The sequence below is a fragment of the Segatella copri genome (genome assembly GCF_003465495.1).
GTDB lineage: Bacteria > Bacteroidota > Bacteroidia > Bacteroidales > Bacteroidaceae > Prevotella > Prevotella copri_G.
In genome coordinates, this window is the sequence record NZ_QSAV01000012.1 from 1 (window position 1) to 56,053 (window position 56,053).

At 45.9% G+C, this 56,053-nt stretch carries 61 protein-coding genes (1 of these 61 cut by a window edge); 31 read left to right on the forward strand and 30 right to left on the reverse strand.

Annotation, left to right across the window (positions count from 1 at the left end; genetic code table 11):
* Window positions 1-72 precede the first annotated feature (72 nt).
* A complete protein-coding gene (locus DWV53_RS04945; protein ID WP_118152049.1) occupies window positions 73-660 on the reverse strand; it encodes a porin family protein in 588 nt (195 codons plus the stop codon).
* A 267-nt stretch (window positions 661-927) separates the two neighbouring features.
* Here DWV53_RS04945 and DWV53_RS04950 point away from each other — a divergent pair, with 267 nt between their 5' ends.
* Both DWV53_RS04950 and DWV53_RS16065 read left to right on the forward strand, forming a co-directional pair.
* Window positions 928-1,137 carry a DUF6722 family protein gene (locus DWV53_RS04950; RefSeq protein WP_118152129.1) on the forward strand — a complete coding sequence of 70 codons (210 nt, stop codon included), beginning with the start codon at window positions 928-930 and terminating at the stop codon, window positions 1,135-1,137.
* Window positions 1,138-1,139: 2 nt separating this feature from the next.
* Entirely contained in the window at window positions 1,140-1,262 is a 123-nt protein-coding gene (locus DWV53_RS16065) for a hypothetical protein (RefSeq protein WP_259318910.1), read from the forward strand.
* A 45-nt stretch (window positions 1,263-1,307) separates the two neighbouring features.
* Here DWV53_RS16065 and DWV53_RS04955 read toward each other — a convergent pair whose 3' ends face one another.
* Genes DWV53_RS04955 through DWV53_RS04965 form a run of 3 tightly spaced genes read right to left on the reverse strand, consistent with a single transcriptional unit; the run spans window position 1,308 to window position 3,008 of the window.
* Window positions 1,308-1,730, reverse strand: coding sequence for an RNA-binding S4 domain-containing protein (locus tag DWV53_RS04955; protein ID WP_022121567.1), 423 nt, complete (start codon window positions 1,728-1,730; stop codon window positions 1,308-1,310).
* 48 nt (window positions 1,731-1,778) lie between these two features.
* Window positions 1,779-2,351 (reverse strand): aminoacyl-tRNA hydrolase, encoded by a 573-nt coding sequence (pth, locus tag DWV53_RS04960; protein ID WP_006847297.1) that lies wholly within the window; start codon window positions 2,349-2,351, stop codon window positions 1,779-1,781.
* Window positions 2,352-2,402: 51 nt separating this feature from the next.
* Window positions 2,403-3,008, reverse strand: coding sequence for a 50S ribosomal protein L25/general stress protein Ctc (locus DWV53_RS04965; RefSeq protein ID WP_118152051.1), 606 nt, complete (start codon window positions 3,006-3,008; stop codon window positions 2,403-2,405).
* A gap of 284 nt (window positions 3,009-3,292) precedes the next feature.
* Here DWV53_RS04965 and nusB point away from each other — a divergent pair, with 284 nt between their 5' ends.
* From nusB to DWV53_RS15650, 5 genes are all read left to right on the forward strand, one after another.
* Window positions 3,293-4,354: a transcription antitermination factor NusB gene (nusB, locus tag DWV53_RS04970; protein ID WP_118152053.1), complete on the forward strand. Its 1,062-nt coding sequence runs from the start codon at window positions 3,293-3,295 to the stop codon at window positions 4,352-4,354.
* A gap of 77 nt (window positions 4,355-4,431) precedes the next feature.
* Window positions 4,432-4,746: a preprotein translocase subunit YajC gene (gene yajC / locus DWV53_RS04975; protein ID WP_117587171.1), complete on the forward strand. Its 315-nt coding sequence runs from the start codon at window positions 4,432-4,434 to the stop codon at window positions 4,744-4,746.
* Window positions 4,739-5,719: a CdaR family protein gene (locus tag DWV53_RS04980; protein ID WP_118152055.1), complete on the forward strand. Its 981-nt coding sequence runs from the start codon at window positions 4,739-4,741 to the stop codon at window positions 5,717-5,719. Before yajC ends, DWV53_RS04980 begins: the two co-directional genes overlap by 8 nt.
* Window positions 5,720-5,767: 48 nt before the next feature.
* Window positions 5,768-6,340 carry a dephospho-CoA kinase gene (coaE, locus tag DWV53_RS15645; RefSeq protein WP_181992414.1) on the forward strand — a complete coding sequence of 191 codons (573 nt, stop codon included), beginning with the start codon at window positions 5,768-5,770 and terminating at the stop codon, window positions 6,338-6,340.
* A gap of 11 nt (window positions 6,341-6,351) precedes the next feature.
* Window positions 6,352-6,801 carry a DUF5606 family protein gene (locus DWV53_RS15650; protein ID WP_022121573.1) on the forward strand — a complete coding sequence of 150 codons (450 nt, stop codon included), beginning with the start codon at window positions 6,352-6,354 and terminating at the stop codon, window positions 6,799-6,801.
* A 72-nt stretch (window positions 6,802-6,873) separates the two neighbouring features.
* Here the strand turns inward: DWV53_RS15650 and DWV53_RS04990 are convergent, their stop codons facing one another.
* The 11 genes from DWV53_RS04990 to DWV53_RS05035 all read right to left on the reverse strand — a co-directional run bounded on the left by DWV53_RS04990 (window position 6,874) and on the right by DWV53_RS05035 (window position 15,750).
* Entirely contained in the window at window positions 6,874-8,235 is a 1,362-nt protein-coding gene (locus DWV53_RS04990) for an MATE family efflux transporter (RefSeq protein WP_118152057.1), read from the reverse strand.
* 186 nt (window positions 8,236-8,421) lie between these two features.
* On the reverse strand, window positions 8,422-9,384 hold the full coding sequence (locus tag DWV53_RS04995) for a phage antirepressor (RefSeq protein WP_259318911.1): 963 nt from the start codon (window positions 9,382-9,384) through the stop codon (window positions 8,422-8,424).
* A gap of 74 nt (window positions 9,385-9,458) precedes the next feature.
* On the reverse strand, window positions 9,459-10,019 hold the full coding sequence (locus DWV53_RS05000) for a DUF5675 family protein (protein ID WP_118152061.1): 561 nt from the start codon (window positions 10,017-10,019) through the stop codon (window positions 9,459-9,461).
* Between the two features lie 14 nt (window positions 10,020-10,033).
* Entirely contained in the window at window positions 10,034-12,619 is a 2,586-nt protein-coding gene (locus DWV53_RS05005; protein WP_118152063.1) for a hypothetical protein, read from the reverse strand.
* Window positions 12,620-12,900: 281 nt separating this feature from the next.
* Window positions 12,901-13,296, reverse strand: coding sequence for a hypothetical protein (locus tag DWV53_RS05010; RefSeq protein WP_022120247.1), 396 nt, complete (start codon window positions 13,294-13,296; stop codon window positions 12,901-12,903).
* Complete coding sequence (locus DWV53_RS15655) at window positions 13,278-13,433, reverse strand: hypothetical protein (protein WP_022120246.1); 156 nt, start codon at window positions 13,431-13,433, stop codon at window positions 13,278-13,280. The genes DWV53_RS05010 and DWV53_RS15655 overlap by 19 nt, the downstream gene beginning before the upstream one ends.
* A gap of 229 nt (window positions 13,434-13,662) precedes the next feature.
* The gene (locus DWV53_RS05015; protein WP_194257014.1) at window positions 13,663-14,088 is read right to left on the reverse strand and encodes a hypothetical protein; all 426 of its coding nucleotides are present in this window, start codon (window positions 14,086-14,088) and stop codon (window positions 13,663-13,665) included.
* Window positions 14,089-14,255: 167 nt separating this feature from the next.
* Window positions 14,256-14,441, reverse strand: coding sequence for a DUF5053 domain-containing protein (locus DWV53_RS05020; RefSeq protein ID WP_417166016.1), 186 nt, complete (start codon window positions 14,439-14,441; stop codon window positions 14,256-14,258).
* Between the two features lie 43 nt (window positions 14,442-14,484).
* Window positions 14,485-14,883 (reverse strand): pilus assembly protein HicB, encoded by a 399-nt coding sequence (locus tag DWV53_RS05025; protein ID WP_118152131.1) that lies wholly within the window; start codon window positions 14,881-14,883, stop codon window positions 14,485-14,487.
* A gap of 79 nt (window positions 14,884-14,962) precedes the next feature.
* Window positions 14,963-15,091, reverse strand: coding sequence for a hypothetical protein (locus DWV53_RS05030; protein ID WP_259318912.1), 129 nt, complete (start codon window positions 15,089-15,091; stop codon window positions 14,963-14,965).
* A gap of 338 nt (window positions 15,092-15,429) precedes the next feature.
* Window positions 15,430-15,750 carry a nucleotidyltransferase domain-containing protein gene (locus DWV53_RS05035; protein ID WP_118152067.1) on the reverse strand — a complete coding sequence of 107 codons (321 nt, stop codon included), beginning with the start codon at window positions 15,748-15,750 and terminating at the stop codon, window positions 15,430-15,432.
* 228 nt (window positions 15,751-15,978) lie between these two features.
* On the opposite strand from DWV53_RS05035, the gene DWV53_RS05040 reads away from it, so the two are divergent.
* The 6 genes from DWV53_RS05040 to DWV53_RS05065 are packed head-to-tail and all read left to right on the forward strand — an operon-like array spanning window position 15,979 to window position 23,931.
* Window positions 15,979-17,106 (forward strand): DNA cytosine methyltransferase, encoded by a 1,128-nt coding sequence (locus DWV53_RS05040; protein ID WP_118152069.1) that lies wholly within the window; start codon window positions 15,979-15,981, stop codon window positions 17,104-17,106.
* A complete protein-coding gene (locus DWV53_RS05045; RefSeq protein WP_118152071.1) occupies window positions 17,103-18,182 on the forward strand; it encodes a DNA cytosine methyltransferase in 1,080 nt (359 codons plus the stop codon). Before DWV53_RS05040 ends, DWV53_RS05045 begins: the two co-directional genes overlap by 4 nt.
* The gene (locus DWV53_RS05050; protein WP_118152073.1) at window positions 18,175-19,242 is read left to right on the forward strand and encodes a protein NO VEIN domain-containing protein; all 1,068 of its coding nucleotides are present in this window, start codon (window positions 18,175-18,177) and stop codon (window positions 19,240-19,242) included. Before DWV53_RS05045 ends, DWV53_RS05050 begins: the two co-directional genes overlap by 8 nt.
* 3 nt (window positions 19,243-19,245) lie before the next feature.
* Window positions 19,246-21,282 (forward strand): AAA family ATPase, encoded by a 2,037-nt coding sequence (locus DWV53_RS05055; RefSeq protein ID WP_259318913.1) that lies wholly within the window; start codon window positions 19,246-19,248, stop codon window positions 21,280-21,282.
* A 39-nt stretch (window positions 21,283-21,321) separates the two neighbouring features.
* Window positions 21,322-23,415 (forward strand): LlaJI family restriction endonuclease, encoded by a 2,094-nt coding sequence (locus DWV53_RS05060; RefSeq protein WP_118152075.1) that lies wholly within the window; start codon window positions 21,322-21,324, stop codon window positions 23,413-23,415.
* Window positions 23,416-23,421: 6 nt separating this feature from the next.
* Entirely contained in the window at window positions 23,422-23,931 is a 510-nt protein-coding gene (locus tag DWV53_RS05065; RefSeq protein WP_118152077.1) for a very short patch repair endonuclease, read from the forward strand.
* Between the two features lie 340 nt (window positions 23,932-24,271).
* Here DWV53_RS05065 and DWV53_RS05070 read toward each other — a convergent pair whose 3' ends face one another.
* The 6 genes from DWV53_RS05070 to DWV53_RS05095 form a co-directional block, all read right to left on the reverse strand.
* Window positions 24,272-24,598: a nucleotidyltransferase domain-containing protein gene (locus tag DWV53_RS05070; RefSeq protein WP_118152079.1), complete on the reverse strand. Its 327-nt coding sequence runs from the start codon at window positions 24,596-24,598 to the stop codon at window positions 24,272-24,274.
* 380 nt (window positions 24,599-24,978) lie between these two features.
* Window positions 24,979-25,281: a nucleotidyltransferase family protein gene (locus DWV53_RS05080; RefSeq protein ID WP_118152081.1), complete on the reverse strand. Its 303-nt coding sequence runs from the start codon at window positions 25,279-25,281 to the stop codon at window positions 24,979-24,981.
* A gap of 499 nt (window positions 25,282-25,780) precedes the next feature.
* The gene (locus DWV53_RS05085; RefSeq protein WP_117728093.1) at window positions 25,781-26,350 is read right to left on the reverse strand and encodes a GNAT family N-acetyltransferase; all 570 of its coding nucleotides are present in this window, start codon (window positions 26,348-26,350) and stop codon (window positions 25,781-25,783) included.
* Window positions 26,347-26,502, reverse strand: a complete 156-nt coding sequence (locus tag DWV53_RS15660; RefSeq protein ID WP_153113850.1) for a hypothetical protein — start codon at window positions 26,500-26,502, stop codon at window positions 26,347-26,349. The genes DWV53_RS05085 and DWV53_RS15660 overlap by 4 nt, the downstream gene beginning before the upstream one ends.
* A 512-nt stretch (window positions 26,503-27,014) precedes the next feature.
* A complete protein-coding gene (locus DWV53_RS05090; RefSeq protein ID WP_117588197.1) occupies window positions 27,015-27,266 on the reverse strand; it encodes a hypothetical protein in 252 nt (83 codons plus the stop codon).
* Window positions 27,266-27,538, reverse strand: a complete 273-nt coding sequence (locus DWV53_RS05095; RefSeq protein ID WP_118152135.1) for a DUF3791 domain-containing protein — start codon at window positions 27,536-27,538, stop codon at window positions 27,266-27,268. The genes DWV53_RS05090 and DWV53_RS05095 overlap by 1 nt, the downstream gene beginning before the upstream one ends.
* A 798-nt stretch (window positions 27,539-28,336) precedes the next feature.
* On the opposite strand from DWV53_RS05095, the gene DWV53_RS05100 reads away from it, so the two are divergent.
* Window positions 28,337-28,840, forward strand: coding sequence for an HU family DNA-binding protein (locus tag DWV53_RS05100; protein WP_118152083.1), 504 nt, complete (start codon window positions 28,337-28,339; stop codon window positions 28,838-28,840).
* A gap of 67 nt (window positions 28,841-28,907) precedes the next feature.
* Window positions 28,908-29,006 (forward strand): smalltalk protein, encoded by a 99-nt coding sequence (locus DWV53_RS15665; protein ID WP_153113243.1) that lies wholly within the window; start codon window positions 28,908-28,910, stop codon window positions 29,004-29,006.
* 77 nt (window positions 29,007-29,083) lie between these two features.
* Here the strand turns inward: DWV53_RS15665 and DWV53_RS05105 are convergent, their stop codons facing one another.
* From DWV53_RS05105 to DWV53_RS05125, 5 genes are all read right to left on the reverse strand, one after another.
* On the reverse strand, window positions 29,084-29,836 hold the full coding sequence (locus tag DWV53_RS05105) for a NigD1/NigD2 family lipoprotein (RefSeq protein WP_118152085.1): 753 nt from the start codon (window positions 29,834-29,836) through the stop codon (window positions 29,084-29,086).
* Between the two features lie 105 nt (window positions 29,837-29,941).
* Window positions 29,942-31,711: a TonB-dependent receptor domain-containing protein gene (locus DWV53_RS05110; protein ID WP_118152087.1), complete on the reverse strand. Its 1,770-nt coding sequence runs from the start codon at window positions 31,709-31,711 to the stop codon at window positions 29,942-29,944.
* Between the two features lie 176 nt (window positions 31,712-31,887).
* Window positions 31,888-32,796, reverse strand: coding sequence for an AEC family transporter (locus DWV53_RS05115; RefSeq protein ID WP_118079313.1), 909 nt, complete (start codon window positions 32,794-32,796; stop codon window positions 31,888-31,890).
* Between the two features lie 79 nt (window positions 32,797-32,875).
* Window positions 32,876-33,751: a carbon-nitrogen hydrolase gene (locus DWV53_RS05120; protein ID WP_118152088.1), complete on the reverse strand. Its 876-nt coding sequence runs from the start codon at window positions 33,749-33,751 to the stop codon at window positions 32,876-32,878.
* A gap of 29 nt (window positions 33,752-33,780) precedes the next feature.
* A complete protein-coding gene (locus tag DWV53_RS05125; protein ID WP_118152090.1) occupies window positions 33,781-34,905 on the reverse strand; it encodes an agmatine deiminase family protein in 1,125 nt (374 codons plus the stop codon).
* Window positions 34,906-35,179: 274 nt separating this feature from the next.
* Here DWV53_RS05125 and DWV53_RS05130 point away from each other — a divergent pair, with 274 nt between their 5' ends.
* Together DWV53_RS05130 and DWV53_RS05135 are read left to right on the forward strand one after the other, a co-directional pair.
* Window positions 35,180-35,971 (forward strand): Nif3-like dinuclear metal center hexameric protein, encoded by a 792-nt coding sequence (locus tag DWV53_RS05130; protein WP_118152092.1) that lies wholly within the window; start codon window positions 35,180-35,182, stop codon window positions 35,969-35,971.
* Between the two features lie 81 nt (window positions 35,972-36,052).
* The gene (locus DWV53_RS05135; RefSeq protein WP_118152094.1) at window positions 36,053-36,880 is read left to right on the forward strand and encodes a zinc ribbon domain-containing protein; all 828 of its coding nucleotides are present in this window, start codon (window positions 36,053-36,055) and stop codon (window positions 36,878-36,880) included.
* Between the two features lie 180 nt (window positions 36,881-37,060).
* Here the strand turns inward: DWV53_RS05135 and DWV53_RS05140 are convergent, their stop codons facing one another.
* From DWV53_RS05140 to DWV53_RS05155, 4 genes are all read right to left on the reverse strand, one after another.
* Window positions 37,061-37,912 carry a TerB family tellurite resistance protein gene (locus tag DWV53_RS05140; RefSeq protein ID WP_118152096.1) on the reverse strand — a complete coding sequence of 284 codons (852 nt, stop codon included), beginning with the start codon at window positions 37,910-37,912 and terminating at the stop codon, window positions 37,061-37,063.
* A gap of 3 nt (window positions 37,913-37,915) precedes the next feature.
* Window positions 37,916-38,383 (reverse strand): MaoC family dehydratase, encoded by a 468-nt coding sequence (locus DWV53_RS05145; protein WP_006847353.1) that lies wholly within the window; start codon window positions 38,381-38,383, stop codon window positions 37,916-37,918.
* Window positions 38,384-38,479: 96 nt separating this feature from the next.
* Window positions 38,480-39,733, reverse strand: coding sequence for a nucleotide sugar dehydrogenase (locus DWV53_RS05150; protein ID WP_118152098.1), 1,254 nt, complete (start codon window positions 39,731-39,733; stop codon window positions 38,480-38,482).
* Between the two features lie 285 nt (window positions 39,734-40,018).
* Window positions 40,019-40,477, reverse strand: coding sequence for a type I restriction enzyme HsdR N-terminal domain-containing protein (locus DWV53_RS05155; RefSeq protein ID WP_022120899.1), 459 nt, complete (start codon window positions 40,475-40,477; stop codon window positions 40,019-40,021).
* A gap of 255 nt (window positions 40,478-40,732) precedes the next feature.
* On the opposite strand from DWV53_RS05155, the gene holA reads away from it, so the two are divergent.
* From holA to DWV53_RS05225, 14 genes are all read left to right on the forward strand, one after another.
* Complete coding sequence (gene holA / locus DWV53_RS05160) at window positions 40,733-41,761, forward strand: DNA polymerase III subunit delta (RefSeq protein WP_118152100.1); 1,029 nt, start codon at window positions 40,733-40,735, stop codon at window positions 41,759-41,761.
* Between the two features lie 1,021 nt (window positions 41,762-42,782).
* Window positions 42,783-43,328, forward strand: coding sequence for a helix-turn-helix transcriptional regulator (locus tag DWV53_RS05165; RefSeq protein ID WP_118152102.1), 546 nt, complete (start codon window positions 42,783-42,785; stop codon window positions 43,326-43,328).
* Between the two features lie 196 nt (window positions 43,329-43,524).
* Window positions 43,525-44,301 carry a dihydroorotate dehydrogenase electron transfer subunit gene (locus DWV53_RS05170; protein ID WP_118152104.1) on the forward strand — a complete coding sequence of 259 codons (777 nt, stop codon included), beginning with the start codon at window positions 43,525-43,527 and terminating at the stop codon, window positions 44,299-44,301.
* Window positions 44,302-44,371: 70 nt separating this feature from the next.
* Window positions 44,372-45,280, forward strand: a complete 909-nt coding sequence (locus tag DWV53_RS05175; protein WP_118152106.1) for a dihydroorotate dehydrogenase — start codon at window positions 44,372-44,374, stop codon at window positions 45,278-45,280.
* A 114-nt stretch (window positions 45,281-45,394) separates the two neighbouring features.
* Window positions 45,395-45,676 carry a hypothetical protein gene (locus tag DWV53_RS05180; protein WP_118152108.1) on the forward strand — a complete coding sequence of 94 codons (282 nt, stop codon included), beginning with the start codon at window positions 45,395-45,397 and terminating at the stop codon, window positions 45,674-45,676.
* Window positions 45,677-46,227: 551 nt separating this feature from the next.
* Window positions 46,228-47,061, forward strand: coding sequence for a prephenate dehydratase (locus DWV53_RS05185; protein WP_118152110.1), 834 nt, complete (start codon window positions 46,228-46,230; stop codon window positions 47,059-47,061).
* Between the two features lie 36 nt (window positions 47,062-47,097).
* On the forward strand, window positions 47,098-48,267 hold the full coding sequence (locus DWV53_RS05190; protein WP_118079304.1) for a pyridoxal phosphate-dependent aminotransferase: 1,170 nt from the start codon (window positions 47,098-47,100) through the stop codon (window positions 48,265-48,267).
* A 122-nt stretch (window positions 48,268-48,389) separates the two neighbouring features.
* Window positions 48,390-49,457: a bifunctional 3-deoxy-7-phosphoheptulonate synthase/chorismate mutase type II gene (locus tag DWV53_RS05195; protein ID WP_118085840.1), complete on the forward strand. Its 1,068-nt coding sequence runs from the start codon at window positions 48,390-48,392 to the stop codon at window positions 49,455-49,457.
* Window positions 49,458-49,470: 13 nt separating this feature from the next.
* The gene (locus tag DWV53_RS05200; RefSeq protein ID WP_022120890.1) at window positions 49,471-50,268 is read left to right on the forward strand and encodes a prephenate dehydrogenase/arogenate dehydrogenase family protein; all 798 of its coding nucleotides are present in this window, start codon (window positions 49,471-49,473) and stop codon (window positions 50,266-50,268) included.
* A 287-nt stretch (window positions 50,269-50,555) separates the two neighbouring features.
* Window positions 50,556-52,019: an NAD(P)-dependent oxidoreductase gene (locus DWV53_RS05205; protein ID WP_259318914.1), complete on the forward strand. Its 1,464-nt coding sequence runs from the start codon at window positions 50,556-50,558 to the stop codon at window positions 52,017-52,019.
* A 428-nt stretch (window positions 52,020-52,447) separates the two neighbouring features.
* Window positions 52,448-53,107 (forward strand): hypothetical protein, encoded by a 660-nt coding sequence (locus DWV53_RS05210; protein ID WP_118152112.1) that lies wholly within the window; start codon window positions 52,448-52,450, stop codon window positions 53,105-53,107.
* Window positions 53,108-53,249: 142 nt separating this feature from the next.
* Window positions 53,250-54,602 (forward strand): signal recognition particle protein, encoded by a 1,353-nt coding sequence (ffh, locus tag DWV53_RS05215; protein WP_006847372.1) that lies wholly within the window; start codon window positions 53,250-53,252, stop codon window positions 54,600-54,602.
* A gap of 106 nt (window positions 54,603-54,708) precedes the next feature.
* The gene (gene folD, locus DWV53_RS05220) at window positions 54,709-55,587 is read left to right on the forward strand and encodes a bifunctional methylenetetrahydrofolate dehydrogenase/methenyltetrahydrofolate cyclohydrolase FolD (protein ID WP_118152114.1); all 879 of its coding nucleotides are present in this window, start codon (window positions 54,709-54,711) and stop codon (window positions 55,585-55,587) included.
* A 169-nt stretch (window positions 55,588-55,756) separates the two neighbouring features.
* Window positions 55,757-56,053, forward strand: partial view of an alpha-L-arabinofuranosidase C-terminal domain-containing protein gene (locus tag DWV53_RS05225; RefSeq protein ID WP_118152116.1) — the beginning only. It continues 2,304 nt past the right edge of the window; 297 of the gene's 2,601 nt are visible here — the first part of the coding sequence; its start codon is at window positions 55,757-55,759; its stop codon lies beyond the right edge, outside the window.

Here is a 56,053-nt window from a genome sequence, read left to right on the forward strand (position 1 = left end):
CATAAAAGAGGGTGCGCCATAGACTTATGACACACCCTCTTGTTTTATTTGGGATTACTAAAAGTTCATTGATTAGAGAGAGAACTTGTAACCCAGTGTAATCTGGAATACAGAGTTGCAACCAGCATCGTCAAAGTCAGAAACCTTTGTTACGCCAATATTGTAACGAGCATCTAAGCAAACGTTCATATACTCGTAAGAGATGCCTACAGGAACAGAGAAATCAAAAGACTTAACTTCTGCTCCGTTTGGCGCATATTTATCGTAATCTACAGTAACGCCATCAACACTAACCTTGTTGCTAAGATTAAATGCTGGCTGGATACCTGCCTTTAAAGCAAGACCTGGAGCCACATAAACGTTGGCAAGAATTGGAATATTAAGATAATCCATCTTCATCTTCACGTCGTAATCTTTAACCTTTGCCTTTGCACCCTGCATAGAGTAGAGAAGACCACCGCTAATGCCAAACATTGGTGATACATGATACTCCAGTTCAGCACCTCCAACGAAGCCTGCTTTGTATTCTGCATCATCCTCTGTAAGAGATGAAACGTTCAAACCGACCTTAGGCTGAATTGTAACATCGCCTGCTTTGTACTGTGCGAAAGCACCTACTGAAGACAGCGCCATAGCTGCCATAACGAATAATTTTTTCATAATCTCTAATATTTTAAATTAATAGTTTATAATGCTCATATAGAGTATGATTAGTTATCAGTGTGTATGCTGATTCCATCATTTTTACTAGGTGCAAAGGTATGTTTTTTCTTTATTCGCTCCAAATATTTTAAGCATTATTTTAAAATAAGCAGCCAAATATCACATATAAGTTTCTATTTCGTATATTTTTAGCAATAATTATCCCAATTTTCTTGCATCGTTTCATAAAAAGTTGTATATTTGCAGAGCTAAATAGAAATGCTTATGGGACTGGAATTTGGAAAATGGTTAATGGACGTTGCCAAATATATGTTGACGGCGCTCTTGCTAGCAAGTTTTTTTGGAGACATGAATACCCCAGGAATGGTTGCTATAGCAATTATCATTATGTTAGTGATGTTAGGTTTAGGACTTTGGTTTGTTCATCATAATGGTCCTGATGATAAAAATAATAAGAAAAAGAAAGGAAGATAATTATGACTACACAAGAAATTAATTTTGCCATTATTTGTGGAGCACTGATTTTGATATGTCTTTTTGCTGTAGGATTGATGTTTTATGAAAAGAATCAGCAAAAGAAAAGTGCTCAGTGGGAGTAACGAAAACTCCCCCTATACTCTTTGAAGTGTAGGGGGAGTTTTCTTTTATTCTTCATCCTCGTCCCAGTCTTCTTCGTCAAATCCAAACATGGCGGGATCTACGAAGGCATCCAGGGCTCGGCGTTCTTTCTTTGTTGGGCGACCAGTGCCTCTTGCTCTATCTACGAATCCGCTGATGCGGCTCATCTCCAGGAGCTCGTATTGCTTAGGGTCGGTTACGTTTTTATAGACACCATACAGCATCTTGGCGCCTACGCGCTGCTCTATGCAGTCGAGAACCTCGAAAGAGTAGGTGATAGGGGCTTTCTTTACGCTCACCACATCGCCACGCTTGATGATGAAGGAAGGCTTTCTCGTTACGCCTCCCACCATGACGCGGCCATTCTTACAGGCATCGGCAGCAATGCTGCGGGTCTTGTAAATGCGGGCAGCCCAGAGCCACTTGTCTATTCTTGCTGATTCTTTCATGATTTCTAATGCTTATGGAGATTAATCATTAATAATTAATCACTATAATTACTTCTTTCCTAGCTTATTGTATTGGTTCATGGTGATGTCGATACCAGCCAATACGAAGCTCTTGATGATCTCTACACCCAGGTCGATGGCCGGCTGCAGCTGCTTCATGTCTTCCTCAGTATATTTGCCCAGCACCCAGTCTATCTGACCGCCACGCGGATAATCGTTGCCGATGCCCATGCGCAGGCGGGCATAGTTCTGACCGATAAGCTGCTGGATATGTCCCAATCCGTTATGGCCACCGTTGCTGCCGTTTGCCTTCAGTCGGAAAGCACCCAGAGGCAGGGCTAGCTCATCGCTGATAACGAGGAGTCGGCTCTGGTCAATCTTTTCCTGATTCAGCCAATATCTTACCGCATTACCGCTGAGGTTCATGAATGTGGTAGGTTTGAGCAGGAAAATCTTTCTTCCCTTGAGCGTAGTCTCGGCTACGAAGCCATATCGCTTATCCTCAAAATGAATATTGGACGCTTTAGCAAAAGCGTCCAATACCATAAATCCTGTGTTGTGCCTGGTGCCGGCGTATTCATCGCCAGGGTTACCAAGCCCACAAATCAAATATTTATCCAATGTTTGATAATGCTTTACTCAGGTTCGTAAAATCTCTAGATGACTCAGTGATTAAGCCTCTTCTTCCTCAGCAGTCTGAGCTGCGAGCTGAGCGTTACGTGTCATCTTGATAGAGCAAACTACAACAGCCTTGCTTGTAGCCAACTCGAGACCCTCGAATGAGAGGTCACCTACCTTGATGCTCTTACCGATCTTCAACTCAGTAACGTCGATATCGAGGTGCTCAGGAATAACCTGGTAAGGAGCTGTAACGTTGATCTTACGGATAGAGAGGTTCATACGACCACCATCACGTACACCCTGTGCAAGACCTGTCAACTTAACTGGAATACCGATAGTGATAGGCTTCTGGTCGTTAACCTCGTAGAAGTCAACGTGCAGAGGAGCGTCTGTTGTTGGGTGGAACTGAATCTCCTTCATGATAGCTGTGTGGCTCTCACCGTCGATGATGAGGTTGATAACGTATACATGAGGAGTGTAGATTACTTTACGCAACTCTGCGAATGGAACTGCGAATGACATAGCCTCAGGAGCACCGTTCTCGCCCTTCTTCTCACCGTAAAGGTTACATGGGATAAAACCTTCCTTACGCAATGTCTTAGAAGCTTTCTTGCCAAGGTCTGTACGCTTCTGACCTGTTACATTAATCTCTTTCATTTTGTGTTACTCTAAATTAAGTTATTAATAAAAAATGTGCCTTAACTCGCCATCACACGGATTAGCTTTGCTTAAAGCGGGTGCAAAATTACGAAAATTATTTGGAATGAGCAAACTTTTTGCTGAAAAACATGTTCTACATGCAGAAAAAATATTGAAAATACAATTTTTTGCTTAAATAAACTGAAATTTTTGCCCGTTTTCTTGTCTATTACCTATTTAATGTGTATTTTTGCAAGCGTATTAGGTAATTTAATAAATGAATCTTTTAAAAACATTAGAGAATGATTAATAGGGATTTGATAAGACGTAAGATTGTGCAGTTAACCTACGCATACTATCAAAACAGCGATCATAACATGGAGAACGCTGAGAAGGAGCTGATGTTTAGTCTCTCCAAGTCATACGATTTGTACAACTACATGTTGCAGCTCATCGTTGCCATCACCCAGGAGGCACGCAAGCGCTACGATGTAGATGTAGCCCGTGCCAAGAGAGAGGGTGAGCAGGAACCTTCACCACGTTTCGCATTCAATAAGTTCGCTCTGCAGCTCGAAGAGAACAAGATGCTGCTCGAATGGATAGATGTAAAGCATTCCAACTGGGATGAGGATATCGAAATGGTGCGCAAACTGTATACTGCGATTACGTCTAGCGATCTCTATGCTGATTATATCAGCGGTGCTATTGATGAGGAACTCGCCGATCTCGACGAGTACAGCCGCGACCGCGAGGTATGGCGCCGCATCTACAAGCTGTTCATTCAGAATAATGAAGATCTTGATGCATTCCTTGAGGAGAAGAGCCTCTACTGGAACGATGACAAGGATATCATAGATACTTTCGTATTGAAGACTATCAAGCGTTTCGACCCGAATGCTAAGGCCAAGCAGGAATTGCTGCCAGAATACAAGGATGCTGAAGACAGAGAGTTTGCACGCAAGCTCTTCCGTGCTACCATCCTCAACTGCGATACCTACCAGCGCTATATGAGCGAGGCTTTGCGCAACTGGGATTTCTCACGTCTTGCCTATATGGATGTAATTATCATGCAGATTGCCATCGCTGAGGTTATGAACTTCCCTGGCATCCCGGCTACCGTCACTATCAACGAGTATGTAGAACTTGCCAAGGCATACAGCACTCCTCGAAGCGGCGGTTATGTTAACGGTATGATCGACAACATCTGCCGCGAGCTCATCAGCCGCAACCTTATCCAGAAGGAGATGCCTGAGCGCAAGCAGCACGCACAGCACGGTGAACATGCCGGCAAACAGCGCCCAGACAACCAGCACCCAGCCGGCCGTCGTCCGCGCATTCATCGCGCTCCGGGCGAGGGTGAGTAAATAACGGAGGCCTTTCTTGCTGGTCACACCTTTTTATATGTAGAACATAAATAATAATAGATAATACTTTTAACGACATGACAAATTTAGTATTGCAAGCAGCTGCCGGTGGTAGCAGCATGAGTTTTCTCATCATGATGGTAGCTATTTTCGCTATCATGTGGTTCTTTATGATCCGTCCTCAGCAGAAGAAGCAGAAGGAAATCCGCAAGTTCCAGAATGCTTTGGCAGAGGGTACCAAGGTGGTTACAGGCGGCGGTGTTTACGGCACAGTTAAGCGTGTTAACCTCGAGGCTAATACCGTTGATGTTGAGATAGCTCGTGGTGTGGTAATCACTGTAGCTAAGGGCTACGTGTTTGCTGATGCAGCTAGTCAGACACCTAATGCGTAGTATCAAGAGCATATTAAAAGCTGTCAGAAACTTCCTGTTCAGTGGTCTGAATAAGGAGTTTCTGATTTTTTTGTTCTTTCTCGCTCTCAGCGGCATCTTCTGGCTGATGATGACGCTCAATGAGACTACAGAGAGAGAATTCAATATTCCTGTGCAGTTAACGGGCGTGCCCCGCAATGCGGTGATAACCGGCGAACTCACTGATACCGTGCATATTACGGTGCGCGATAAGGGATTCACACTCGTTACCTATGCTTACGGAGGCAAGATTCATCCGCTCACATTCCGGTTTGCCAATTATGCCGACGAAGAAACGGGAACGGGACAGATTCCGATGGCTGATGTGCAGAAACAGGTGGCATCCCAGCTCTATGGCTCTACCAAACTGCTCTCCATCAAGCCGGCAAAATTCGATTTCTTCTTCACCTATGGCTCTTCCAAGCGGGTGCCTGTGGTGTTCAGAGGTAAGATTACAACCAGCAAGAGCTATTATCTGGCACATACCGAATTCCTGCCGTCTACGGTTACGGTTTATGCCAACAAGAAGCAGCTCGATGAGTTGCAATCGGTAGAAATCGAGCCGTTCAACATGCGCAACCTGCAGGATACCATTCATCGCAGCGTACCTATCAAGAAGATACGTGGCATGAAGATTGTGCCTCGGATGGTGCGTCTGGCGGTATATCCTGATGTGCTTACCGAAGAGTCGGTCGATGTGCCTGTTACGGCCATCAACATGCCTGATAACATGGTGCTCCGTACCTTTCCATCTAAAGTGGCGGTAAGATTCACCATCGGAGCCAGCCTCTTCAGAACCATCAAACCGAGCCAGTTTAAGGTGGTAGTAGATTATAACGATCTGGTTAACAACCCTTCTGACAAGTGCAAACTCCAGTTGCGCAGCGTGCCGCGCTCGGTGAGCAAGGCGCATCTCGAACTGGAAATGGTAGATTATCTGCTGGAACAGCAATGATGAAATGATGATTAGTAATTTATAATTTACAGTTAATAATTCATCGTGATGAAGATAGCGATAACGGGCGGTATAGGTAGCGGAAAGAGCTATGTGTGCCGGATATTAGAGAAACAGGGCATCAGGGTTTACGACTGTGATGATGAGGCTAAGCGGCTCATGCGCACCGATGCCCGCTTGCAGGCTGGTTTGAAGAAGCTGGTGGGCGATCAGGTTTACAGTGCAGAGGGCGTTTTACAGAAGCCCGTGCTGGCTCAGTTTCTGCTGGCTGGCGAGGCTAACAAGCAGGCTGTTAACGATGTGGTTCATCCGGCTGTGGCGCGCGATTTCGAGCAGAGCAGCTATGAGTGGATGGAGAGTGCCATCCTCTTCGATAGCGGTTTCTACCGCCGTATCCACCTCGATTTCGTGGTCTGCGTAACGGCTCCCGTCCCGGTTCGCATCCAGCGCATCATGCAGCGCGATCATATCCCGGCAGAGAAGGCGCAGCAGTGGATAGATGCCGTCATGCCGCAGGAAGAACTTGCAGCCCGCTCCGATTTCGAAATCGTGAACGATGGCGAGCAGGATATCGATGCACAGGTAAGGAAATTATTAGATATCATTAATAATAAAGAATAATAGAAAAGACAATGGAAACAATCCTTTCAATTGCAGGCAAACCAGGCCTTTATAAATTGGTATCAAGAGGTAACAGAAACCTCATCGTAGAAACACTCGATGAGACTCACAAGCGTATCCCGGCTTTCGCTACCGACCGCGTAACAAGTCTTGGTGACATCGCTATGTATACAGACGCTGATGAGGTGCCACTCTGGGAAGTGCTCGACAGCGTAAGCAAGAAGGAAGAGGGTAAGCCTAGCACTTTCAACTACAAGAAGGCGCCTGTTGCTGAACTCCACGCTTATTTTGCTGAGGTTCTTCCTAACTACGATCGCGACCGTGTTCACGACAGCGATATCAAGAAGCTCCTCCAGTGGTACAACATTCTCGCTAAGTACGGCATCACCGATTTCAAGGCTACTCTCGCTCCTACAGAGGGTGAGAACGTAGATGATCGTGCTGAGCAGGTTGCTGAGTAAAAAATAAATTGCAGTTGTATTATACTTAAGGGTGTTCATACTTCTAGAAATAGAATATGATACACCCTTTTTTTATTCCTTTTCAATCTTTTTCAATTCCTTTTCAAATCTTCTGCGATACATTTCTCCCGCTATGGTCAGACCGAACGGGAAGGCTAACCAGATGCCCAGAATGCCCAAGCCGCAAGGGAAACCTAGGGTGTAGCCCAGCGGCAAGGAGATGACGAAATAGGCGATGAAGGCATAGAGCACCATCGGCTTTACACAGGCGATGCCACGCAGCGCATTGGCAAAGGTATACTGCAGTCCGTCGCCAAACTGATATACCATCAACAGGATAATCAGCGTAGCCACATACGCCTGCACCTCCACATTATCATTAAACCAGCCACCTATCTGATGGCGAAGCAGGAATACCGGCAAACCCATACACAGCGAGAACAGCAGGTTCAGCCGGAACCCGTCGTAGGCATTGCGGCGAACTGCCCCGTAGTCCTTCTGTCCCATAAAATGGCTCACGCGGATAGCCAGCGCTGCCGCCATGCCCGAAAGCACGAGATAGAAGAGCTGTGAGAGGGTAATCATCACCTGATGAGCCGCCAGCGGAATGGTTCCCAGCCAGCCCACCATCACACAGCTCAGCGTGAAGGCAGCCGACTCCATGCCCAGCTGCAGCGCCACAGGCCAGCCCAACCGGTTCATCTCCCTGAAGTCAGCCCTGGTCAGAGAACTGTGCAGAATATCGCGTCTGTATTCCCCAAGATTCTTGCCCGTCATCAGCATGACCACCATCGCCAGCGCCATCAGAATACGGCTCACCAGCGTCGAAATACCGGCTCCCAGCAAACCCAGTTCCGGGAAGCCCGCCACACCGTAAATCAGTACCCAGTTGCCCAGGATATTGATTACGTTGCCGCCAATCATCGCCCACATCGCCACCTTGGTCTGTCCGAGTCCGTCAAGAAATTGCTTCATCGTGAAGAAAATGCCCATGAAGAGCACGGAGGCGAGGTTTACCAGAAAGTAAGGACGGATGAGCGAGAGCAGCTCTTCAGGCTGTCCGATGCGCCCCAGATTCAGGTAGAGTACAATGAGGGCGAGGGTGAAGATGATGCCCGTCAGCATGTTGGCACAGAAGGCATTGCGCACTTTCTGTCCGATGCAGTCGGTCCGTTCCTCGCCGTAGAGCCGTCCGATGATAGGAGTGAGTCCGTAGGTGAATCCCATATAGGATACGAAAACGAGACCGAAGATATTGTTCACCAGTCCGGCAGCCGCCAGTTCGGGTGTACTGTGATGGCCTATCATCAGCGTATCAGCAAATCCCAGGATGATGGTACCCAGCTGTCCTATGATGATAGGAATGCCGATAGCTAGCAGTTCCCGGTAGTGATGTTTCTTGTTTGTCGTTATTGATGTCGTATGATTATTCATATTTGCTTTTAATTACTAATCTATTTCCTTTATTCTGCTTAAGAGCATGCAAAGTTACGGCTTTATTCACTAACTACCAAATTTTTCTCCCCTTTTTTTAGGGAACGAGGGTGCAAAAGGGCAGGAAGAGGCTTTCCTCCTTCCTGCCCCCGTCCCCAGCGATTCCATCGCTGGTCCCCAGCCTTTTTATCGAATAAGGCCCTTCTTTACCTTTAGATGTATGAACTTCCTTCCTCTTTCTGTCCATACGAGGTAGGTGTGGGTATAGGCGGTGCCCAGTTTCTCCTGTGCCCCATCGCAGTGAGGGTCGGGGAGGGTAGAGTAGCGGGTGCGGCTCTTCGCCAGGCCCATGTGGGCATAATCAGCATAGAGCAGATACTGGCCGCTCTGGTAGTACTGGATATGAAGGGCACAGAGCTGGCGGTTCAACTCCTGTGCCGTGATACCCAGCTCCTTCGCTATCTGCGTGGTGGTATAGCAGGAAACAGAGTTGAGCACATTGTCGGTGTAGAGCGCCTTCGGCAGAAGATGATCCACCTGATTCTCCAACTGGATGATGTTCTCACCGTTCTTGGCGATGCAAACCACCTGTTCGTCCACCACACCGTTCAGCCGACGAATCTCCGTATCCTGCTCTCTGATGAGTTTCTTCTGCTGATCAATCTGCACCTGCTGGTTTTTCAGCAGCTTCTCCTTCTCCTTGAGTGTAGCTCTGAGAATCTCTTCAGCATGCCGAATCGTCTCCTCATCACTCTCGCCCTGCTTTACCGGAATATAACCGCCCGTCTTGCGAATCTGTGGCAGCACCTCGGAAGTAACCCAGTTTTTGAATTTTACCGCCGTAGGAAGCTTGGAGCCGAGAACCAAAGCATAGAATCCGCTCTCGTTGACGAAAAGCATCTGAGTCCATCGTTTTGCCCCGCTTCCATCCTTCTTAATACCTGTCGCTACCCATGTACCCTGTTTTAGGGTTTCATGTGGGTTAACTAGCTGTTTTACAGCATTATAAGACTTTTTGTAACCCAGCACATTACATACATCTTTTGCGCAGAACCAAGGTTCTCCATCATCATCGGTCTGAGTAAGAATCTTACCGAATTCAGGGTTTTCAAACACGACAGCATTACCTGCTGTCTTTTCATTCTTCATCTCTTCTTTTTTTGTTTTATAATTTTTTTCCATGATATAAAAATGTATTAAAATTAAACACTAATCACTACTCACTACCCAATGGTAATCCAAATGCTCTCATCCCTGTCTCTCGCAGCGGTGATGGCATTGATGAGGCGGTGGAGCCAGATGCGGGAGTTCACAACCATGCCTTTTACACGGTTCTCACCCACCAGGATGCAGCCCTGCGTATCATCGGGATAATTGCCGGCATGGATGCGGATGCCCTCAAAATTGGGGACACCCAACAGCAGCGGCAACCACATCTGAAACCTCGGCGACTTACTGATCACCAGCGGATAAGTGCCCTCAGGTATCGCCGTCGTGCCCTTCATCTTCTGCGCCTTCTTGCCCGATACACGCCCCAACCGCACATTCTCCTCGGCAGGACTTAGCTCCACACCCAGAAGGTTGCGCCAGCACGGCTCCAGCGTATCACAGAAATACGAGTCCGCATTCAGCTTCTCCGCAGGCACCTCGCACACCGTCTTCAGCCCCCTGCACTTGTTCACACTCTCAATCGTGCGCTTCTTCACATCCTCATCCTTCAGGATGTAAAGGCGACCTATCGTGTAGGTCTTCTTCTTCGCTATCCGTTTTAAAACTATCTGCATAAGTAAAAATAAATTTAAGATTCAATAACCATACCGTCGTGGCGGTACTTAAGCTTCTCAAAACTGTCACAACTGTCACAACTGTCACGCTTGCCCGTATACTGATACGCCCGCCTGATGTAATTCCGGTGCAGCCACTGCCTGATCATCATATCGGTACCCTTCGCATCCAGTCCATGCTCCAGCCGGATGGCAAGCAACTGCGCAGCCGTAAAGTTATCGGGCAGAATCTGTAAAAGATTCTGAGGCCCACGCTTCGAACTCCTCTGCGCCGTATAGTTCTCCTTCGCAATCATGTCGCCGAAGAACCGCATCTTGCAGTACAGGTCATACTGCTCGCTCCAGCGGATAAACTCATCAATCTCCGGCTCCCACTTGCAACCATTGGCTACATATAGCACGCACGCCTTCAGGTAAGCGATGACGTTGGCACGGAACGAGAGATTCTCAAACGTCCTGTCCTGCGACAGCCGGGCAAACTCAGCATTCTCATCCTTCAGTTTGAGGGCAAGCTGAAACGCCTCCTTACACTCAATCAGACCCGTTACTTTGTTCAGATTTTCGATGTAAGGCCGCAGCGCCTCACGGTACGATTCATCATAGGTTCCGTAAACAGGCATATCTTCGCCGATTTCCCTTTCGGGGATGGTACAGAAGTTGATACGGCTGATAGGACCATCGGTAAGAACCTTAGAGAAGTAACGCTGACCCTTCTGGATGGTGGTAGATGCATTCCAGTTGAACCGGATGGTAACACGCTCCGTGACACTCATCGTTCCTACGCGAGTTTGTCCATATTTATTACCCGGGTCGGCTGCAAGACACATGATACGGAACTGCTGGCTTCCGCTACCCTTGAGCGCATCAAACTGGTCTAGCTCATTGAGCGAAGTATAGAGGAAATGTTCCTGCGCTTCGGCCGTTCTCATCACGAAAGCCGGGTTCGTCATATCCGCATCAATCTCCTGGATAATCAGGTTTTCAGGTCTCTTGCGCTTATCCTTGTTGGCACCCTTGCGCAGCATCTCATCCTTCCACGCCTTTTCGCGCTTCAGGTTTTCAGCATCCCTCAGCCTGATATCCTCCATAATGAAATCGATGGGCCTGTTCACGCTGCTCTTACCCGCTCCGGTACCCGCAAGCAGCAGCGTCATCAGTCTCGCCTCGTGCTCCACGTTGTCAATATACCGGAATCTCGTCTTCCAGAGATGCGTAGCCAGCGGCGGGAAGATAGCGTGCGCCACAGCCGGCTTATAAATTTCCGGCGTCCTCGATATCAGCAGCTCCACCAGTTTCGGCAGTTTCTTCGGCATCTCCGGCGGGTCAGGATAATCCTCCCCGGTACTTTGAACTTTGAGATTTGAACTTTGAACTGTATGATTACCATCTGCCCTATTAACTTTCAACTGTAAACTATTAACTTGCTGGCTGGCCTTCTGCTCCGCAAGCGCATTCACCCTCATCACTTCCCTCGACATCGGCTTCGTATTGTCAGCATATTTCGCATAGAAGTCATGAATCAGCTGATGGCAGTCGTTCTCCTGATAGTAGCTCGGCATTTTCACCCTCACCACCTTCATCAGTTCCTCTTCCTCCATCACCCTCGAAGCACCGGCGCTCATGATAGCCAGCAGCGAAGAGTGTCTCGACCCCACGGTATCAATCTCCATACCCCCGAGTCCGGCAGCCTGCGTAAAGAGGTCAAACGCAATCAGATTCTTCTCCCTGGCTCCCAGTCCGCCAGCATCCTGATTGCCTCCAGAATCCCCGATATGAGGAGCATCAGCACCATGGCTATTACCAGATTGGGCAGGCTGAACAGCAGAGCCAGCAGAAACAGCAGGATTGCCGTCGTTGCCCGATAGTCTATTATTTTCATTATTCTTACCATTGCTATTAATTTTTAACTGTAAACTATTAACTTTTCCACCTCTTCCGTCCACGGTCAGTCCGCGGTCCAGATACGCCTGCCTTCGCATCAGAATCTCCTTCTCGCTCAGCACGGCGCACCACATCTTCGACCTGTAGATTTCCGAGTCCTTATCCGTAAGATAAATCATTCTCTCGGGTGTGATGCAGCTCTCGTCATACGGCACCCCCAGCGCCTCGCAATACGCCTTCTGCGTCTCCTCGATGGTCATTCCCACCGGCAGTCTGATACCGATGTGCAGCTTCTTCCGGGCACTGTAGCAGAGGTGCAGCAGCGAGCCGTTCCAGATGCTATCAGAGCAGTTCAGCTCCCTTGCCTTCTCGATAGCCTTGTCTACATACTCCCTGTCATCCACGTCGATGATAGTCTGGAACATGAAGCTCTCGGGCTGGGCATTCTCCTGTCTGCGCACATTGTTCTTGAAGATGCCGTAGTGGGGACAGAAGAAAGGCAGTTCGCTCTTCAGCCTGTCCTGCGCCTTCTTCACCGCCTCTGCATCGTTGGCATTCACCTTCGGTATAGGCAGTTCGCCCCTAATCTGCTGAATCATCTTCCTGATTTCCGGCGATGCAATCACCTTGTCATACACCGCCATACTGTTGGAAAACACCTTCCCCTTATTGCCCTTGCGATAAGGGTTCAGTGCAATTACATGTTGTGTTTCTGTCATGTTATTTCGTTAATAAAAGATTGGTTTGTGGGGTAATCCCCTCTTCCGTTTTCACCACTCTCAGCCGTCTGTAAGGAGGAGGACTGAACACATACGCTTTCACTTCCATCATTTTAAATAATTTAGAAGATTGGGGGCTCCCACCATGGTTGATGTGCAGATACACAAAAGCCCCCGAAACTCAGACCGCATTGGTTCTGAATTCCGGGGGCAAAGGTAAGGCAAATTTCTCGCTTCTACCTAGTACGTACTATGTACGCGTACTAGTACTACCTGCCAGATTAGCCTCTGATAGCAGGCATCACTTTTTCGAGGAAGGGAATCGTTTTCTTCTGATCCATTCCTCGGTTGTAGGCGGCTCTCATCGAGTTCGGATTAGGACCCCAATAATTGCCGAATACGCTCCATATATTATCGATTTTCAACTCTGTACCTATCTGATTGGCAAGGATGGCAGCTTCGGATGAAGACAGTCCTGAAGGCATGAAATTTTCGGTTACCAAGCCTATCTCTATCAGGTTGTTCTTTATCCTCTGAGCCTTTTCCGTTTTCAGCTCAGCCGGCATCACAGCATTTCTGCATGAGTTTTGCTCACAGGCATTGCTGCCATAATAGTTCTCCACATGCTCGAAGTACGAGCTACCAGCGTTCATGATGATCATTCTTTGTCCAGACATTTCTCATCCTCCTTTCCCTGATAGTTGTTCATGTGTTCGATATATTGTCCACCATTCATCTGTATGGTATTGTTGATAACGATGGTAAAGTGCTTTATTACGAAGCGAATAAATTTCCTATAAAAAAAAAGTTTCATCTTCTTTTATTGTTTTTAGGTTGATTGACTGTTTCTGCCTCATTTTAGTAGAGGACGTGTGTTTGCGCTAACGTTTTTAGCGTAAGCCGCTGGAGAACTGCCGAGCGCCTACTATCGTAAGGTGTGGGGGCGGGTAAGGTTGTGTTTACATTCATTTTGTTGTTGATTTTTTATGTTAATACTAGGCTTCTGATGTTAGCATCTTGACCGGTTATTTCTTATTTAATGATTAAAATTCATCGTTTTGTCCGATTAGTTCCAAGAAGCTGATTGCTATAATACCGAAAGTCTTCTTGTATTTTTCCATGGCTTCCGTGCATTTCACTCTCTTTTTATTCAACACATCAATCTTTTTCCTTTTCAGACTTAACTTCATTTTATCATCTTCCTGGAGATTTTTCAGTTCCTTGTCACATGTTTCCTTAAGTCCATTGAGGAAACTTGCTATGATTCCCATCGTCCTAGCCATCGTTTTAACAGTTATGGTTTGATCCTTTTCACATATCCGTTTAAATGTAGTGTGATCGAAACTGAAAATCTTTTCAACGCTAGTGGGACCCATCAATTTGTCACGACACAACTCGCTTAAGAAGTCTCCTAAGCTTTCTAGGCACCTTTTCTTAACACGGTCTAGGTCCTTTTGGGTTATGTTCATCTTTTTTGGCATAGCGTTAAAATTTGCTGCAAAGGTTATAAAAAAAAGTCATATAACCAAATAGGAAGTGAGTGCTATAAGACTCACGGATTTTAACGAAATTTGTGCGTTCGTGGTATGTTTGACCGATGGAAAAAGGCTAAATGATGCAAGAAAAGAGATTTTGTTCAAATTCTGTCTGCAGCAGCACGTATGCGGTTTGAAACCTCGCATAGTGCTCCACGGAGCATATTCTTCTCTTCTTCGGTGAAACTTCCCACTCCACCATTTCCATCGATGCCGTCGAGTTTGTGATAAAGCCATGATGCTGACAACATTTGGGCACAAAAAGCCCCCGATGCGTCACGCACCAGGGGCTTAAAGAGTTCATTTAATTACTTTATGAAAACACAACCATCAAAAGACGGCTGCTTGTAAATCCGCTTTAATATTGTCCATACAGGCGTTGAGTCGTTGGTATGTTTTCTCTCCAGCGGTCTTGACTCCACTTACATACTGGCGCATGAGCGATGGGTTGATGCCTGCACGTCTGGCAATCTCGGTAGCGTTGAGAAAGGAGAACTCCTTGAAGAAAGCTTGCACGTCGTACTTATATGTAAACGTCAAGTCTTGCAAGGCCTTGTTGTTAGGGTCATCATCCCTACATTCCTGAAGAGCCTTCATGAAGTCGGCCTTGGCTTCCTCAGCGGTCGCACCATCGCCATCTATGACACCATAATTACCCAATGGCTCATCATTGTAACAAGAGTATCCGCCATTACCATATTCTAAAATCAGCACTACATTCTTTGCCATATATCTTATTTGTTTAAAATTCCCATAAAAAGAGTTCTCCACATGTCCATCACGCAACACGCTCATCTTAACCTCATGGCTACCATGTCTTGGAATTCTGATTTTCATCCCATTCTTGGGGATTGAACCATTCATCGTGCTCGGCACCATGTCGAGTGATAAAGCATCCCGCTTTAGTCAACTCATTGTACAATTGATTGTGTTTCATTGTTGTAATTAAACATGTAAAAGAACTCTTTGTCTGAATGACACTGCAAAGGTAGCTAAAAAGCTACAAAACACCAAATATTTAGGTAGCTTTTCCGCTACGTTAACTAAACTTTAACATTTGGGGGCAAAAAACATCTATCGCGTCAGAGAAGAAAGCGATAATCGAGTACTTTTGGTTATGGCTTGACAACGTAAAACCCGATGTCAGCGTCACGGTTCATGTCATTTTATGACCACGTGACTATCACTCCTTAAACAAGTATCGCCAACCACGTGAAAAGCGATACCTGTAACCACGTTAATGAAGCGGTATTATTTGTAATTACTCCTTTATATTCATATTTTTACCCCTTCCTTTTCCACGTTCCTGACGAAGGGTGTATTCCTATACTTTTCCCATTCCTGGGCGGTATACATCACGGGGTTGATTTCCTCGCCCAGTTCCCATCCGAGTTCGGTCAGTGGGTAGGTGATGTTGTCATAATCGTCAGCCATGAGTTTCTTCTTATCCAATATGATAAGGATATCCCAGTCACTATTCTCCCTGGCGGTACCTCTGGCTTGCGAGCCGAAAAGTATCGCCTTCCCGCTAGCCGGCAAGTTTTTCGCCAGGCATTTGCGGATAGCTGCCAATATATGTTCCTTTTTCTTTTTCATGTTGCGATATGCTTGTTGATGATGCAAAGATATGAATATTTGTAGGGATTTCCAAAAAAAATGGCGTGATTTTAAAGCTTATTTTTTATAAAATCTATAATCAAGTAGCAAGAAAGTCCTGAAAAGTCCTGAAAAGGAATATGCTTTTGATTATATACGAAAAAAAATGCTTATTTTTGTATATTCATAATCTTCTTAGAAGAGGTAGATAATAAAGATGAAATAGAAATGAAGCAATATAAATTTGTAGACTTATTTGCTGGTTGTGGCGGTCTTAGTCTTGGATTGCAGCAAGCTGGCTTTACTCCATGGTTTGTAAATGAAATCGTAGAGCAGTTTTGTAATACCTACAAGTATAATCATGAATTGAGTGATGATCATTATTTTGTTGGTGATATAGCTGACCTCAATCAGCATCTTGATGAGTATAAGAATTTGTTATCAGATATTACCTTAGTCTGCGGAGGACCTCCGTGCCAAGGATTTTCTATGGCAAACCGACAACGCATATTAGATGATCCACGTAATTCTCTTTATAAACAATATCTGATTTTCTTGCAGAATGTTCGACCAAAGTTCTTTATAATGGAGAATGTAAAGGGAATGATGAACAAAATTGAAGAAATAAAAGAAAATTTTAAAGAGTATCTGGGAGAAGAATATCAATTTGATTATGCTCTTGTAAAAGCGCAAGATTATGGTGTTCCTCAAAATAGGGAACGTTTTATAATGATAGGTAATAGAGTTAATATTTCTCCCAAATTAATTTTTGAAGAGATATATAAACATAAACGAAAACCATTTGTGTTGAAAGACGCCTTAGATGGATTACCACATCTTGTCGCCAAAAAAGAAAAAGGTTCGAAGGGAATAGAGTGCGCAGAGTCTGGTTTTACAGAATGTGATTTTACATATATTCATAATGACTTTTATAAGTTTATTAATGGAGAAAAAGATATTAAGAAACTCTATAACCACAAGAATAGATATAATAATGAGCGTGATATAGAGATATATAGGCGGTTGCCGCAAGGAGCAAATTCTTTGCATGAGTCAATAGCAGATATTATGCCTTATAAAAGAAGAAATGGTATTTTTAAGGATAAATATTTCAAATTGGATGAAACGCAAATTTGCAAGACGATAACTTCTCACATGAGGTTTGATTGTAATATGTATATACATCCATGGGATGCAAGAGGTTTGAGTCCTCGGGAGGCTGCACGTATCCAGACTTTCCCAGATGATTATGTGATAACTGGTTCTCAGAATATGTGGTATGCACAGGTTGGGAACGCAGTTCCAGTAAAACTTGCCAAAGCTATTGGTGATGGCATTATGAAATTTATAAAATGAGACATCTTGAATTATTTGCAGGTATAGGCGGTTTTAGAAGAGCGATGGATCTTCTGACGCAAGACCATATTATGAATTTTCACTGCGTAGGCTATTCTGAAATAGATCCTAAGGCAGTGAAAACATATTGTGCTAATTACAGGCCAGAGCAGGATGAGGAAGTTGCAATGGGGGATATTGTTGAATTTACTAAAAATCCAGAGAATATAGAAAATTTGCCAGACTTCGATTTGATAACAGGTGGATTCCCATGTCAAACATTTAGTATGATGGGAAAGCAGGCTGGGTTCAATGAGGATAGAGGACAGATGTTTTTCCGTATTATAGACATTCTTGCAGCAAGAAGACCTCGATATGTCTTGCTTGAAAATGTAAAGAATCTAAGAAATCACGACCAAGGGAGAACCTATAATAGAATTAATGAAGAATTAGAATTGTTAGGATATAGGGTGTTTAGTACAGTCTTCAATACGGCAAATTTTCATCTTCCACAAACTCGAAATAGGCTTTTGATTTTTGCAACAACTGAACCTCTTCCAGACAACTTTGAGGATATGTTTTCTAGTGCAAATATTGCTGATACTTTTGAGAATGTATATGCTAATTTAAGTGTTAGTCATTATGAAACAGTTAATGATTTACTTCAGAGAAATGTTAATCAAAAATACTTTTTATCTGAAAAAATCAAACCAACCATATTGGCTGATGGGTCAGCTAATTTCAAATCTCGTTCAGATATTAATATGAGAATAGCTAGACCTCTGACTGCAACAATGCACAAAATGCATAGAGCTTGTCAAGATAACTATTATAGTCAAGATTTCATAGATTCTCAAGGAGAAATAAATCCTGTAGAAACGATGACAAAAGAAGAACTGGCAAAATTGCCAATTCGTAAAATAACGCCAGAAGAAGCATTTATGTTGCAGGGCTTTCCTGCAAGTTTTGCACTAAATGGTCGTAATGCAGGTGTTGCTGATGGCTCTCTGTATAAGCAAGCAGGAAATGCTGTTAGCGTAAATACTATTTATGCAGTTTTGTATTATCTTATCATAAACAATATAATTCATGAATGATATGTTTTTCTTTTTTGATATAGAAAAGCGCATCGGCTTAAAGAAATTAAGCGGCGTAGAATTGGGTACAAGTGAAACAAGTAATCAAACTCACATTGGGCTATTTGAAGATGTCCTCCAATTCTTAGGAGATAATGTCGTTACTACGGCAATGTTAGTTTATGGGGATTACTGTCAAATACTGGATTGTTATTTTGACAGAATCAAAAATCCTGATGGAACTTATAGAAGTCCTAAAATACGAAAAGGGGGAGTTGGTGAAGAATCCGTTGTCTCAAAAATTAGAGAGTTTGCCTTGGAAGATAAGAGTGCAGATTGGTATCTCCTTTGGTCTGGATTAGAAAATAAAGATTTGGTATTTTGGCTTATCAATAGTCATTCTGAAGATTTTGCTATTATCAAGACCTTGGTTAAGGATAATGTTCGCATCATTAAAGATGAGGATAAGGCTTATGCTGGTTTAAAGAATATCATGGTGAGTAAGATAAACAACTCTAGTATTGATATTCAAAAGGAGATAGAAATCATCTCTCAAACGGGTGCTGTAAGTAAAAAATATAAACCGTTTGATTTAGATAAGGCAAAAAAGCATATTGCTTTAGTAGGTAAGCAAGGTGAAGAATTGGTAAATGAGTATCTAGAAAGATTAAAATCTGCCAAGGAATTAGATTCTTTTAAATGGATGAATAAGAGCAGAGAATCTGGTTTGCCATACGATTTTATTTTGATTGGAACTTCTGATATACATCAGTATGTTGATGTTAAGTCAACAAGATTTGGTTTCAGCCAGAATATTGTTTTCAGCAATCAAGAGGTTGAATTTGCTAATCTATTGAATGCTGATACTAATTATTCCGTTTATAGAGTATTTGATATGTCTGAATCTTCTGCTAATCTGAAGATATGCACACAGTGCTTGCCTTATATGAAGGAGATGAATAATAATATTCAAAAGCTTAATGCTGCTATTGTTGAAAGTAAGACGAAACTTCTAGATTTAAACATTGCAGTTTCTCCAGTAGATTGCTTTAGTATGATACAGGAATCAATAAAACTATAAGAAATGGATGAGATAGTAAAACATATAAATGATACAAATGCCAGCTATAGGCAACCAAATGCTGGTGATGCCAAGAATACAGATTTGTTCTTGGATAATGAGCATTATGCTTTTTTTGAAGGTGCTGGCGAACATGTTACGGTAAGATTTTTTAAAGAAAATCTTTCACAGGCTATATTGTTTATAGCTTCAATTTTACCAAGAAAATTCGATCAGTCAGCCACGCATTGCATTATTGAGTATTCTAGTAAGTTTGTTATAGACCAATTGGCTATACTTGATGCTTTGTTTAAAGTAGATGGGAAGTCTGTAGATACAATAACACAGGTCTGGAATGCTCGTAAAAATGTTGTTCAAAAAAATGGAAAAATTGATAATCGTTTCTATTTTAATGGCTTGATGCAGGATGTCGTTTATCTAGATAGTACAGGTGAAGAACGCAAAGCGAAGTTTACTGTTCGTAATTATATGGCAGGGGAATATTCTGAACTGCATATAAAAAAAGCAGAAGATGGAATATTTAATATTGAGATTAAAAATGTAACAACGCCATATAATGATGGGAAAGAAGATGATGTTGAGGAGATATTGAGTAATAATAATTGTTTGATTCCTCTCCAGCAAATCTTCTACGGTGCCCCTGGCACCGGCAAGAGCCACGCTATAAACGAGCTTACAGCGGGCAAGGATGTTATCCGAACAACGTTCCATCCTGATACCGACTATTCCACTTTTGTAGGCGCATATAAGCCTACCACTAAGTCTGTGCCAGTAATAACTGTTATTGGCACAGAAGCCGTTCCTGTAAGGGATAAAAACGGCAAGGAAATGATGGAGGATAAAATCGTCTACGAGTATGTGAGTCAGGCCTTCCTACAGGCATACGTTGCGGCATGGAGGAAGTATTGTGACGTACAGGAGGGCGAAGAGCCTGTGGACGAATTTTTGGTTATAGAAGAGATTAACCGAGGCAACTGCGCCCAGATTTTCGGAGATCTCTTCCAGTTGCTCGATCGTGGCGATGAAGGATTCTCTGAGTATCCTATCAAGGCTGATTCGGACATGAAAAAACTGCTCGAAAAAGAATTTGAAGGACTGGAAATCAAGAATAAGGAGGGTATTAACGCTCTGTTTAAAGGTGGCAAGGACATTGTAGCCGAAGTGTTGGCTGGTGACGTCCTGCTGCTTCCTAACAACCTCTATATTTGGGCAACTATGAATACCAGCGACCAGAGTCTCTTCCCGATAGATTCTGCCTTCAAGCGCCGTTGGGACTGGCATTATGTGCCAATAAGTGATGCTGGTAAGAAATGGATGATTGAAGTGAACGGAGTCCAGTATGATTGGTGGAAATTCCTTGAGGCTATTAACGACAAAGTTTACCATGCAACCTATTCTGAAGACAAGAAGCTAGGCTATTTCTTCTGCAAGGCTAAAGATGGTGTAATAAGTGCCGATAAATTTGTCAGCAAGGTTATCTTCTATCTTTGGAATGATGTATTCAAAGACTCTGAATTTGAGGGAGATACCTTTAAAGATGAGGATGGAGAAAAACTCTCATTTGACAAGTTCTACTCTGTAGAAAATAATCAGGTGAAAGTGAATGGAACGAAAATCGTTAAATTCCTGAGTAACTTAAATTTGAAACCAGATTCTGAAGCTGATGAAGACAACAGTGAAGAGGGATTTGAAACCGAAGGCGATAAGAAACTCCCTAGAACACCTAAGGTATTTACTGTTGAATTCCCTGACGGAACCGTCATAGACGAGGATAACAGGTTTGAAACTTATCGTAAGGTACTTTCTAAAATCGGAATAGAACAGGTTGAGAAAATTGCGGCAGAAATGAAATATCATCGCCGCCATACGCCTTTGGTAACAAAGAGTAAATATGAGGCGATATTGAATGATCCAACCTTTAGTTATGTTCAGGAGGGCGATTGTTTTATTATTAAGGGTCTTAATGACATTACAATGTATAATATGGTAATGTTGTTGGATAACCGCTTAGACTTGCAGCTGAAAGTATGTTATGAATAAGACTTTTGTCTGCAAATAATCGATTTAAAAAGTAGGAAAATGAGAATCCTGATAGAAGAATATCAATACAATGTATCTGATGTGCACGATGTATTATACGGCATCGATGCAATGGAGAACGTAGAGGGCAAGGTGTCCATCCATTATGTAGGGTATTATTATAATCCCCTATTAGGAGACTGCGTGTTTATTCTTCCTAAAGTATTGCTGCGTGATGTGGATGGCAAGGAACTTGCTTTTGGTAAGTACCAGCCATACGATATTATCAACCCTGAAGGTCAGGAAAAACTGGCAAAAGAGGAGCGTGATTTCCTCTATGGCTTTGCTGTATGGATATATAGAGCCATCGTTGTATATAAGAACGACAAGAGCAACGACTCGACTATTGTTTATCAGAAGATGATTAATCAGGTGGGTGGTAGCAGCAAGCGAAAGAGCAATACATTCCTTGATATTCTTCTGTCGCTAATCCAGTTTAATAAGGACAATAAAAGTTTCTTCTTCTTTGTGTTAAAGAATCTCCATTCAGGCTTGAATAAGATTAACTGGACCCGTACCATCAGTACTACTTCTGCTATTATACAAGATGGGAATGCTATCTATTTAAATCCAGTTAACAAGAAACGTAAGATTAACTTTGATGAAGAACTGCTTGTTATCTTCTTCTCGATTCTCAACTATATAGCTGATACATACGGGTTCCCTAAAGAGATAAACTGTAATTTTGACCTGATAAAGGGAAAACAGTTTGAGAAATACAGAAACGGATATGGCAAAGTACGCTTGAATCAGATTAAGTATAAGTATTTCTCAGACAAGGCGTTGCAGCTTTGGAAGCTGTGCTATGCTTTCTTCGACAAGTCGCATCAGATATATGTAAATACCAGCCAGAAAGAGTATCTGCTTGTCAAGAGTTTTCATATCGTGTTTGAGGCGATTATTGATGCCTTGGTGGGCGATAATCCGCTGCCTGACGGAATGGACAAGAAACAGGAAGACGGTAAGATAGTGGACCACCTCTTTACGGCGAAGAGCTTGATTAATGACGAATCAAGCAATACTTATTATATCGGTGACAGTAAGTATTATAAGATGGGCAACGAACTCGGGAAGGAGTCCATTTATAAGCAATACACCTATGCGAGAAACGTGATACAGTGGAACCTGGATATCTTCAACAGCGGCAGAAAGCCTGAATCCGGCATAAAGCTTCGTGATGATGAAACAGAAGGATATAACATCATTCCGAACTTCTTCATTTCTGCTACTATGGACGAAAAGTATCGCTATGCCATAGACGGTATCAAGGAAACTGACAGAAAGAACAACAGATACATTTCCAAGCAGTTTCAGAACAGATTGTTTGACCGTGATACGCTGCTTCTTTTCCATTACGATGTTAACTTTCTGTTTGTTCTCTCGCTCTATGCAAGAAATAATAGGGGAGAACAGCAGCAATGGAAGGAGAATATCAGAGCCAAATTCTGTTCAGAAATACGAAACTGGCTTCAGCAGGACTTTGATTTCTATGCCATGCGTCCGCTTCCGTCTGTGAATGCAAAAGAATATGTAGAAACACATTTCAGGCAGGTTCTGGGTAAGGTGTATACCCCATTTGAGGAAGAAACTATCTTCTCTCTTGCTCTCGATAAAAAAGACGAAAAAAATAATGAAGCATTGCTTGCAGAGCTGAGGAAGAATTTTACTGTAAAGGAGTGCTGTCTGGGTACCGACCCGCATGAAGTCTTGCCTAAAGAAGGTGTTTATGAGCATGTTAAGGATGTTATCCCTCAAAAGGGACTGGTATATAAGGTCGAAAACGTATTTGTATTAGCGGTCGATAGGGATGCTTATGATGATTATGAGCATAATAGGCTTTCTATGGAAATCCCTCTGGACATCAATAAAGGTATGTTCAAGATAGATTCTATCGACTATTTTATGTTTATAGTTGAGAATGCATCTGAAGGATATTATCGGGTGACAAATTCAAGACTGAGAATAAAGGATGATAAACTGATTTTATTCCTCTCGCTAACTGATTACCATAGCTTTGAATTCGGTTTCAAGGAAGTTGCTGAGTGCGAGACGAAAACTATCGTCTCATTGCGTGATTTGATGAATATAGGATAAGGTAATATGTCAGACCGTTTGAACATAGAACAGCGCCATAACAATATGGCGGCAATAAGGGGCAGGGATACCAAACCGGAGATTCTTGTCAGGAAATTTCTGTGGAGTAGGGGATTCAGGTATCGGCTCAATCATCCGCGGTTGCCGGGCAAGCCGGACATCGTGCTGAGGAAATATCGCACCTGTATTCTGGTAAACGGGTGCTTCTGGCACGGACATGAGGGGTGCAAATATTATGTGGTGCCGAAATCGAACACCGGGTTCTGGATGGAGAAGATCAGGAGGAACCGGGAGAGGGACCATGAGGTGCTGCACCGGCTGGCTGAAATGGGATGGCATACCATCGTGATATGGGAATGTGAACTGAAGCCGGCGGTAAGGGAGAAGACGCTGGAGTCGCTCGCCTTTACGCTGAACCATATCTATCTGGAAGATCATCATATCAGAAGATATGAATTGCCGGAAGAAGTGCCGGAAATGGTGGCGGAGCCGGAGGCGGAAAGACGAGAGGAATAGGCAGGGATTTCACGGAATTTTAAAGTGGACTCTTAACTCAAGTTTCGCATGTGGTTTAAGTACGGGCTGAAGGTCCACAAGAGGGTGTGTCATAAATCAACAGTTCGCCAACGACTCAAAAGAGTTCGCTAACTCAGAAAAACAGTTCGCCAACGACACAAAAGAGTTCGCCAACGAAAAGAAAGAAACAGCCCAAGAAGTCAAGCAAAGAAAAGAGTTCGTGAAGGCTAAAAGAGCCATCTACAAACTTATCACTTTTGGGTGAAAGTTATATTGCAATTATTGTTTTTCCTTGATAAGTTTGATGATGCTATTTAAAAAGAACTTCTTTCATCGTTTGTTAGCCCCATAAACTTACTCCTTCCTTTTCTACATTTTTATAAAATGGTGTAATCTTATATTTCTGCCACTCCTTAGCGGAATACATTACAGGATTTATTTCTTTTCCTAAATCCCAGCCTAGCTCGGTAAGAGGATAGGTTACATTATCATAATCAGAAGGAAGAAGCTGTTCCTTGTCTAAGATAACAAGAATGTCCCAGTCGCTATCATCTCTAGCGGTACCTCTAGCTTGTGAGCCAAAAAGTATCGCTTTCCCGTATGGTGGCATATTCTTTGCCAGGCATTCACGGATGGCTGTCAATGTAAGTTCTTGTTCCTTCTTCATATTGCAAAGATAAAATAAAAACCTGAAACTACCAAGTAAAAACCTTCTTTTTTATGAATTATTACACGATTTATGAGAAATTACTGATAAGCTTATATTTCCTTTGCCATCTTTTTTTCTGCAAAATAAGAAATATTTCTCCTTTATGCAAGTTTTTGGGCTTTTTCTTTGGGTTTTGAGAATAAAATAATATTTTTGTGGATGAAAAGGTATAATGGGATAGAAGAAATCCCTTTTTAAAAAAGATAGAGTAAAATGTCGGACCGTTTAACCATAGAACAGCGCCACAACAATATGGCGGCAATAAGGGGCAGGGATACCAACCCGGAGATTCTTGTTGAGTTCCATAGTCAACATATTTATCTACTGGTGTCCCTAATCTATCGCTCCGCTATCACTTCAATCCCATCTCTCTCAACTTCCTTGAGCAGGAAGGGGTTGAGGTGCTGGTGCTTCCGGATAATATCTACAGGGCTGTCTAAAAGTTCTTCCAAGTATGCCTTCAGACGGACTACTAGAAAAAACTTAGGGGGCATTTCTACATAGATATCTACATCGCTGCCATCGTGGTGCTGGTTTCTTGCTACAGAACCAAAGAGGCGCAGGGAGGTGATGCCGAAGGTGTTTTGCAGTTCTTCGGCATGAGATGTGATGAGGGCTATGTATTCTTCTCTTGTTTTCATTCTTAATATCCTTTTTTAAAGGCTTTTGCCCTTACAGGCGCAAGGCTGATTGTGCTTATACCCAGGGCGTTACCCAGGGCTAGGGGCTTCTGCCCCTTCAGGGCGTGCCTGAACCACATGCGGAACTAGAGATAGGAACCAATAATTTGAAATCGTCAACAGGCTGTTGACGATTTTGCTTGTTGGCTGCAATTTGTTGAATATCAATGGTTATTGTGCTATCAGTGAATTTGTCCGCAAGTTGCGGACGAATTGCAGACAATCGGAAAAAGTGACTACAGTACCGCTGCACAGACCTTGCGGAACCAGTCGAGTTTCTTGCCGCTCATTTCTGCTATGGATAAGTTCTCTTTGTTCACATCTTCTGGCTCAAATTCATAATAAGAATCTTCGGTAGGGAGATAATCCTCTGGAAGATCTTCTATGGAGTGGGCCTGGAAATTGTGGTGATTTTCAATTCCCTTCGTCCGGTGCCCGTTGGTTCAGGGCGTGTAGGGGGTTATTCCTCCGGCCAAATTGTTTTGTACATTGGCCAAACATCCATTTGGGGAACTGGAGTCAATTTTGCAAATTGATTTTTTTCATAGAAACCTACTGCGCTATAATCAGAGGTATGCCAAGCTCTTACAGTCAAGAAGACGCAACCGGCATATCTTTGGTTTCTAGCCATCGAAGCTATTTCTTCAATTAAGGCTGAACCTAGGTGTAAACTTTGAAATTTTTGTTCAATAGCTAAGTAGGCAATTTCTAAAGCGGGATAAGTATATTTTTGTTCGAATTGTTCTCGGAATGTTTCTTTTACTGCTGGCAAATCGGTTCCTGCTGCCCCCATACGCATATCATCAAAATCATCTGAATCAATGTCAACAGAGTCGAATGCTAAGGCGAAAATTGCAACAATCGTGTTGTTTGCTTTTAAGCGGACACAAAATGTCTTACAATAATGACTCTCTTCACAATCTTGTAAGTGATTATGAAGAAAGTCATCCATTTTGTCTTTTCCTGTATAGAAATTTATCAACTCTTCAAAGTCTGATAAAAGTTCTATTTTATATTCTTCTAAATTCATTCTAAATTCCACTCAAATTTATATGGATAATTTGATGTCTTTGTGGCATCGTCTTTCTTTGCTTTTGCACCGATGGATGCAAGAGCGGCTTTACGAACGGCTTGTGCGTATTTGCCTTTAGCTAAAACTTTTGGTGCATTTATTCCTAACATAATTATATAATTTAAAATGTTTGTGATGCAAACGTGCGCAATGAAAGCTTGCTTTCAAATTGCCGAGTGCAGCTTTTCTTCTGCAAAAATAAGCAATATTCCTGTAACTTCCAAATATTTAGCTGGTTATTTTATTCTTTTTAGTATTAAAACGAGTATTTGACGGGTTATGGTGATGATTTGTCAGTTCAAAATTCATCAAGCAAGAATGAAAATTCTTAAATTCTTGATTCTTAAAATTATACCAAGTGCTTGATTCGTTTTTCGTCAAGAATTAGAGAATTTTTCTTAGTTAATTTCTTGGAAATTACGAAAGAAAAGCGTATCTTTGCAACGTGAGTACATAAGGAAGAGTGTACTACGTTCTTAGATTGCTTTTTAGCTAAAATATTAGAAAATACGCAAATCTTTTCGGTCTGTAAGGGCAAAAGCTTTAAAACTCCAGACAAAACATTAAGCTTCTGCCCCTTCAGGGCGTGTGGGGTAAGGTATCTCAGATATAAAACTGCGGCTTAGTACCCTCTCTGCTTCTCGTAAATGAAATCATCGGCGATGTAGCCATTGCTCATGAGATACAGGCCTGTGCGCTTATCGTGGAGTTGGGCACAGGTCTTGCTGCGATAGAAAAGATCAAGAGCCAGAGCTGGAGATATTTCCAGGCGCTGTGACAGTTCGTATGCTACGCCACCTATCTGATAGCTTAGAATCATTTCTTGAATCTCGGGTGTCTTTGTGTTGATCTGTTTATATTTTTTCTGTTCCATTATATACTAAGTATTTGTTGATGAGAAGCTTTCTTCTCCCAATTAGTTAGACACTCAATGACATCTTCTATAAGATACTCTCGACTTTCGGTGTGGAGCGTATCGTAGTGGGGCAGAATGAACTTGTTGATTAAATCAACCTTTCTCATTCTTTCGTATATTTCAATATATGGTACCCCGAGCTTTCTTGCAGCTCCCTCAACGCATGAAGCAGCGAATGCGAGCTTGATTTCTTCTAGGGGTAATTGTATTCTATTGTTTTCTTGTTTCATATTTTCGTCCTTTCCTCTTAATTCCTGCAAAGATAATGCAAAAATAAGAAATATTTCTCTTTCATGCAAGTTTTTGGGGGATTTATTGTCTATTCTCCGAAAATTTGCGGAGAATAAGCCAGATAATCTCCGCAAACTGATGGGGCGGGGGGATGGAGATGGGTAGGTGATTTCTTTACAAAGATGGATGAAGGAGTAGAGAAGGGAGAAGAAGAAGAGAGGCGTTACAGTTGTGACAGTTGTGACAGTTTTCAGGGGAGGGGTATATGAATTCGGGCTGCTTTCAAATTGTTATTATTATATTTAACTTATTATATATATTTATATATATATTATAAGTTACCTCTAAAGAGAGGGAGGTGGGGGTAGGCGCTGAAAACTGTCACAACTGTCACAACTGTCACGCTTTGGAGGTTGAGGAAGGTGGAAGCATTGATGGATGATTTCTTGCTTCCTGCTGTTTTCGGGACGAGAAAGCATAGAGAAACTTTTTACATTACATAGTTTTCTCGCACGATAAATTATGAGTTGGCAAGATTAACCGGATGCGTCCGAAGTGCTAAATTCGTTTAACATAACTCTGCAGGGTGAAATTTGGTAGTATCAGAAAATTGCCGTACCTTTGCACTGTCGTTCGAAGAAAGGCTGCACTCGACAAAGCTTAAGCAAGCTTAGCTCTGTTCTCGTTTGCACTTTCTTTGCATCGTGATTCAAGAAAGGCTGCACCCCCAACCAGCAAGTAGACAATTAACATTAATTCAAGTAACATTTATATTAACCCTTTAATATTTTAATATCATGGAACAGAAAGGAACATTGAAGTATCGTAAGTTGCAGCGTACACCACAGAGCGGCGAGAACGCTGGTAAGAAAAAGTGGTATGCCACTGCGGTAACCGACCGCGAGGTGGATTTCGAGGGATTCGTATCCCACATCTCTGACCACGGTTCGCCTTACTCCCGAGGTACTATCCACGGTGTGCTGATGGATGCACTCGACCATCTGCAGGAGTTGATTCTCGACGGCAAGAGTGTGCGTCTCTCTGATCTCGGCCTGTTCTCTATCGGTATGACTTCGAAGGCGGAGGATACCAAGGAGAAGGTAACGGCTGCCAGCGTAGAGGGTGTACACCTGATTGTGAGAAACACAAAAAGCTGGAGCAACTCTGAGCTGCGCAAGAAGTGCAAGATTCAGGAGTACGGCGGCTATACCGGCACCGACGAGGGTGGCACCTCTGGTGGTACCTCAGGCGGCACTGAACAAGGCGGCGGCTCTCAGGAAGGCGGCGACGGGCTTGAATAAAGCCCTCGCCTGAGGCTCCCCCCAGCCAAGTCAACATTTAATATTTAACATTTAAAAATTAAAGATTATGAAAGCAAGTACCTGGAAAACAATTTTGCAAATTGCAATCTCCTTCCTTACAGCCATCGCTACCACCCTCGGTGTAACAAGCTGCAGCAGCTTTTAAAGGTAAAAAAGTAAAAAGGTAAAAAAGCCCCGATGCGTCACGCATCGGGGCTTTTGCTTTATCTGCTTTTTCTTCGTTTATCGGATATCTCTTCCTTCCTGGCTATATCCTTCGAGCATCTTCGGGCTGCTGATAGGCTTGCGCGAACAGTAGTCGAAATCTACCTTCTTGTAGCCCTGGCTGGAACGCCAGCGGATGGTGAGCTTCACCGTCTTGCCTTCTGTATCAGGCACGGCATCGTTCAGATTGAACGCTACGAGGGCATCGCGCCAGTAGTTCTGAGGGTCGCCATTGGCATTGTGGCGCAGCTCTACCTCGTAAGGATTATCTGGATTCACACCCGTAACGAGGTTGATGTAATGCACCTTCTGACCGCCCCAGAGAGCACGGAAACGGAGGGTGAGATAGCCATCTTCTGCCACCGTTACCCAGTCGCGAACGATGTCGACCATGTCGTCGCCATACTTCTCGCGGTTCTCGGTATCGGAACCGAGCGAAGGAACTGGCTTCTTGGTCAGGATGCTGTCTATCCAGTTGACGTGAATCACCTGGTTATACTTCTCGCTCTTCTCCGAGGTTTGGGAGTAGTTGACCAGGGCGCGAACCTCCTTACCGTCAAAGATGGTTGGTTTCAGGTTCTTGGCGAGCAGCGTGGTGTTGTCGTCGAGCTGCAGATAGCAGGCATCGCCACTCTTCTTCACGGTTACCAGTGCGTTAGGAAAAACGCGGTCCCAATCGGTATCGTTATCGTTATCGCACGACTGGAATGTGAGGGCCGACAGGAGCATCATCGCTGCCAGCCCGATCTTCTTGAAATCAATTTTTCTCATATATACTGTTCCTTTCTTTTTAAAATTTTTCTTCTTTCTGATAAGAAAATAAGAAAGGAACAGAAATCTTGCTTCTGATTTAGAAAAAGATTGTTAAAGCTCAAGTTAAAAATAATACGTGCAGCCGATGGTGGCAGCGCGGTTGCCGAAGTGCTGGCTCGCCATATCGTGGAAGCGACCCTCGAGCGTCCAGTGCTTGCCCAGATTCTTGTATACCCCTACCTCGGCATAGAGATTAGCCGGGGTGTAGGCATCGCTGCAGCGACGGGTACACCAGATGAGGTTGCCCGTAAAGCGCCAGCCATCGGCCATTGTGAGCTGCGGTGCCAACTTGAACACGGCAAAATGATTATACTCCGCATTGCGCTGCTGAGCCTCCTCTGAAGGGGTTTCGCTGCGCTGCCAGAAGTAGTTGACTCCGGCTGTGAGGCGAAGGATGCCCTTGTGCCAGAAGGCGGTGGAGCCGATGCCGAGCGTATTGTCGTGGATGGCACTGAACAGGTGCTGGTGAATGTTCTTCACCGAGGTGCTGAGCACGAAGGCTGGGCGGCTGTAGGTATGCTTGAGCTCTACCACATTCGCCATGCTGTTGCCGATATCGGCGGTATAAACCGGCTGCCAGGAGCCCTCCATATCGCCCGCGGTTACGAAATCGCCAAACTCGGGATTGAAGATGCGGCGGCAGTAGGTGGCCTGCAGGGTATGACCCGGCGTGAAGCGGTAATAGGCGCTCGCCGAGTAGATATGGTTGCGCGTGGTATGCTTCCAGTGCTCTTCCGGCGCAATCTGCTTAGGACGGAAGTTGATGATGCGGAAACGATCGCCTGCCATGAATCCCCACTTGCCGATGTTGTAATCCAGCTGGGCGTAGAAATCCTGATAGTTGGAATGGTTGGTGTAACCGGCGACGCAGTTCTTCTCGATGGAGAGTCCGCCCTCGAAACCTGCCGTAATCCAGAGATCAGGGGTGATGACCGGAGTGGCGTATTCTACCACCATGAAGGGATAGGTGGAGTGGTTCTGGTAGGGCGCAGTATGGGTTTCTTCCAGCGTACGTCCGTTGTCGCTGATATGCTCGGCACCGAGGGTAAAGAGGATGCTGGAGCCGTTGTCGGCGAGCGTGCGGGTATAGTCGGCCTGCAGATGATAGGCACGCACGTAATCGGCCGGGGTGTGGGTGAAATGGTTGCGGGTGTAGGTTTGCATCGCATCTATTTCGAGCACATCCTTCGCGGTAGGCGTCCAGAGCAGATTGAGCTTGGCGCCCTCGTGGGAGTAGTGGTTCACGGTGGTGCCTGAGATGCCCTGGTAGGCGTCCTTATCGCTGCTGGAGGTGCGCTGGAAGTTGCCTTCTACATGACTGAGCACGCGGAGCTTATCCTGCTGGCTGATGACGCTGACGATGCCTTTTGCGCCGCCGTAGGTATCACCGAAGAGTCCCCATCTGCCGGTGGTTCCGTTCTCCTTCTTGCGCAGTGTGATGTCGATGACTTTCTTCAGACTGCTGCATCCCTTCATCACTTCGGCGTTCTGGCACACCTTGATGGTTTCTATCTCCCGAGCCTTGAAATGGTGGAGGAAGGTGGCGTAATCGAGTCCGTATTCCTGGTTGTCGATACGGATGACGAACTTGCCGTAGAGGTTGGCGAATGGATCTCCGCCGATGATGTTGTTGCCGTCGAGTGAGATGACTTCCGGGCACATCATGAGTACATCGAGGAGTGATTCTTCGCCTGTGAGTTCCATTTCTGGAATATGCATGATGTATCTGTCGCCGATATGTTCTATCGGGGCGGCCTGTGTCTGGCAAGTAGTGCTGGCCATCGCGAGTGCGATGATGAGCAGGCTTTTCTTCGTACTGTTGTTTATCTTCATTTTTTTCTAATTTATATTATTGGTAAAAAGGATTTCTTCGTGCCAAATTTATTTGCAAAGATAAGCAAAAAACGGGTAATAACGAAAAAATGGAGATTTTTTTATCGTTCAATGCGTAAAAAAGATGTCATTGCAGTAAGATACGCAAGTACGCCAGGCATTTCACCCTTCCTGCATTACGAAAAGAGGAGGGTGATGAGCGGGATGGTGATGATGCTGCCAACTGTGGTGATGAACGTCATCTCGGTGATGAGCGAAGGATTGCGGCCGTATTTCAGACAGAACATCGTGCCGAAACTCGCTACGGGCATCGCAATGACAACCGTATTGATGTCGTTGACCTGATCGCTTACACCACATACCTTGAACAGAAAATAAATGCTCAGAGGTACTACCACAAGACGCAAGAACGAGGAGAGGTATACCTTAGGACTGCCGATAATCTCCTTCACCGGCAACTTAGCCATCGAGGAACCAATAATCATCAGGGCTGCCGGAACCGTTATGTTGCCCACCATCGTTACCGGACGCGCAATGATATCGGGCGTATGAACCCCGAAAGCTACCAGGAGGGCGGCAACGAAGGCACCAAGAAGAGCCGGAGAAAACAGTACCTTAGGATTGAACTGCTTGACGCTGTACTCGCCCTTGATGAGCATTACACCTGCCGTAAAAATAAAAAAGGTGTTTGGCATGTTGAGCAGCGCGGCATAAAAAATGGCCTTCGGACCGAATATGCTCGAAACAATAGGGTAACCGATGAAACCTACGTTGGCAAACATCAGCGCAAAACCTATCATGCCCTGGTCATCATGATTGCGCGTGATGAGACGCGGCACCCAGAAACCGAATACCAGCAAAAGGATGTAGGTAAGAAAACCTACGCCCAGGAGGGGAAGGATGAGCGTGCGGTCGGGCAGCTCATCGCCCATTACTGACGAGAGCACCAGCAGGGGACAGGTGATATCTACCACCATGCTGGATAGCTTCTTGTCAAACTTGTCGCCCATATATCCCAACTTGCAGGCGACGTAACCTAAAATCACGATGATGAAAAGTATCACCATCACTTCCAAATTCTCCATTTATCCTGAAAATCTATACCTTATATATATATGTATGCCGGAATCCCGATATTCTCTCGGAATTTCCGGCAAAAATGGGTTAATCGATAAATCGCCTGGTAATATCTCCGTAGTTCTCGATGCGGCGGTCGCGGAGGAATGGCCACCAGCGGCGCACATTCTCGCTGTGCTTCAGGTCGATATCTACTACCAGGCTCTCTTCTTCCTGATCGCTGGCACGGTAGTAGAGCTCGCCCTGAGGACCGGCTACGAAACTGCTGCCCCAGAACTGGATGCCCTCGGTCTGACCGCTAGGATCAGGCTCGAAACCTACGCGGTTTACGGCGATGACCGGCAATCCGTTGGCTACGGCATGGCCCCGCATCACGGTAGTCCACGCCTCGCGCTGGTGCTGCTGCTCTTCCTCGGTATCATAGGTAGCGTAGCCGATGGCGGTAGGATAGATGAGCATTTCGGCTCCCTGCAGCGCCATCAGACGGGCTGCTTCGGGATACCACTGGTCCCAGCAAACCAGCACGCCGAGCTTGCCTACAGAGGTCTGGATAGGGTGGAAACCGAGGTCGCCCGGAGTGAAATAGAATTTCTCGTAGTAGGCAGGATCGTCGGGGATGTGCATCTTGCGGTATTTTCCGGCTATGCTTCCATCCTTCTCCATCACTACCGCTGTATTGTGGTAGAGGCCCGGAGCGCGGCGCTCGAAGAGGGAGGTGACGATGACGACGCCGAGATCCTTGGCAAGCTTGCCGTAGAAATCGGTCGAAGGGCCCGGAATAGGCTCTGCCAGGTCGAAGAGGTCAACATCCTCTACCTGACAGAAATAGAGGGAGTTATGAAGCTCCTGAAGCACGATGAGCTCTGCGCCGCGATGGGCGAGGTCGATGATGCCTTCTGCCAGGCGCTGCTTGTTGTTGGCGATATCTGCCGTATTATGAAGTTGTAATAAACCGACTTTCATTTTTTACTTTTAATGTTAAATGTTTAATGTTAAATGTGGAATGTTGAGTCTCTGAGGGCTCCCTCGGGCAACTGCATGGTGATGCAGTGGATGCTGCCATGCTGGCGGATGATGGTCTGCGAATCTACGCCGATGATTTCGCGGTCGGGGAAGGCGAGCTGAATCTGCTTGCGTGCCTTCTCGTCCTTTTCTGGCTGATTGTAGGTGGGATAAATCACCGCCTTGTTCAGTATCAGGAAGTTGGCATAGGTGGCAGGCAGGCGGTCGCCCTCGCTCTCCGGGTTGGTGGTGAGGCAGTCGCCCTCATCATAGATAGGGTCGGGCATCGGCAGTTTGAGCAAGCGGTAAGGATATCCCTCCCAGGTGAAGAGGCCCTTGAGCTGCTTCTCCAGCGCCTGGAAGTCTTCATACTGCTCATCTTCCGGATTATCGCAGCCTACATATAATAAGGTGTCGTGTGGAGCCACTCTCACGATGGTGTCGATATGGCCGTCGGTATCATCGCCTATCAGATTGCCGTGATCCAGCCAGACGACTCTCTTGAGCTGGAAGAAAGTCTGCAGCAGATGGTCGATGCTGTCGTGGTCGAGTGGCTGGTTGCGGTGAGGCGCCAGCAGGCACTGTGAGGTGGTGAAGAGTGTACCCTTTCCGTCACTCTCGATGCTGCCTCCTTCGAGCACGAAGCCCTGGTGGTTCTCTATATCGGCATTGAAGGCTGCCTGATAGTATAGTTGCAGGGTGATGGCATTATCCTTCTCCCATCTGAACTTTTCGCCCCAGCCGTTGAACTTGAAGTCGAGTATGCGGTAAGGCACCATCCAGGTGTTCTGCTTTCTGCGCAGCACCATCGTGAGGGGTCCGTGGTCGCGCACCCAGGTATCATTGCTTTCTACCTCGTAGAGCAGCACGCGGCTTATCTGTTCGGCAGAGAGCTTTTTCTTGAGCTGGTATCGGGTGGCGGGCACATCGGGTGTAGCCACAAGCAGCTGCTCGTAGCGCGTGATGATATCTGCCAGTTCGAGATAAGTATCTGTTATTTCAGGCAGATACGGCTTCCAGTCGGTGCCGGCATGTGGCCAGGTGAGCATGATGGCGCTCTGTGGCTCCCATTCGGCAGGGAGTGCGAAATCGCAGGGTAATGTAGATTGATGCATAAGCTATACTATTTTTATGATACGATGTTCTATACCAATTTATTATACTCTGTTCTTCATCGGGAACCTTTCCTTGGGGACGGGCTCCGTTCTGCTTTATGAAGTATGCTTGCAAAATTAATAAAAAATCTACAACTATCGGCTGTTTTTGTGAAATATTTTGCGCAAAAGCGTAACTTTGTATTAAAAAAGTTTAAACAGAGGGCTGTATGGAGATAAAATCGGGGAAAAATGAGTAACTTTGCAGTCTAAAAATAAAATATTGAATAGGAGCGTGAAAATAAAACAGGTAGTTGATGCCCTTGAACATTACGCGCCTCTGCCCTTGCAGGAAGGATATGATAATGCCGGCCTGCAAGTTGGATTGACAGAGGCGGTAGAAATGTCAGGGGCATTGTTGTGTCTTGACGTTACTGAAGCCGTGGTAGACGAGGCCATCCAGAAGGGATGTAACCTCATCGTGAGCCATCATCCGCTGATATTCCGCAAACTGGCGAGAATTTCGGACGAGAACTACGTGCAGCGTACCGTGCGCAAGGCGATTAAGAATGATATTACCATCGTGGCGATGCATACCAACATGGATGCGGCTGCGGGCGGCGTGAACTTCAAGATTGCCGAGAAACTGGGGCTGCGAAACGTGCAGTTCTTTGCTGGCGAGAAGGAAGTGGACGGCGTGAAGGGCGGCGAGGGCGTCATCGGAGAGGTGGCTGAGGACCTGGCAGCCGATGACTTGGTGCTGATGCTCAAGGAGCGGTTTGGCGTGGAGTGCGTGCAGTGCAACCAGTTGCTTCGACGTCCTATCAGGAAGGTGGCACTCTGCGGTGGAGCAGGTGCTTTCTTGCTCGACGCAGCCATCAAGGCAGGTGCCGATGCCTTCATCACGGGCGAGATGAGCTATCACGAGTATTTCGGCCACGAGCAGGAGATTCAGATCTGCGTCATCGGCCACTATCAGAGTGAGCAGTTTACGGGCGAAATCTTCCGCAGCATCATCCAGGAGAATTTCCCTGATGCCCAATGCTGCATCTCGGAGATAAATACGAATCCGATATTGTATTTATAACTTCAGTTTATAAGATGGCTGGAAGGGCGCAAGCCCAATTTAACATTTAACATTAAACATTTAATATTTAAATAAGGAATTATGGCAAAGAAAGATCCTACAGATTTGACAGTGGAAGAGAAGTTGAAGGCTCTCTATCAGCTTCAGACCACCTTGTCTGCAATTGATGAAAAGCGTGCGTTGAGAGGTGAGTTGCCTCTCGAAGTTCAGGATTTGGAAGACGATATTGCTGGTCTTACCACCCGTATCGAGAAAATCCAGACCGATATTGAGCAGTTTGACCGCGCCATCGATCAGAAGCAGCACGAGATTGAGGAGGCTCAGGCTAGCGTGGAGCGTTATAAGAAGCAGCTCGAAATGGTTAGCAACAACCGCGAGTATGATACTTTGAGCAAGGAAATCGAGTTCCAGGAGCTGGAAATCGAACTTTGCAGCAAGAAAATCCGCGAGGCGCAGCAGACAATCAACGAGCGCCTGTACGACCTTCACAAGGCTGAGGACCAGAAGGCAGACCGCGAGAAGGGCTTGGTAATGAAGCGTTCTGAGCTCGAGTCAATCATGGCTGAAACCCGTGAGGAAGAGGAGAATTTGAAGGAGAAGGCATTCGAGCTCGAGAAGAAGATTGAGCCACGTTTGCTCCAGAGTTTCAAGCGCATCCGTAATGGTGCCCGCAACGGTTTGGGTATCGTTTACGTGCAGCGTGACGCATGTGGCGGTTGCTTCAACAAGATTCCACCTCAGCGCCAGCTCGACATCAAGATGCACAAGAAGATTATCCCTTGTGAGTATTGCGGCCGTATCCTCATCGACCCGGAATTGGCTGGTGTTAAGATTGAGGCTCCTAAGACAGAGGAGAAGCCAAAGCGCAAGCGCGCTATCCGCAGAAGAAAGACTGAGGATGAGGATTAATCTTACTCCTCTCTCCGCTCTTTTCGGATGATAATCTTCTGATAAAGATACGATAAGATACAATGAAGGCTCGCCAAAATTGCTTGGCGAGCCTTTGTTTTTTTTCGTTTTCAGGCAGCTAGGACAATCTGTCTTAACTCCTTTAATCCTAATCTGGAACTTTTAATCCTAATCTGGAACCTAGAGTCCTCTAGCCTTGTAAATGCGGTCTTTGGCGTCGTTGATTTCCTGGAATTTCTTCTCGGCTGCACGGCGCACATCTTCGCCCAGTGCTGCTACCTTGTCAGGATGATGCTTGAGCGCCATCTTGCGGTAAGCGGCCTTAACCTCATCGTTTGAGGCGTCAGGACTGATGCCCAGAACACGGTAGGCATTATCCAGACTGCCTGTTGAAGAAGCCCCGCTCTCCAGGTTCAGCATCTGGTCTACATCCTCGGCAGAAAGCCCCATGTGGATGGCCATCTCCTTGAGCGCCTGAATCTCCTGAGGATTCACAATTCCATCGGCCTGGGCAATCATGACGAGGAAATTGAGCAACTGCAGGCGCTGCTCATACATCATGTTGGCACGTATCTGATGACAGCTGTCCTGTATCACCGAACGGTACTGCTGCATGCCCATCTGCTTCTGCTGTTCGAAGAGTTTGAGGAGAATTTCCTCGCCCTGCTGACTGGCTGCCTCGCCGAAATTCTGACGCAGGAAGCGGCGCACCATCTCCATCTCGGAATGCATGATTTTGCCATCTGCATTGATGATGTAGGAACTGAGCACCAGCAGCGAGAACATGAAGGAGTTTCGCTCTCCCTCATAGCTCTGCTGGCGGCTGTAGCCCTGGTTGCCGAAACCCTGGCGGCCGTTGTGCTGCTGGCCGCTGTAGGCATCGTAGGCGTTGTTGTAATGGTGGTCGCCGTCGCGGTTTACCGCATCCAGTCCGTGCTCAAAGAGGGAACCGAGGGCATAGCCTGCCAGGGCTCCCAGCGGACCGGCTGTGATGAAACCGAGCACACCACCTATCCATTTACCTGCTGCCATCTTTTAGTTGTTGAAATAGTAGAGGAAAGAAGCGATGCCTGAGAGGGCTGGCTTGCGCTGACCTTCTATTTCGATGTCAAACTTGATGCTGGTCTTGCAGATGCCACGGATGTTCTGGATGTCGTGGAGAGTGGCTACCAGGCGCACGCGTGAACCGGTGATGACTGGCTGACCGAACTTCATCTTGTCCATGCCGTAGTTTACGAGCATCTTGAGGTTGTTTACCTCGATAATCTGCTGCCAGAGGTATGGGAGTACTGAGAGGGTGAGGTAACCGTGAGCGATGGTGCTGTGGTAAGGGCTCTCTACCTTGGCGCGCTCTACGTCTACGTGGATCCACTGTGGGTCAAGTGTAGCGTCTGCGAACTTGTTGATACGGTCCTGGTCAATCTGCAACCAGTCTGATTCTCCTAACTTCTCACCGAGGTGAGATGCAAATTCCTCGTAGGAATTGATTACTAATTTTGCCATTTCTTATTTTTCTCTTTATTATAAATATTATTGTTTTCCTATTTTCCGTCTTCCGCTTTTAACTGTTAACTTTTAACTATTAACTTTCAGTTCAAATCAGTCTCTTCTGAAAATATCGCGGGTGTAAACCTTTTCTTCCACATCATCCAGACACTTGTCATACCGGTTGGCGATGATGGCCTGGCTCTGCTGCTTGAAGACCTCCAGGTTGTTTACGATGCGGCTTCCGAAGAAGGTGGTTCCGTCTTTCAGCGTAGGCTCGTAGATGATAACCTGCGCGCCCTTTGCCTTGATGCGCTTCATCACGCCCTGTATGCTGCTCTGGCGGAAGTTGTCGCTGTTGCTCTTCATCGTGAGCCGGTATACGCCGATGGTGCAAGGCTTCTCTTCCTCCTCGCTGAAGTTGTTCTGGTTGGCATAATCGTAGTAGCCAGCCATGTTCAGCACGCGGTCGGCGATGAAATCCTTGCGGGTGCGGTTGCTCTCCACAATCGCCTGAATCAGGTTCTCAGGCACATCGGCATAGTTGGCGAGCAGCTGCTTGGTATCTTTCGGCAGACAGTAGCCGCCGTATCCGAAGGAAGGGTTGTTGTAGAAGGTGCCGATGCGAGGGTCCAAACCCACTCCGTCGATAATTGCCTTAGAGTCGAGGCCCTTCATTTCGGCGTAGGTATCCAGCTCGTTGAAGTAGCTCACGCGCAGGGCGAGGTAGGTGTTGGCGAAGAGTTTCACCGCCTCTGCCTCGGTAAGTCCCATGAACAGGGTTTCTATGTCTTGCTTGATGGCTCCCTCTTTCAGCAGTTCTGCAAAGGTGCGGGCTGCCTGGTCCAGTCGCTCGTCACCATTCGGTCTGCCTACGATGATGCGGCTCGGATAGAGGTTGTCGTAGAGTGCCTTGCTCTCGCGCAGGAATTCAGGAGCGAAGATGATGTTCTTGCTGCCCGTCTTCTGGCGGATGCTTTCGGTGTAGCCTACCGGAATGGTGCTCTTGATGACCATGATGGCATCGGGATTCACCTGCATCACCAGACGGATGACTTCTTCTACGTGCGAGGTGTCGAAGTAGTTTTTCACCGGATCATAGTTGGTTGGTGTGGCAATCACTACGAAGTCGGCATCCTTATAGGCTTCTTCTCCATCGGTTGTGGCTTTGAGGTTGAGTTCCTTTTCAGCCAGATATTTCTCTATGTATTCGTCCTGGATAGGCGAGCGGCGCGAGTTGATGAGCTCCACCTTTTCGGGTACCACGTCTACTGCCACCACCTCATGATGCTGGCTCAGCAGGGTAGCGATGCTCAGGCCTACATATCCTGTTCCGGCTACGGCGATTTTTATCTTTTTATTCTCCATTTCTTTCTGTTCTTTTAGGCAGTCTATACCTTAATATATATATTAGATGCAAAGATAGTATAAAAGGAGGAGACTACAAAATGAAAATGTTTTTTTTATTAAAAAATAACGCGAGAAGGGGGATGGGAGGAAAAGGAGTGCTCAAAAAGGGAGAGGAAAAGGGGGCAGAAAAAGGCCTCCAAAATTCGCGAATTCTAAAACGGATGGCCGGTTGGGCGGAAATTCGCAAATTTTGAAGGCTGGGGAAGCTCTGTTTAAAAACTTCCGGACTATCCTCCGACACTCTCATAATGTCAATAAATCGGAATAATCGGGAATGGTCTCTAAAAATACATATTTTTTACTTTCATAATCCATCTTGCAGATGTAATGCTCCAGCCCGTTGCTCACCACTAGAAAGTCGACATGGAGCAGAAGATTGTAAACCGAAATCTGGTCGAATACTTTCTGCGTGATGGGGATGTGAGGGGCTTTGTACTCGATAATCATGCGGGGCTGCAGCTCACGGGAGTAGAGCACACTGTCGGCGCGCAGCACCTTGTCGCCACATTTCAGCTGGATTTCGTTGGCGAGCAACGAGGCAGGATACCCCTTGTGCTCGATGAGAAAATGAACGAAATGCTGGCGCACCCACTCTTCGGGAGTGAGCGTGATGAACTTCCGGCGCAGCACATCCAGTATCTGGGGATGCTGTTTTGAGCCCGAAACCTTGATGTCGAAAGATGGCAAATTTAAGCGAATCATTTTTCTGTACCTTATTATATATAGGGTTATATTTCTTTCTTTTCTGTTTTCGATATGGTTTCTTTTCTTCTTTTAACCATACCTCATTTTCAAAAACTACCTCTTTTATATAGGCAGTTCAATTTATTTTTTGTAACTTTGCAGTCGAAGTGCAGCTGAAAACTGCACCTCAGAAAACTGCGAACTTGGAGGCGGAGCAAATGCTTGTCCGCGCCCCCGGAGTTTGCTGGGTGCAAAGTTACAAAAAATAATCCAATGGTAGAAAAGAAAAGTGCAATAAGTTACGAGTCAATCATGAAAGATTTGAAGGCTCGGAAGTATTCTCCCGTCTATGTTCTGATGGGTGAGGAACCTTTTTATATAGATAAGATCTGCGACTACATTTCAGAAAATGTGCTCCAGCCCGAGGAGCGTGACTTCAATCAGACGGTGGTTTTCGGAGCTGATGTTACGGGTGCGCAAGTGGCAGATTTGTGTAAGGGCTACCCGATGATGGCGGAGTATAGAGTAGTGGTTGTGAAAGAGGCTCAGAATTTGCGGAATTTGGAAGTGCTCGAGAAGTACCTCGAAAATCCGGTAAAAACAACCATCCTTGTTTTCTGTCATAAAAACGGCAAGCTCGACAGTCGTAAAAAGTTTTCTGCCCTCGCTGCCAAGGTGGGTGTGGTTTTTGAAAGCAAAAAGCTCTACGATCGAAATCTGCCGGGCTTCATCGAGACTTATCTCAAGACCCGAAAGGCAACCATTGAACCCAAGGCTACCCAGATGGTGGCAGATCATGTGGGAGCAGATTTGCACCGACTCACTTCCGAGCTCGACAAACTGCTCATTTCTCTTCCAGAGAACGACCGGCGTGTTACTCCGGAGATTGTGGAGCGAGAAATAGGGGTGAGCAAAGACTTCAATGCCTTCGAGCTGAGAAGTGCCATCATCAGCCGCGATGTGTTTAAGGCAAATCAGATAATAAATTATTTTGACAGTAATCCGAAGAGTGGTTCTCTCTTCACGCTTCTCCCGATGCTCTTTACTTATTTCCAAAACCTGATGATTGCTTATTATGCACCCAACAGGCAGAACGAAAATGAGCTCGCAAAATTCCTGGATTTGCGCGGAGCTTGGGCGGCGCGCGAATATATTACAGGAATGAGGAACTATACGGGCGTGAAAGTGATGGCGATTATTGAGAAGTTTAAGGAGGTGGATGCGAAGATAAAGGGACTGGATAATCCATCCACTCCGGTGGGTGAACTGATGAAAGAACTCATCTTTTTTATCCTTCACTGATGCTGAAGAGCGAGGTGGGGGAGAGTAGGCGAGCTCCTGCTGAGAGTTTTCTCTCGGCAGGAGCTCGTTTTCGTTTTCTGCCTTCTTTGCCGCCTGTTTCCAGAAAGCAGCCAACTAGCGTTTAGCATTATAAATTTGCCCCAAATAGGGGATTTTCAGCTCTTTTTGGAGCGTTTATCTGGGCTCATTTTGGGCGATTTTTTGGCAAAAATGGGGGATTTAAGCGATTTTTCGAGCTAGATGCCCATTTTTCGTTTTCGCCTGAAAATAGGCTTAACTTTATTGGTTATCAGTAACTTACATAAATTAACCCTCTTCATTACTCGCGAATTTGCCCGTTTCCTTGCCGATGGGCTGGAATACGCTAGAAATGGAAAAAAATGCCATTTCCTGTAGTCTGAAATCAGTCGTTTGCATTTATTAAGGTTTATGATTCCTAAGTTTATGTTTTTAAATTTATAAATCAAAACGTGCGGTTTTGATTTATAAACGTAAACGCAAGAAAACTAAATGCACGAATTTATGTTTTATATTTATAAATATAAAGATAAAATATGGTGTTTATGATTATGAATGAATAAATATTCATGTCGTATTCTGAATTTGTAAGTAATGGAAACTCAGTTGGTTATGTATTTTAGTTGTTTTATAAACCATAGATTTTTACATAGGTGTGGTGGAAATATTGCATAAATCGCTCTATATGCCTTTATTTAGGAGGATTATAGTATGAATAACCAGTGATTTAGCCTAAATCTATAAAGAAAATGTTCGTCATATATTTTGATTGATAGGTTTATATTTATAAAACTAAACCTAAAAACCGAACACTGGAGTGAGTAGAATTCAAATTTACAAACAGAAACATAAAGTTTAAAAATCTAAATTTATTCAGAAATGTTTGGTTATTCTAAATTTTTGCTTTATCTTTGTAAAATCAACCGAAAAAGGGTCCAAAAGTGGCTTGTTCGGAAATAAAACATCCTATCAGTAGAAAAATGAACACTAAAAATTTTAGAGCATGAAAGATAGAATCAGACAGCTGATGGAGGACCAGCACCTCACTCAGCAAAACTTCGCTCAGATGATCGGAATCTCGACCGCTACGCTGAGCAATATTTTCAACGGGAAGACCAATCCATCGCTCAGCATTGTGGATGGCATCCATAAGAGTTTTCCTCAGGTAAACGTTTATTGGGTACTCTACGGTACTCCTCCTATGTATCAGAACCAGGCTTCCCAGGGTGGCAGCGAAGAGGGTGCTGCAGACATGCATCAGGGCGTTACGGATGGAGCAGCCGGTGGTGCTGAGGGGATGAAGCAGGGCAGTCAGCCTTCTGGAGCCGCCTCTGCCGAGCCTATGCTCGATTTTGGAGCCGAAGGAGCCACAGCCTCCCCTACTTCTCCCTTGCTCTTTGACCAGCCTCAAATGCAGGGTGTAAATCGTACACCTAAAAATATCGCCCAAGCGGCGGTAAAATTTGTAGACAAACCGCAAAGAAAGATTACCGAAATCCGTATTTTCTACGATGATCAGACCTGGGAAACCTTCGTTCCTAAGAAATAAAGTAGGGATTGGGGAATCCTAAAACAAACACATAGGAGCGGCGATAAAGAAAAAATATCTCTTTTCTTTTCGTAAATTCGGATTTTTGATGTACCTTTGCATCGTAGAAAACGTAGGTGGTCGTAACCGGAAGCTACGCGTACCTATTATAATATACGTACATTATATAATAAGCATATTAAAAATTAGCAATAAGATGAAAAAATATGTTCTCGACCTCAAGGTGGTTTCTGTAGAGGCGCTTAGCGATAAGCACGTTTTGATTAAGCTTACCGATGAGAAACCTTTGCCTGAAATCTTGCCTGGCCAATTCGTAGAAGTAAGAGTAGACCATTCGCCTACTACCATGCTTCGCCGTCCTATCTCCATCAATTTCGTGGATCGTGAAAATAATCAGCTCTGGTTGCTCGTTGCAATGGTGGGCGACGGTACTCGTCAGCTCGGACAGCTCAAGGAGGGCGATGTGCTCAACTGTATGCTGCCTCTCGGCAACGGCTTCACCATGCCTACCGGGAAGAGCCAGAAATATCTGCTCGTAGGTGGTGGCGTAGGTGTGGCTCCGCTCCTCTATTTCGGAAAACTCATCAAGGATTTCGGGGCTGAAGTTACCTTCCTGCTGGGTGCACGCAAGGCTACAGATCTGCTCGAACTGGATGAGTTTGCCAAGATCGGAAAGGTATGCATCACTACTGAGGATGGCTCGGCTGGCGAGGTAGGTTTCGTTACCAACCACTCTGTTCTGGAGAACGAGAAGTTTGATATGATTTCTACCTGCGGACCTAAGCCGATGATGGTGAGCGTGGCTCGCTTTGCCAAGAAGGCTGGTGTGGAGTGTGAGGTTTCTCTTGAGAACAAGATGGCGTGCGGTGTGGGCGCCTGCCTCTGCTGCGTAGAGAAAACTACCGAGGGGAACCAGTGCGTCTGCAAGGATGGACCTGTCATCAACATCAAGAAACTTGCTTGGGAAATCTAAATGAAGAGTGAAGAACGAAGAATTCTCTTGTCTTTGTTTGTAAAACATTTTTAAGTAAAAACAGAAGATTATGGCTGATTTAAGTGTAAAGATAAAGGATTTGAAGTTGAAGAACCCTGTGATGACTGCATCGGGTACTTTCGGCTACGGATTGGAATTTGCCGATTTCGTTCCTCTGGAGGAGATTGGCGGTATTATCGTGAAGGGCACTACCCTGGAACCGCGCGAGGGAAACGACTATCCGCGTATGGCTGAAACGCCTCAGGGCATGCTCAACTGTGTAGGTTTGCAGAACAAGGGTGTGGAGTATTTCTGCTCTCACATTTATCCTCAGATCAAGGACATTGATACCAATATGATTGTCAACGTGAGCGGTCATTCGCCTGAGAGTTATGCTGAGTGTGCGGCGCGCATCAACGAGCTGGATAAGATTCCGGCCATAGAGCTGAATATCTCCTGTCCTAATGTGAAGGATGGCGGCATGGCCTTCGGTGTAACCTGCGAGGGTGCAGCCAGCGTGGTGAAGGCGGTGAGAAAGGTTTATAAGAAGACCCTCATCGTGAAGCTTTCGCCTAATGTTACTAGCATTGCCGACATCGCCCGTGCCGTGGAGGCTGAGGGTGCCGATTCTGTTTCGCTCATCAACACGCTGATGGGTATGGCGGTGGACATTGAGAAGCGCCAGCCTCTCTTGAGCATCCGTACGGGTGGTTTGAGCGGTCCTTGCGTTAAGCCTGTTGCCCTGCGCATGGTTTGGGATGTGGCTCATGCCGTAAACATTCCGGTTGTTGGTCTGGGCGGCATTTCTTCTGCCAAGGATGCTATTGAGTTCCTGATGTGCGGTGCTACGGCCATTGAGATTGGTACAGCTAATTTCATTAATCCTGCGGTTACGAAGAAGGTGAAGGATGGAATCAACGAGTGGCTTGATGCTCACGGATGCAAGAGTGTGACTGAGATTATCGGGGCCATCAAGTAAATGACACCTTATTATAATAAGGAGTGGCTCATACCTTGACACCCTGTTTTAGGGTGTCAAGTGGGTTAACTCCGTGATATACAACAGAATAACTTTTCGTAAAAATATAAGATTATGGATTTGAACCAGATAAACCCTGTTCTGTTGCTTGCTACGCTGACGCAGCAGATTGTAGAGCAGGAGAAAGAATTGGCAGAACAGAAGGATTCTGCGGGACACTCGTCTGTAAAAGCCTCTCTGAGCGCGAATCTCTTGAAGCGCGGCAATCTGTTGATGCAGATGGGCGACAAGGATGGTGCCGGAAAGGACATGAAGCGCTACCTGGAGCTGAACCCCGAGAAAGTAGGGGAGCTGACAGGAGAATTCAAGGCTGAAGGCAGAGAACATTGCAGATAAAGGAAGGGGCTTGCCTCACGGATTCCGGCGTTGCGTCTCTCCCTAGCGCCTAGCTTTTGAGTACATTTTTCTGCATTTTTCCGTATTCTGATGATAAAAATCGGGCGAAAATATGTTTTTTAGCATAAAATATAAGGAAAATGAAGAAAAATATATCAAATTGTTTGGCAATATCAAAGAAAAATGTTACTTTTGCAGTCGAGTTGAGATTTTTGCAAGTCGAGACTCGAAATCTGAGCACTGCCTGCTCCTTATATATAAAAGAGGTGTAGAGAAGAACTCTGGAAAATCTGAGCACAGATAAGCTCCTTATATAATAAAGGAGAAACGGGCTCGGAAAGAACAAAAGTGAGTAACATATAAAATGTAAAGACAATGAAGAAGTTTAACGCATTCTTTTTTAGCTATTACTTTTACTTTGCAAATAATTGTAAAGCGGGAAGTTGCGTGTAAATTTCAACTTAGGATATTAGATTCTTGAAATCATCGAAACGGTCCCGCTCTTATTGAGTAGGACCGTTTTTCGTAACATTAGACAAGATAAAAGAAACATGAAGAGAATAGCAATTCAAGGAGAGCTGGGATCTTTCCACGACATTACCGCCCACCAGTATTTCGAGGGCGAACAGATTGAAATCATCTGTTGTGCTACCTTTGAAGAGGTGTTCGAAAACATCAAGCGCGACCCTACTGTAGTAGGCATCTGCGCCATTGAAAACACCATTGCGGGCAGCCTGCTCCACAATTACGAACTGCTCCGGCAGAGCGGAACCACCGTGGTAGGCGAACACAAGCTCCATATAGAGCACAGCATCTGCTGTCTGCCAGAAGACGACTGGAGCACCCTGCAGGAGGTTCACTCCCATCCGGTAGCCCTCATGCAGTGCGGCAAGTTCCTAGCCAACCATCCCGACCTCAAGGCGGTGGAGGCAGAAGATACCGCAGGCTCGGCAGCCTACATCGCCCAGCACAAGGTGAGGGGATGGGCAGCCATCTGCTCTTCTTACGCTGCCCACATGCACGGCATGAAGGTGCTGCAGGAAGACATCCACGACAATCCGCACAACTACACCCGATTCCTCGTGGTCTGCAATCCGCAGAAGGCAGCCCTGCTCCGTCCCATCGAAAAGGCCAACAAGGCGAGCATCGTCTTCAGTCTGGCTCACGATAAGGGATCGCTCTCCAAGGTGCTCACCATCCTGAGTTTCTACGACATCAATCTCACCAAGATCCAGTCGCTGCCAAACATCGGACATGAGTGGGAATACCTTTTCTACGTAGACCTCACCTTCGACAACCTGACCCGATACCGCCAGAGCATCGACGCCATTACGCCGCTCGTGAAGAAAATAAAGGTGTTGGGAGAATATGAGGAGAAAGAATAGTTGATAGTTAACAGTTAATAGTTGAAAATAAGAATTATGATACAACCAGCCAATAGAGTAACGGAAATACAGGAATACTACTTCAGCCGCAAGCTGAAGGAAGTGGCTAAGCTTAATGCCGAGGGCAAAGACATTATCAGTCTGGCCATCGGAAGTCCAGACATGCCTCCTTCTAAGCAGACCATTGACAAGCTCTGCGAGGTAGCCAACAATCCAAACGCACACGGATATCAGCCTACGGTGGGCATACCAGAGTTGCGCAAAGCAATGGCTGGTTTCTATAAGCGCTGGTATGATGTAGACCTCGACTGGGCTACCGAAATCCAGCCCCTCATAGGTAGCAAGGAAGGCATCCTGCACGTAACGCTCGCCTTCTGCAACCCTGGTGATGAGGTGCTCATCCCGAACCCGGGATACCCTACCTACACCGCCATCAACAAGATTCTGGGTACCAAGATTACCTACTACGACCTGAGAGAGGATAACGGATGGCAGCCCGATTTCGACGCCCTGGAGAAGATGGACCTGAGCCACGTAAAGCTGATGTGGACCAATTATCCTAACATGCCGACAGGCGGTGTGGCAAAGCGCGAAACCTACGAAAAGCTGGTGGCATTCGCCCAGAAGCACAACATCGTGGTGGTGAACGACAACCCATATTCGCTCATCCTCAACGAGCACCCTATGAGCATCATGCAGGTGCCGGGAGCTAAGGACTGCTGCATCGAGTTCAATTCCCTGAGCAAGAGCCACAATATGCCAGGCTGGCGTGTGGCGATGATTTCGAGCAACAAGACTTTCATCTCATGGATTCTGAAGGTGAAGAGCAACATCGACAACGGAAGCTTCCGAGGCATACAGCTGGCAGCTGCCGAGGCGATGCTTAACAACACGGATGAATGGCATCGCGAGAACAACATCCAGAACTACCGCCGCCGTCGCGACATTGCTGAGGAGATCATGAAGGTGCTCGACTGCCAGTTTGACCCTAACCAGGTAGGCATGTTCCTTTGGGGCAAGATACCTGAGAAATATGCCGATGTAGAAGACCTGACAGAGAAGATTCTGCATGAGGCACGCGTCTTCCTCACCCCTGGCTTCATCTTCGGAACCAACGGCAAGCGTTACATCCGTATCAGCCTCTGTGCCAAGGATGAGAAAATGAAAGAGGCCCTGGAAAGAATCAAGAAGGTTTTTGAAAAGTAAAAGGCCTTTGAAAGGTAAAAAGGTAAAAGGGTAAAAAGAGCCTTTCCCCTTTCCGCCCCCGTTCCCAGCGATTCCATCGCTGGTCCCCAAAGAAAAAAGTAAAAAAATAAAAATATACGACTATGGAATTAGAATTAGAACCATTGAATTTTCCTAGTGATCAGGAACGCCCTTGCGTCATTGCCGGCCCTTGCTCGGCAGAGACAGAAGAGCAGGTTATGACTACCGCTAAGCAGTTGGCTGCCAAAGGTTGCCACATGTTCCGCGCAGGTGTGTGGAAGCCACGCACCAAACCGGGAGGCTTCGAGGGTAACGGTGAAACAGCCTTGCCTTGGATGAAGCAGGTGAAGGAAGAAACAGGCATGCTGACAGCTACTGAGGTGGCTACCCCAGAGCATGTAGAGCTCGCACTGAAATATGGAATCGACATTCTCTGGGTAGGCGCACGTACATCTGCCAACCCATTCGCCATGCAGGCACTTGCCGACAGTCTTCAGGGCGTAGACGTGCCTGTGCTCGTTAAGAACCCGGTAAACCCAGACCTCGAGCTTTGGATCGGTGCCCTGCAGCGCATCAACCAGGCAGGCATCAAGAAACTCGGTGCCATCCACCGTGGATTCTCCAGCTTCGACAAGAAGATTTACCGCAACCTTCCTATGTGGCAGATTCCTATCGAGTTGCACCGCCGCATACCACAGTTGCCAATCATCTGCGACCCTAGCCACATCGGTGGCCGACGCGACCTCATCGCCCCTCTCTGCCAGCAGGCAATGGACTTAGGTTTCGACGGCCTCATCGTTGAGAGCCACTGCAGCCCAGACGATGCATGGAGCGATGCCAAACAGCAGGTTACCCCAGAGGTGCTGGATTACATCCTCAGCCTCCTCGTAGTGCGCGATGAGCATTATTCTACAGAGGGTCTGCACCAGCTGCGCGGTCAGATTGACGAGTGCGACAACCAGCTGATGGATCTTCTGGCTAAACGTATGCGCGTTTGCCGCGAGATTGGTACCTACAAGAAGGAGCACAACATGACCATCGTTCAGACCAACCGTTACAACGAGATTCTCGACAAGCGTGGAGCCCAGGCAGCCCTCTGCGGCATGAGCCCTGAGTTTGCCGCTCAGATTTTCGAGCACATCCATGAGGAGAGTGTCCGCCAGCAGTTGGAAATCCTAAACCAGAAGTAAAAGGAAACTGGCGATGAGAATATTAATTATGGGAGCTGGTAAGATGGGAAGTTTCTTCATCGACCTGCTCAGCTTCGACCACGAGGTGGCGGTTTACGAGAAGGATGCCAAGCGCCTGCGCTTCACCTACAACTGTTACCGCTTCACTAAGATGGAAGAGATAGAGATGTTCCGCCCCGAACTGGTCATCAATGCGGTGACGGTAAAATATACGCTGCCAGCCTTTGAAGAGGTGTTGCCACATCTCTCTCACGACTGCATTATCAGCGACATAGCTTCGGTAAAGACCGGACTGCAGGAGTTTTACGAGAAGAGCGGTTTCCGCTTCGTGAGCACGCACCCTATGTTCGGCCCGACCTTTGCCAATCTGAACCAGCTTTCAGAGGAGAATGCAGTCATCATCAAGGAGGGTGACTACATGGGCAAGATATTCTTCAAGGATCTCTACCAGAAGTTGGGGTTGAGTCTGCATGAGTATACATTTGATGAGCACGACCAGACGGTAGCCTACTCGCTGAGTATTCCTTTTGTGAGCACCTTTGCCTTTGCGGCAGTGATGAAGCACCAGGATGCTCCGGGCACCACCTTCAAGCGCCACATGCAGATAGCCAAGGGCGTGCTCAACGAAGATGATTACCTGTTGCAGGAAATCCTCTTCAACCCATACACATCGGGTCAGGTGGCACAGATCAGAGAGGAGCTTGCTGAGCTCATCGACATCATTGACCACAAGGATGCGAAGCGTATGAAACTCTTCCTCACCAAGATACGTAATCATGTGAAGGAAGATATTGAGATTAAAGAAAAATAAAATTGTTTTTTCTGAGAGGGCAACCTTAACAATTGCCCTCTCCTCCGTATATTTGCAAGTTTTGCATGTGAATGTAGAACCTTCATAAAAGTATTTATTTTAAGGCCTTGCATGTGAATGTAGGGCTTTTTGTAGATAATAAGGAAAAAAGCGGCAAAAATGAAAATATGTAAGGAGGATGGGCGATTTATGAAATATTATTTGTACCTTTGCACCCACAAATCAAAGGATAGATTGTAGAATCAATAAAACAGGAGAGCAGTTCTATTATGAGTGAACAGAAAGAAATGAAAAATATGAAGAATGCTGCAGAGGTACAGACCGCTGGGCAGAATACAACAGAAACAATAGTGAAGCAGACGGAAACTGCCGATGCTGCAAAACAGAATGATGCAGCTGAACAGCAGGCGGATGCTGCTGCCTTCCAGGTAGTGAACGAGGGTTTTTCTACCCGCGAGGCCATTGAGGAGGCTAAACGCTGCCTCCACTGCAAGATTCCGCAGTGCAAGAAGGGATGCCCGATAGGCAACGACATACCTGATTTCGTACACGAACTCTCTATGGGTAACATGGGTGCAGCGATGAGTATCATCAATGCCAAGAGCAACCTGCCGGCTATCTGCGGCCGTGTATGCCCTCATGAGAAACAGTGTCAGGGCAACTGCGTGCTCGGAAAGAAAGGCAAACCGGTACAGATTGGCAAACTGGAGCAGTTTATTGCCGATTTTGATACCAAGATGAACCTTTCGCGCGAGATGTTGCCACAGAAAACACGTGGCCGTGTGGCAGTCATCGGTTCGGGTCCAGCGGGCTTGACCGTAGCCGGCGATCTGGCGCGTCAGGGCTTCAACGTCACCATTTTCGAGGGCCAGGCTGAGCCGGGAGGCGTGTTGATGTACGGTATTCCTGAGTATCGCTTGCCTAAGTCGGTAGTGCGCGATGAGGTGGCTAAGATTGCTGACCTCGGCGTGCAGTTTATCACCAACTGCATGGTGGGCGAGAACAATGTAACCATCGACAGTCTGTTCCGTGCAGGCTACGACGCCATCTTTATGGGCACAGGTACCAGCGTGCCTCAGAACATGGACTCTACACCGGGCTCAAAGCTCCACGGTGTGAGCCAGAGTACATACTTTCTGCATAACGTGAATGCCTATAACGAAGGCGCTTTGACCCGCGACATGGTTCCACTGCGCGACGGCGAGAAGGTGGGGGTCATTGGCGGCGGAAACGTGGCCATGGATGCTGCCCGTACTGCTATCCGTCTGGGTGCCGATGTAACTGTGCTGTACCGTAAGACCCAGGAAGAGATGCCTGCCATCCAGAGCGAATATGAAGATGCTGTGAAGGAAGGCGTGAAATTTGAGTGGAAAACTACCGTCGAGGCCTTTCTGAAGGGCAAAAACGGCCGTCTGGGAAGCTGTGTGCTGAACACTCCTGAGGGTGAAAGGGTAGAAAAATTCGACAGAATCTATCTCGCCATCGGTTCAAGACCAGCCAACCGTATCGTTTCTACCACTGCCGGAATCGAGGTGGATGAGAAGGGATATGTAAAAGTTGTTGAACGTCCGTTCGGTATGACCACCCGTCGCGGTGTGTTTGCCGGAGGTGATGTGGTACACCGTCCGCAGACTGTAGTCCTGGCAATGAAGGCTGCCAAGGAGGTGGCTCAGGGCATCGCTCAGTATGTAGATGCCATCAAGCTTCTTGAAGAGGCTAAGAGAATCGAGCAACGTGGAATAGTAGAATAATCAAATGAACTCAATAGAATATAAGTGAATTATTTCTGCAGTTACGGAACTGGTTTAACAGAGAGTTGTCACTAGGCTCGGCAGAGCTGCTGAGCCTAGTGATAATATCTGGGAAGCTATGTGTTTTGACTTAAAAGACTATATGCAAGAACTCTAAAAACTATATGCTTTTACTTACTAAAAATATTTCTTAGTGTTGAAAACACCATATCTTTCCTTTGAATGATACTATATACCTTTGAATGATGCTATATAAATAGGCCAACTGTTATAGACGCTTAATTTTTTTACATTACTCTTTAAATGAACTTAAACTTCTTGGGGAATTTAATGAAGTATCAGATTTAATCATTACTTTTGTATCAGATTCATATTAAGAAGAAGTAATTTGTCTGGTACAAAGAAAAGATATAAATCAGAGAAAAAGCATGAAGCGTATCATATTGATTTTAACAGTATTGCTTGCCATGTTAGGGCAGGTAGCCTATGCGCAGAAAACGTGTGTCATCGCATCGGCAGAAAATCATGTGCCTATTCGTGAAGCACTTATTCATACTAATAACAATCATTGGGCAAGAACAGATTATCGGGGCTATTGGACGATGCGCTATCAGTTTGATTCAGCAACCGTATCGAAACCTGGTTTTATGAAGGCAACTATCCGGTACAAGGAACTGCCGGATACTCTGTTTCTCTTGCCGGATGCCAAACAATTAGGTGAAGTGACAGTTTGGGGCAAGAATCAGGAAGGCATCAAAAACATGGAAGAGGATATTCAGGAGAAGATAAACTCTTTGCCAACTTCATCTGCTGGCATCGGGTTTGATGCTTTCGGATGGATGGATAAACAGGGAAAACGTGATAAGAAGCATCTGCAACAGGCTAAAAAGGTATTTGAAAAAATGGAACATAAGGATCCTGTGGTAGCTGCTTATGAAAAAGCAACGGGGAAAAAGTATGAATTGACTAATCCGTATGATGTCTCGGCTTTTAAGAAAGATCCTTCTTCTGAAATGGCTACAGAAGAGAAAAAAGCAACTTCTGATGCTGAATCAAAATCGAATAAGAAGGAGAATCCTGAAAAATAAGCACAAGAGTAAACTGAAGAAATGAACTCGGGAAAGGCAGAGCGATAGCTATTTTAGCCGACGGGATAAAAAAAAACATAAACAAGTTGGCTTTCTCGAAAAAAAGTCGTATCTTTGTAGCCAAAAATATAAAGAAAGAAAAATGTTTGAAAATTTAAGTGATAGACTGGAACGCTCGTTCAAAATCTTGAAGGGCGAGGGAAAAATTACAGAAATCAACGTGGCGGAAACCATGAAGGATGTGCGCCGTGCACTCCTCGACGCCGACGTAAACTATAAAGTGGCTAAGGAATTCACCAACAAGGTGAAGGAGAAAGCACTCGGCATGAATGTACTTACTGCCGTAAAGCCGGGACAGTTGATGATCAAGTTGGTGCACGATGAACTGGAAGAACTCATGGGCGGCGAAGAAGCCCCATTGAAGCTCGAAAGTCATCCGGCCGTCATCCTCATGAGCGGTCTGCAGGGTTCGGGTAAGACTACCTTCAGCGGCAAGCTTGCCAATATGCTCAAGACCAAGAAAGGCAAGAAGCCATTGCTCGTGGCCTGCGACGTTTACCGTCCGGCAGCTATCCAGCAGCTCCATGTAGTGGGTGAGCAGGTGGGTGTTCCGGTATACAGCGAGCCAGAGAACAAGGATGTGCTCAGTATCGCCGACCATGCTATCCAGCAGGCCAAGACTAACGGCAATGATGTGGTAATCGTCGATACAGCCGGACGTCTCGCCATTGATGAGCAGATGATGAACGAGATCAGCAATCTCAAGAATCATCTCCGTCCAGACGAAACCCTTTTCGTGGTTGACTCCATGACCGGTCAGGATGCCGTAAACACAGCCAAGGAATTCAACGACCGCCTCGACTTTAACGGCGTTGTTCTCACCAAGCTCGACGGTGATACCCGTGGTGGTGCTGCCCTCAGTATCCGTACCGTGGTAACCAAGCCAATCAAGTTTATAGGTACCGGCGAGAAGATGGACGCCATTGACGTGTTCCACCCAGCTCGTATGGCAGACCGAATTCTCGGCATGGGTGACGTGGTATCTCTCGTAGAGCGCGCACAGGAGCAGTTCGACCTGGAAGAGGCTAAGAAACTGGAGAAGAAAATCAGAAAGAACCAGTTCGACTTCAACGATTTCTACAACCAGATCCAGCAGATCAAGAAGATGGGTAACATCAAGGATTTGGCAGCGATGATTCCGGGCGTGGGCAAGGCCATCCGCGACGTAGATATCCCAGAGGATGCATTCAAGGGCGTAGAGGCCATCATCCAGAGTATGACTCCTAAGGAGCGCACCAATCCAGCCATCCTCAACACATCACGCCGCCAGCGCATCGCTAAGGGTTCGGGCACCAACATCCAGGAGGTGAACAAACTCATCAAGCAGTTTGACCAGACCCGCAAGATGATGCAGATGATGACCGGCAACAAAATGGCGCAGATGATGAGCCGCATGAAGGGTATGCCAGGCATGCCTAAGATGCCGGGAATGTAAATCAGTTGATAGTTAATAGTTTATAGCGGCTTTGCCGTATAGCAAACTTGCGATAGGCAAGAATGCCCTATAAACTATAAATTATAAATTATAAACTAAAGAAAGAATGACGTTAATCGACGGAAAGGCGACGGCAGCCGCCATCAAGGAACAGATAGCCCAGGAGGTGGCACAGATTGTTGCCGACGGAGGCAAGCAGCCACACCTGGTAGCCGTGCTCGTAGGGCACGACGGAGGCAGCGAAACCTATGTGAAAAACAAGGTGCTGGCCTGCGAGAAGTGTGGATTTAAGTCGACCCTCATCCGTTATGAGGAGGATGTTACCGAAGAAGAGCTCCTGCGGTGTGTAGATAAGTTGAACCAGGATGATGATGTTGACGGATTCATCGTTCAGCTTCCTCTGCCTAAGCACATCGATGAGCAGAAGGTGACTATGGCAATAGATTACCGTAAGGATGTAGACGGATTCCACCCGGTAAACGTGGGCAGAATGTCGCTCGGCATGCCTTGTTTCATCTCTGCCACTCCGCTCGGTATCCTCACCCTGCTGCAGCATTACAATATTGAGACCAGTGGCAAGAAATGCGTCATTCTGGGCAGAAGCAACATCGTAGGCAAGCCAATGGCTCAGCTGATGATGCAGAAGCAGTATGGCGATGCTACCGTCACCGTATGCCACTCCCATTCCAAGAATTTGAAGAAAGAGTGTCAGGAGGCAGATATCATCATCGCAGCCATAGGCCGTCCTGATTTCGTGACAGCCGATATGGTGAAGCCGGGAGCCGTAGTCATTGATGTGGGTACCACCCGCGTGCCTGATGCTACGAAGAAAAGTGGTTTCCGCCTGAACGGTGATGTGAAATTCGACGAGGTGGCAGAGAAGTGCTCTTTCATCACTCCTGTTCCGGGAGGCGTTGGTCCGATGACCATCTGTTCGCTGATGAAGAATACGCTGGCTGCCGGCAAGAAGGAATATTACAGCTAAAAAGAAGATAATTATTTCAGAAAGAAGCAGTGCTTAAGTCACTGCATACTTGATTTTTTATAACTCTCTAATTTGTGGGGCAGGGTGCAGTGATGCACTCTGCCTTTTTATCAAGCCGAGAGAAATAGTGTAAAATGAACAAACAATATTAATCTAAAAATATAGAAACATGATAAAATTAAAGTACATATTTACATCAGTGCTGCTCGTGGCAGCTGCCAGTGCCAGTCAGGCTGTCAGCAGGCAGCAGATGCAGAAGCAAATAGACAAGGATGCCCCTGCATACACCATACAGGGCAAGGATTCCATCTGCCAGATATTCATCTATTCGCCAGCACCCAACCAGGGCTTGCATCTGGCTTATTTCACCGACGATGAGCGTTGGGTGGATGTAGGACAGCTCTGCGCCAGCGACTACGGTCCGTGGGGAGCTGAAAAGAAGATGTATAACCCCTTCGTGGTAAAA

Excerpts from the sequence above, each read along its gene's own strand:
- DWV53_RS04945 (WP_118152049.1), bottom strand. The coding sequence starts at position 660 with ATGAAAAAATTATTCGTTATGGCAGCTATGGCGCTGTCTTCAGTAGGT.
- DWV53_RS04950 (WP_118152129.1), top strand. The coding sequence starts at position 928 with ATGGGACTGGAATTTGGAAAATGGTTAATGGACGTTGCCAAATATATG.
- DWV53_RS16065 (WP_259318910.1), top strand. The coding sequence starts at position 1,140 with ATGACTACACAAGAAATTAATTTTGCCATTATTTGTGGAGCACTGATT.
- DWV53_RS04955 (WP_022121567.1), bottom strand. The coding sequence starts at position 1,730 with ATGAAAGAATCAGCAAGAATAGACAAGTGGCTCTGGGCTGCCCGCATT.
- DWV53_RS04965 (WP_118152051.1), bottom strand. The coding sequence starts at position 3,008 with ATGAAAGAGATTAATGTAACAGGTCAGAAGCGTACAGACCTTGGCAAG.
- nusB (WP_118152053.1), top strand. The coding sequence starts at position 3,293 with ATGATTAATAGGGATTTGATAAGACGTAAGATTGTGCAGTTAACCTAC.
- yajC (WP_117587171.1), top strand. The coding sequence starts at position 4,432 with ATGACAAATTTAGTATTGCAAGCAGCTGCCGGTGGTAGCAGCATGAGT.
- DWV53_RS04980 (WP_118152055.1), top strand. The coding sequence starts at position 4,739 with ATGCGTAGTATCAAGAGCATATTAAAAGCTGTCAGAAACTTCCTGTTC.
- coaE (WP_181992414.1), top strand. The coding sequence starts at position 5,768 with ATGAAGATAGCGATAACGGGCGGTATAGGTAGCGGAAAGAGCTATGTG.
- DWV53_RS15650 (WP_022121573.1), top strand. The coding sequence starts at position 6,352 with ATGGAAACAATCCTTTCAATTGCAGGCAAACCAGGCCTTTATAAATTG.
- DWV53_RS04990 (WP_118152057.1), bottom strand. The coding sequence starts at position 8,235 with ATGAATAATCATACGACATCAATAACGACAAACAAGAAACATCACTAC.
- DWV53_RS04995 (WP_259318911.1), bottom strand. The coding sequence starts at position 9,384 with ATGAAGAATGAAAAGACAGCAGGTAATGCTGTCGTGTTTGAAAACCCT.
- DWV53_RS05000 (WP_118152061.1), bottom strand. The coding sequence starts at position 10,019 with ATGCAGATAGTTTTAAAACGGATAGCGAAGAAGAAGACCTACACGATA.
- DWV53_RS05005 (WP_118152063.1), bottom strand. The coding sequence starts at position 12,619 with ATGACAGAAACACAACATGTAATTGCACTGAACCCTTATCGCAAGGGC.
- DWV53_RS05010 (WP_022120247.1), bottom strand. The coding sequence starts at position 13,296 with ATGTCTGGACAAAGAATGATCATCATGAACGCTGGTAGCTCGTACTTC.
- DWV53_RS15655 (WP_022120246.1), bottom strand. The coding sequence starts at position 13,433 with ATGAAACTTTTTTTTTATAGGAAATTTATTCGCTTCGTAATAAAGCAC.
- DWV53_RS05015 (WP_194257014.1), bottom strand. The coding sequence starts at position 14,088 with ATGAACATAACCCAAAAGGACCTAGACCGTGTTAAGAAAAGGTGCCTA.
- DWV53_RS05025 (WP_118152131.1), bottom strand. The coding sequence starts at position 14,883 with ATGGCAAAGAATGTAGTGCTGATTTTAGAATATGGTAATGGCGGATAC.
- DWV53_RS05030 (WP_259318912.1), bottom strand. The coding sequence starts at position 15,091 with ATGAAACACAATCAATTGTACAATGAGTTGACTAAAGCGGGATGCTTT.
- DWV53_RS05035 (WP_118152067.1), bottom strand. The coding sequence starts at position 15,750 with ATGAAAAAGAAAAAGGAACATATATTGGCAGCTATCCGCAAATGCCTG.
- DWV53_RS05040 (WP_118152069.1), top strand. The coding sequence starts at position 15,979 with ATGAAGCAATATAAATTTGTAGACTTATTTGCTGGTTGTGGCGGTCTT.
- DWV53_RS05045 (WP_118152071.1), top strand. The coding sequence starts at position 17,103 with ATGAGACATCTTGAATTATTTGCAGGTATAGGCGGTTTTAGAAGAGCG.
- DWV53_RS05050 (WP_118152073.1), top strand. The coding sequence starts at position 18,175 with ATGAATGATATGTTTTTCTTTTTTGATATAGAAAAGCGCATCGGCTTA.
- DWV53_RS05055 (WP_259318913.1), top strand. The coding sequence starts at position 19,246 with ATGGATGAGATAGTAAAACATATAAATGATACAAATGCCAGCTATAGG.
- DWV53_RS05060 (WP_118152075.1), top strand. The coding sequence starts at position 21,322 with ATGAGAATCCTGATAGAAGAATATCAATACAATGTATCTGATGTGCAC.
- DWV53_RS05065 (WP_118152077.1), top strand. The coding sequence starts at position 23,422 with ATGTCAGACCGTTTGAACATAGAACAGCGCCATAACAATATGGCGGCA.
- DWV53_RS05070 (WP_118152079.1), bottom strand. The coding sequence starts at position 24,598 with ATGAAGAAGGAACAAGAACTTACATTGACAGCCATCCGTGAATGCCTG.
- DWV53_RS05080 (WP_118152081.1), bottom strand. The coding sequence starts at position 25,281 with ATGAAAACAAGAGAAGAATACATAGCCCTCATCACATCTCATGCCGAA.
- DWV53_RS05085 (WP_117728093.1), bottom strand. The coding sequence starts at position 26,350 with ATGAATTTAGAAGAATATAAAATAGAACTTTTATCAGACTTTGAAGAG.
- DWV53_RS15660 (WP_153113850.1), bottom strand. The coding sequence starts at position 26,502 with ATGTTAGGAATAAATGCACCAAAAGTTTTAGCTAAAGGCAAATACGCA.
- DWV53_RS05090 (WP_117588197.1), bottom strand. The coding sequence starts at position 27,266 with ATGGAACAGAAAAAATATAAACAGATCAACACAAAGACACCCGAGATT.
- DWV53_RS05095 (WP_118152135.1), bottom strand. The coding sequence starts at position 27,538 with ATGAAACAAGAAAACAATAGAATACAATTACCCCTAGAAGAAATCAAG.
- DWV53_RS05100 (WP_118152083.1), top strand. The coding sequence starts at position 28,337 with ATGGAACAGAAAGGAACATTGAAGTATCGTAAGTTGCAGCGTACACCA.
- DWV53_RS15665 (WP_153113243.1), top strand. The coding sequence starts at position 28,908 with ATGAAAGCAAGTACCTGGAAAACAATTTTGCAAATTGCAATCTCCTTC.
- DWV53_RS05105 (WP_118152085.1), bottom strand. The coding sequence starts at position 29,836 with ATGAGAAAAATTGATTTCAAGAAGATCGGGCTGGCAGCGATGATGCTC.
- DWV53_RS05110 (WP_118152087.1), bottom strand. The coding sequence starts at position 31,711 with ATGAAGATAAACAACAGTACGAAGAAAAGCCTGCTCATCATCGCACTC.
- DWV53_RS05115 (WP_118079313.1), bottom strand. The coding sequence starts at position 32,796 with ATGGAGAATTTGGAAGTGATGGTGATACTTTTCATCATCGTGATTTTA.
- DWV53_RS05120 (WP_118152088.1), bottom strand. The coding sequence starts at position 33,751 with ATGAAAGTCGGTTTATTACAACTTCATAATACGGCAGATATCGCCAAC.
- DWV53_RS05125 (WP_118152090.1), bottom strand. The coding sequence starts at position 34,905 with ATGCATCAATCTACATTACCCTGCGATTTCGCACTCCCTGCCGAATGG.
- DWV53_RS05135 (WP_118152094.1), top strand. The coding sequence starts at position 36,053 with ATGGCAAAGAAAGATCCTACAGATTTGACAGTGGAAGAGAAGTTGAAG.
- DWV53_RS05140 (WP_118152096.1), bottom strand. The coding sequence starts at position 37,912 with ATGGCAGCAGGTAAATGGATAGGTGGTGTGCTCGGTTTCATCACAGCC.
- DWV53_RS05145 (WP_006847353.1), bottom strand. The coding sequence starts at position 38,383 with ATGGCAAAATTAGTAATCAATTCCTACGAGGAATTTGCATCTCACCTC.
- DWV53_RS05150 (WP_118152098.1), bottom strand. The coding sequence starts at position 39,733 with ATGGAGAATAAAAAGATAAAAATCGCCGTAGCCGGAACAGGATATGTA.
- DWV53_RS05155 (WP_022120899.1), bottom strand. The coding sequence starts at position 40,477 with ATGATTCGCTTAAATTTGCCATCTTTCGACATCAAGGTTTCGGGCTCA.
- holA (WP_118152100.1), top strand. The coding sequence starts at position 40,733 with ATGGTAGAAAAGAAAAGTGCAATAAGTTACGAGTCAATCATGAAAGAT.
- DWV53_RS05165 (WP_118152102.1), top strand. The coding sequence starts at position 42,783 with ATGAAAGATAGAATCAGACAGCTGATGGAGGACCAGCACCTCACTCAG.
- DWV53_RS05170 (WP_118152104.1), top strand. The coding sequence starts at position 43,525 with ATGAAAAAATATGTTCTCGACCTCAAGGTGGTTTCTGTAGAGGCGCTT.
- DWV53_RS05175 (WP_118152106.1), top strand. The coding sequence starts at position 44,372 with ATGGCTGATTTAAGTGTAAAGATAAAGGATTTGAAGTTGAAGAACCCT.
- DWV53_RS05180 (WP_118152108.1), top strand. The coding sequence starts at position 45,395 with ATGGATTTGAACCAGATAAACCCTGTTCTGTTGCTTGCTACGCTGACG.
- DWV53_RS05185 (WP_118152110.1), top strand. The coding sequence starts at position 46,228 with ATGAAGAGAATAGCAATTCAAGGAGAGCTGGGATCTTTCCACGACATT.
- DWV53_RS05190 (WP_118079304.1), top strand. The coding sequence starts at position 47,098 with ATGATACAACCAGCCAATAGAGTAACGGAAATACAGGAATACTACTTC.
- DWV53_RS05195 (WP_118085840.1), top strand. The coding sequence starts at position 48,390 with ATGGAATTAGAATTAGAACCATTGAATTTTCCTAGTGATCAGGAACGC.
- DWV53_RS05200 (WP_022120890.1), top strand. The coding sequence starts at position 49,471 with ATGAGAATATTAATTATGGGAGCTGGTAAGATGGGAAGTTTCTTCATC.
- DWV53_RS05205 (WP_259318914.1), top strand. The coding sequence starts at position 50,556 with ATGAAAAATATGAAGAATGCTGCAGAGGTACAGACCGCTGGGCAGAAT.
- DWV53_RS05210 (WP_118152112.1), top strand. The coding sequence starts at position 52,448 with ATGAAGCGTATCATATTGATTTTAACAGTATTGCTTGCCATGTTAGGG.
- ffh (WP_006847372.1), top strand. The coding sequence starts at position 53,250 with ATGTTTGAAAATTTAAGTGATAGACTGGAACGCTCGTTCAAAATCTTG.
- folD (WP_118152114.1), top strand. The coding sequence starts at position 54,709 with ATGACGTTAATCGACGGAAAGGCGACGGCAGCCGCCATCAAGGAACAG.